Source organism: Comamonas humi (genome assembly GCF_054782535.1).
Genome location: NZ_BAAGSH010000009.1, coordinates 56,101 through 111,550 on the forward strand (window position 1 = coordinate 56,101; position 55,450 = coordinate 111,550).

Consider the following 55,450-nt stretch of genomic DNA (forward strand, 5'->3'; position numbering starts at 1 on the left):
TTCGTCGGCCCGCTGTCGGTGGCGGTGTGGACCTCGCGCCGCTGGCTGGATTTCGTCTGGCTGGGGCTGGCGGTGCTGGGGCTGTTTTTGCTGCTGATCCTGCCGCTGTTCGGCACGAACTTCGGGCTGCTCGATCCGCTGGGCATCGCGCTGGCGCTGGCCGCCGCGGCCTGCTGGGCCACCTACATCGTGCTGGGCAAGCGCGCCGGGCAGATGCACGGCGGCATGGTGGTGTCGCTGGGGCTGCTGTCGGCGGCGCTGGTGGTCGTGCCTTTCGGCGTGGCCGAGGCGGGCGCCAAGCTGCTGCTGCCCGAGATGCTGCTCTATGGCGTGGCGGTGGCGGCGGTGTCGAGCGCGGTGCCGTACTCGCTGGAGATGTTCGCGCTCAAGCGCCTGTCGCCCGGCGCCTTCTCGACCATGCTGGCCACCGAGCCGGCGGTGGCGGCCATTGCCGGCATGCTGGTGCTGGGCGAGCACCTGACGCTGGTGCAGTGGATGGCCATCGCCGTCATCATGGCCGCGGCCATGGGCAGCGCGCTGACGGCGCAGCCGCAGCAAAAATAATAGCTTCTAGCGCTTGTCATTCAACCGATTCAAGGATAAAAGTACCTGAATCGCTTGCCTATCAAGCGCCAGCAGCTCCTTTTTTTGATCAGTTCTCGTCAGCCCACTCGACCCGCGCGCCCAGACTCTGCAGGTTCTCGACGAAGTGCGGGTGCGCGCGGCGGATGGGCGTGGCGTTGCGGATCTCGGAGCGGCCCTCGATGCTGGCCGCCACCATGAAGAGGGCTATCGCCACGCGGATGATGTAGGGGCTCTCGACCACGGCCGGCGTCAGCGGGTTGCCGCCCAGCGTGACGATGCGGTGCGGGTCGGACGAGAACACGTGGGCGCCGAACTTGGACAGTTCGCCCGTCCAGCCCAGTGCGCCGTCGTAGACCTTGTTCCAGAACATGGCGTTGCCCTGGGCGCGCACGCCCAAAGCGATGAAGATGGGCAGCAGGTCGACCGGGAAGTAGGGCCAGGGCGCGGCCTCGACCTTGGTCAGCACGTTGCTGGTGAAGGGCGTCTCCACCTTCAGCGGGCCGCTGCGCAGCGCGCGTGACCAGCCGTCCTTGTGCTCGATGTGCACGCCGAACTTGGCGAAGGTGCGGTCGATCAGCGGGAAGTTGTCGGGCTTGCGGTTGCGCACCTCGATGTCGCCGTTGGTGATGGCGCCCAGCGCGAGGAAGGTGGTGATCTCGTGGAAGTCTTCCTCGAAATGGAACTCGCCGCCGCCGAGCTGGCGCTGGCCGTGCACCGTCAGGCGCGAGGTGCCGATGCCCTCGATCCGGGCGCCCAGCATCACCATGAAGCGGCAGAACTCCTGCACATGCGGCTCGCAGGCCGCGTTGGTCAGCACCGAGGTGCCTTCGGCGGTGGCGGCGCAGAGCACGAAGTTCTCGGTGGTGGTGACCGAGGCGTAGTCCAGCCAGTGCTGGTTGCAGGTCATCGAGCCGGCGGTGCGGATGATGAGCGAGCCCTCGCCGCGCTCCACCGTGCCGCCGAAGCGGCGGAAGACGTCGATGTGCGGATCGATCTCGCGCACGCCCAGCGTGCAGCCCTTGACGTTGTCCTCCAGCCGTGCCACGCCGAAGCGCGCCAAGAGCGGCGGCACCAGCATGATGGACGAGCGCATCTCCTCGGGCAGGTGGTGCTTGCACTCGTCGAAGTGCGTGGCGTGGTGGTGCAGGCGCAGCACGCCGCTGCCGTAGTCCATCTGCACCTCGCTGCCGAGCTGCGCGAAGATGGCCAGGATCTTGCGCACGTCGGTGATGTCGGGGATGCCGTGCAGCGTGAGCGGCTCGTCGGTCAGCAGCGTGGCGCACAGCACGGGCAGGACGGCGTTCTTGTTCGACGAGGGATTGATGCGGCCGTGGAGGGGCGTGCCGCCGTGCACGATCAGTTTGGACATGGGGAGAGACGATTCGCTAACAGCAGAGAATGGCGCATGGTACAGGAGCGCCCAAGCGAAAAGGCACTGCCATGCAGTGCCTTTTGTAAACAGGGGTCAATATGGCCCCCGCAGGTGGTTGGTCAGAAAGCCGGGACGACGGCGCCCTTGTACTTTTCGCGGATGAACGTCTTCACGTCGTCGCTGCGCAGCGCCTTCGTGAGCTTGGCGATGGCCGGATCGTTCACGCGGTCGGTGCGCGACACCACGATGTTGGTGTAGGGCGAATCGGCGCCTTCGATGAACAGCGCGTCCTTGGTCGGGTTCAGCTTGGCCTCGATGGCGTAGTTGGTGTTGATCAGGGCCAGGTCCACGTCGGCCAGCGCGCGCGGCAGCAGCGGGGCTTCCAGTTCCTTGAACTTCAGCTTCTTGGGGTTCTTCGCTACGTCCAGCGGGGTCGGCGTCAGGCTCTTGGGGTCCTTCAGCTCGATCAGGCCCTGCTTGGCCAGCAGAATCAGCGCGCGGCCGCCGTTCGACGGATCGTTGGGGATGGCGATGGTGGCGCCGTCCTTCAGCTCCTTGATGTTCTTGATCTTGCTCGAATACGCGCCGAAGGGCTCGACGTGGATCTTGCCGTTGGCCACCGCGGCCAGCGTGCTCTTGTGGTCCTTGTTGAAGCTGTCGAGGTAGGGCTGGTGCTGGAAGAAGTTGGCGTCGAGCTGCTTGTCCTGCACGGCGGCGTTCGGCTGCACGTAGTCGGAGAACTCGCGCACCTGCAGGTCCACGCCCTCGGCCTTGAGCTTGGGCTTGACGAAGTTCAGCAGTTCGGCGTGGGGCACGGCGGTGGCGCCGACCTTGAGCACCACATCGGCCGCCTGGGCGGCAAAGGCGAAGGAAGCGATCGCCAGGGCGGAAAGCGTTTTCTTGAACATAGAGGGTGATCGGTTTGTCGTTGAAACAGGTGGCCCGAAGTCTAGCGCCAATTCGCGGCGGTGGAAAAGATCAAAAGGTGATTTGGTTATGAAGGAGTGGATATTTATTCCAATTGATTGTTTGGAGGCGGCGGGAAGCCCCAAAGACAGCGGCAGGCCAGAGGACCTGCCGCGGGTTTCAAGGGGGAGGGGGCGCGATCAGCCGCGGTCAGTCCCGGCGCGGACGCTGCGCCGGCGCACCAGCAGGGCGGCCAGACCCAGCAGCCCGCTCATCGCGGCCAGGCCGGCCATGCCCAGCGTGGGGATCGCCGCGGGTGCCGGTGGCGCTGCCTTGCGGGTGTTGCTGAAGGTGCAGACCACGGCGCCTTCGAGCGGCACGGTGAAGCTGCTGTCGGTGGTGCCGGTGACGCCGCTCACGCCGGTGCACGCCAGGCTGGAGTTGTAGTTGGCCAGGTTGGCACCGGTGCCCGCCAGCTCGGCCACCTGTGCGGTGCTGCCCGCCGGCACGACGATGGCCGCGGTGCTGCCGTTGTTGCCCACGTCCGTGGCCTGGGTCGTGCCGTTGACCTGCAGGTTGAACTTGCCGCTGTCATTGCCGGGGGCGAGCAGTTTCTTCACCGTCACGGTGTTGGTCTTGCGGGTGTTGGTATAGGTGCAGGTGACCGGGGCATTGGGCATGGTGAAGCTGCTGGCCGTGGTGCTGCCGCCTTCCCAGGTGCAGCTCAGCGCGGCGCTGTAGTTGGCCAGGTCGGTGCCGGTATAGCCGGCTTCGCCGACCTGCACGGTGCTGCCCACCGGCGTGCCGACCGCGGCGGTGCTGCCGTTGTTGCCGATGTTGGTGGCCTGCACGGTGCCGTTGACCAGCAGGTTGAACCTGCCGTCGTCATCTGTGGGCGCCAGCGTCTTCTTTACCGTCACGGTATTGGTCTTGCGGGTGTTGGTGAAGGTGCACGCGACGGCACCGCCCTCGGGCATGGTGAAGCTGCCGCTGGTCGTGCCGCTGACGCCTTGCACGCCGGTGCAGCTCAGGGCCGAGGTGTAGTTGGCCAGGCTGGTGCTGCCGTTGGCAGCTTCGCCAACCTGCACGGAGGCGCCTGCAGCCACGTTCTGCAGCGACACGGTACCGCCGTTGCCGATGGCCTGGACCGATGCTTGGCTCTGTCCGGCCTGGATCGACAGGTCGAACAGGCCAGGATCGCCAGCGGTCAGGCTCTTGAGCACCGTCACGGTGCCTGCGGCCGGCGCCTTGGTGTTGGTGAACTCGCAGGAGACATGGTGCACGGCGTGCGAGAGGTTGATCGTCACGCCATTGGTTGCCGGCGTGGTGGCCAGCGGCACGGCGGCGCCCGAGGACATGTCCGAGCACTGGGCGCCCTGGAAGTTCCAGCCTGCCAGCGGCGTTTCGGTCACGGTGTAGGCCAGGCCGCCCTGGCTCACGGCGGCGGTGATGACCTGCGAGCCGTTGTTGCCCAGGCTGAAATTCGGCGAGGCGGGATCCACGACGCTGCCGCCCTGACCGGCGCTCACGCTGAAGTCAAAGGCCTCGTTGGTGGCGGTGGGCGCCTTCTTGGTGACGGTGATCTGCCCCAGGAAGGGGTAGTTGGGGGCGACCACATCGGGGCGGCTGCACTTCGACTTCGCACTGGGCTCCAGCAAGTCGACATCGCTTTCCTGGTTGCCCCAGTAGATCATCGCGGGGATCTTCAGGCTGCCGTCGCCTTGGGGCTGGCACTGCACTTGGACCGAGGCAAAGGTCTGCGACGAGGTCACGTTCTTCTGGGCGTCGCCGTACAGGTCATTGTTGAGGTTCAGGTAGGTGGAGCCATTGTTCGGCGCCGGCGAGGTGGGGAACACCTGGCAGGAGTTAGCCTGGGCGGGGTTGCTGAACCACACGCCCACGTCGTAGCGCGACTGTGCCGAGGTGCCCGAGGAACTGATGGTGACGGGCACTCCCACCTGCGAGCCGATCACGCAGGGCACGTTCGAGGCCACGGCGAGCGAGTCGCCGTTCGAGTCGGCGGCCACGCAGTTGTAGCCGTTGCCGGCCCCCACGGAGCAGTTGTTGCGAATGATCTGCCCTTGGGCCAGTGGCCAGGTTGCGGCCAGCGCCAGGCCGGCGATCCAGGTGCCCAGGACGGAGACCCTGCGTTTCGGAGATCGGATGCTTCCCCGCGGATTTAGCTGGGAACGGAGAGGCGGGTGGAAAAGGCCGTTGCGCTGGCTGAAGAGTCTGCTGTCCTGGATATCACTCATGCTGCTTCCCTCGACGTGGGTGGGGTGTGCCATGGCGGTGGCATACCGTGCTGGGGGGCGCTCGATAACCGTTTGCTAACGATGTATCAGAGTGATTCGATAGTCATTGTTTTGTTAATATGTGAAAATAGCCCATACGTACTAATGGTGGGCTGCAGCAGAGAATAAGACCCAGGGGTGTTTTTTAAAAAATGTTAAAAAACATTGTGTTGTGATATTTTTCTGGCAATATAAAAGCGAATGCCGAGAGGGTGGTGATTAGTACATATGTACTAGTTAAATTTGTATTAAATTGTGAGTTGTGTGTAATGATTGTGGCATGAGTGCTTCGTCGAGAAAGGAGCGCATTGGCATGACTCGATCTCTACCTTCCGTGCTGCTGGTTGACGACCACCCCTTGTTCAGGCAGGGGCTGCGCATGGTGCTGTCCGCCAGCGACCGTGTGCAGGCCGATTTCCACGAGGCGGGCTCCATCGCCGAGGCGCTGGCGCTGGGTGCATGGGTCGACCTGGTGCTGCTGGACATCAGCATGCCGGGCGGCGACGGGCTCAGCGGCATTGCGCGGCTGCGCGCGCACTGGCCCGGCGTCTACGTGGTGATTCTTTCGGGCTACGACCACCAGGAGCTGATGCAGTCGGCGGCGCGTAGCGGCGCGGCGGGCTTCATGTCCAAGACCCTGGCGCCCGAGGCCATTTGCATCGAGGTGCAGCAGTGGCTGCAAAGAAGGCAGGACGGTGGCCTGTTCGATGCCACGACCGCGCACATGCCCTCGCCCGTCGCGGTCGCCCGGGGCCATGCCTTGCCGCCGCGCCAGTACGAGGTGCTCAAGCTGGTGGCCCAGGGCTTCAGCAACAAGGCGATCGCCAAGCGGCTGGAAGTGAGCGAACACACGGTGCGCAACCAGGTGGTGGCGATACTGCGGCATTTCGGCGCGCAGACGCGGACCCAGGCCGTGGCGGCGGCCCAGCGCCAGGGCGTGCTGCCCATCGCATTCATCGAATAGAAACGGGTGCATGGTCTTCCCCCATGGGTGATTCAGCCCATGGCTTTTGCCACACAATGCATGGGTGCGTACCATGCCGGCGGGGAGAGGGACTATGGGGGGCGAAGCCACGAAGATCACGACTGCATCGATGAGCGGATGCCGGCATGCACTGCGGCGCGCGCGGCGATGCGGACTGGCGCTTGCGCTGTGGCTGCTGGCGGCCGGCAGCCCGGCATGGGCGGCCTCGGATCTGGTGCGCATCGGTATCCAGCTCGAACCCTCGTCGCTCGATATCACCACGACCAGTGCTGCCACCGCCAGCGAGATCACCTATGCCAATGTCTATGAGGGGCTGACCTATATCGACGGCTCCGGCCAGGTGCGCCCGCGGCTGGCCACCGAGTGGAAGCTCAGCGAGGATGGCAAGGTGGTGGATTTCACGCTGCGCAAGCAGGTGGTCTACCACGACGGCAAGCCGTTCAATGCCTATACGGCGGTGTCCAGCCTGCGGCGCATGCTGAAGATGACCAATGCCAACGCCTATCTGGAGTGGTTCGACAAGATCGAGTCCGTCGAGGCCAATGGCGAGCATGTGCTGCGCATCCGCCTGTCGGCGCCCGACGGCCTGCTGACCTATGCGCTGGCGCTGCCGGGAGCCGTGCTGGTACACCCCGACACCGCGCAAACCAATGCGCTGCAGCCCGTGGGCACGGGGCCGTACCGGGTGCAGAACTGGGAGCGCAACCGCCTGGTGCGTCTGGTGCGCAATGCCTCGTGGTGGGGGCCGGCGCGGCCGCAGATCCGCGAGGCGCAGTTCCTGTTCATGAGCACCTCGTTCGAGACCGAGAGCATGCTGGCCGAGGGCCGCATCGACGCGCTCAGCAGCGTGACGCGGCTGACTGGGGCGTTTGCGTCGCGCTCCGACTACGTGATGAGCTCGCGCGGCGTGGAGGGCAAGCAGATCGTGGCGCTGAACAATGCGCGCGCGCCGCTGAGCGATATCCGCGTGCGCCGCGCGCTCAGCCACGCCATCAACCGCCGCGAGTTCCGCGACATATACGGCCAGCTGGTCAGCGCCGTGCCCATAGGCACGCATTTCTCTCCCAACCACCCGGCCTACGTGGACCTGGTGAACCGCTATCCCTACGACGTGGCCAAGGCCCGCGAGCTGCTGCGCCAGGCCCAGGTGGAGCCCGGCACCGTGCTGCGGCTGGCCGTGCCGCCCACCGACTATGGCCGCTACGGTGGCCTGATCGTGGCGCGGCAGCTCGAGGCCATCGGCCTCAAGATCGAGATCGTCACCATGGGCTGGCCGACCTGGCTGGAAGATGTATTCAAGAAGAAGGACTACGACATGACGCTGATCATGCATGTGGAGCCCATGGACCTGAACATCTACGCCCGTGGCGACTACTACTTCAACTACGACAACCGGGCCTTCCGGCCGATCTGGGAGAAGGTGCGCAGCGCCCGCAGCGAAGCCGAGCGCAACGAGTGGCTGGCGCAGGCGCAGCGCCAGGTGACGGAGGACGCGGTCAACCTGTTCATCCAGATGCGGCCCGAGCGCAACTTCATCCGCCGCGGCCTGGCCGGCATGTGGGAGCATTGCCCGGTACCGGTCTTCGCCATCGAGAACCTGCGCTGGCAGAACTGAAGGCCGCCGGCCTCCTGCCTCCCCATCCTTCCGAACCTGCTTCCACGATATGTCCGGCAACCAGAAACTCGGCAAACTGCTGGTCACTACCCGGCTGCTCATCATCCTGACCATGGTCGCGGTGGGCATCGCGCTGGTATTCGTGTTCGCCATTCAGGGGCTGCGGCGCACCGACCAGGAGGTGCGGCACCTGGCCAACGTGGAGATGGAGCAGCTCGTCACCAGCACCCGGCTGATGCAGCAAAGCGAGATGGTGGCCAGCTACGCGCGCCTGGTGGGGCAGAGCAACAACCAGAGCGAGCAGCGCCTGAACATGATGGAGCTGACCGACCGCATGCTCTGGCTGGACAAGCTGGTGATGGAGCTGAGCATCGGCAACGAGCTGCCGCAGCTCGGGGGCGAGCTGCTGTCGGCGCGCGAGGCGCTGAAGACCAAGGTGGACCAGCTGAGCAAGATGGTGTTCGAGCCCTCGGTCTATGGGCGCAGCGAGTCCCGGATCAATGCGCTGGTGCAGGACAGCCAGGCGCGCGCCACCGAGCTGTCGCTGCTGGCCAGCCATGTGTCGGCCGACCTGCGCCGCCAGCTCAACCAGCGCGGCCGCCAGCTGTCGCAGGACGTGGCCAGCCAGCAGGAGCGCCTGAACTGGCTGGTGACGGGGCTGATCCTGGTCGTGATCTTTGCCGGCCTGTACGTCGAGGCCTCGGTGTCGCGCCGCATCATGGCGTTGCAGCGCGAGGTGCGCAAGGACGAGTTCGGCGGCATCCAGGGCAAGCCGTCGGAGAACCGCGGCGACGAGATCGACCAGCTGGCCACGGCCATCGCCTCGTACAAGAAGCACCTGGACGACCACGCCCGCGCGGCCCAGCACGCGGTGCGCGCCAAGAACCGCTTCCTGGCCGGCGCCAGCCACGACCTGCGCCAGCCGGTGCAGGCGCTGAACCTGTTCCTCGAAACGCTGCGCGGTTCGGGCCTCACCGCCGCGCAGGCCAACATCCTCGAGCAGGCGCGCGCCGCGAGTGCGGCCAGCCGCGAGATGCTGGACACGCTGATGGACTACTCGCGCATCGAGGCCGGCGTGCTCGACCCCAAGTTCCAGGCGGTGGCGGTGGCGCCGCTGCTGCGCCGGCTCGAGAAGGAATACGGCCCGCAGGCCGACGCCAAGGGGCTGGTGTTCCGCGTGCGCGACAGCGAGGACTGGGTGCACACCGACCAGACCCTGCTGTTCATGCTGCTGCGCAACCTGGTGTCGAACGCGCTGCGCTACACCGAGCACGGCGGCGTGCTGATCGCCGTGCGCAAGCGGCGCAACCAGCGCTGCATCGAGGTCTGGGACACCGGCATCGGCATCGATGCTGCCAACCACGAGCTGATCTTCCAGGAGTTCCGCCAGGTCGAGGACAACGGCCTGGGCAGCAAGGGCATGGGCCTGGGGCTGGCCATCGTGCGCGAGCTGGCCGACATGCTGAACGCCAAGGTCGGTATGGCGTCGTACCTGGGGCGCGGCAGCGTGTTCCGCGTCACGCTGATGGCCGATGCGCAGCCGGCCAACACGCCTGGCATGACGGCCAACCTGTGGGAGGAGGCGAGCGAGAGCAGCTACCTGCCGCTGCCGGGCCTGCGCGTGCTGGTGGTGGACGACGAGCCGCTGGTGCGCGCCGGCCTGTGCAGCATGCTGGAGCAGTGGCAGTGCGACGTGCTGGGCGCGGGCACGGTGGGCCAGGTGCAGCGCCAGCTCAGCCGCGCCGTCGAGGCGGGCGGCCCGCTGTGGGACGTGGTGCTGACCGACCTGCGCCTGTCCAAGACCGAGGACGGCGGGCAGGTCATCCGCTCGGTGCGCGATGCCGTGGAGCAGCACCCGCAGTGGCAGCAACTGCCGGAGTTCTTCATCCTGACCGGCGACACGGCGCCGGAGCGGCTGCAGATGGCGAACCGGCTGGGCGCGGCGCTGATGCACAAGCCCATCGATCCGCATGCGCTGCACATTCGGCTGAGCCACGAATGGCTGCGCCGGCACCAGCAGCCAGAGTTCAGCCCAGCACCTGCAGCAGCTGATCCAGGCCACCCTGGTTGATCGCCACCTTGGCCTCGGCGCGCACGCGGGGCTTGGCGTGGAAGGCGACCGACACGCCCACCTCGCGCATCATCGGCAGGTCGTTGCTGCCGTCGCCCACGGCGATGCACTGCTCGGGCGAAATGCCCATCAGCGAGGCCAGGCCCAGCACGGTGCGGCGCTTTTCGTCGCCGTCGCAGATGTCGCCCCAGGCCTGCTCGACCACGTTGCCGGTAAGCTTGCCGTCCTGCACCTCGAGCACGTTGGCTCGCACGAAGTCGATGCCCAGCAGCTCGCGCACATGCTCGGCGAAATAGGTGAAGCCGCCGGACACCAGCAGCACCTTCAGGCCCGCGGCGCGGCAGGCATCGACCAGGGTCTTGGCGCCGGGCGTGAGCTGCAGGCGCTCGGCGCGCACGCGCTCGATGTCCGCCATGGGCACGCCCTGCAGCAGCGCCAGGCGCTGGCGCAGGCTCTCCTTGTAGTCGGCGATCTCGCCGCGCATCGCCGCCTCGGTGATCGCGGCCACCTCGGCCTTCTTGCCGGTGATGTCGGCGATCTCGTCGATGCACTCCATGGTGATCAGCGTCGAGTCCATGTCGAAGGCGATGAGCTTGTAGTCGGCCAGGCGGGTGGAGGGGAGCTGGCCTTTGATTTCGAGGGCGGGTGCGGTGGACATGGGGGAAGGCTTTCTGAAAGTGGGCGGATTCTACTGGTATTCAAAAAAGAGAGCTGCTGGCGCTTGCCGTGCAATGCATTCAAATACTTTTGATATTGAATGGATTGGATATCAAGCGCTGCAAGCTCTCTTTTTGATAGTGATTGCGGGCGTCAGTCCACGGCCTGCGCGGCCTTGGCTGGCTCGGGCGCGAGCGGCTGGCCCAGGCTGCGTAGCACGTCGCGCACCATCTGGGCGCGGTCCTTGGGATCAGGCAGTTCGCGCTCGATGCGCAGCTTGTCGTTGCCGGCGAGCTTGATGGCCTTGTTCTTCTGGATCAGGTGGATGATGGCCATCGGATCGATCGGCGGCCGGGGGCGGAAGGTGATGCTGATCACGCCGGGCGCCGCGTCCACCTTCTGCACGCCGTAGGGCTCGCTCAGCACGCGCAGGCGGTGCACGTCCACCAGGGTCTGGGCCTGGGCAGGCAGCTTGCCGAAGCGGTCGACCAGCTCTTCGAGCAGGCGGTCGATCTGCTCGCTGGTCTTGGCGGTGGCCAGTTTCTTGTAGAACGACAGGCGCAGGTGCACGTCGCCGCAGTAGTCGTTGGGCAGCAGCGCAGGCGCGTGCAGGTTGATGTCGGTGGCGGCGGACAGCGGCGCCAGCAGGTCGGGCTCCTTGCCGTTCTTCAGGCTGCGCACGGCTTCGGCCAGCATCTCGTTGTAGAGTTGGTAGCCGATCTCCATCATGTTGCCGCTCTGGTTCTCGCCCAGCACCTCGCCGGCGCCGCGGATCTCCAGGTCGTGCATGGCCAGGTAGAAGCCCGAGCCCAGCTCCTCCATCTGCTGGATGGCCTCCAGCCGCTGCTGGGCCTGCTTGGTCAGGCCGTCCATGTCGGGCACCATCAGGTAGGCGTAGGCCTGGTGGTAGCTGCGGCCCACGCGGCCGCGCAGCTGGTGCAGCTGCGCCAGGCCGAACTTGTCGGCGCGGCTGATGATGATGGTGTTGGCGCTGGGCACGTCGATGCCGGTCTCGATGATGGTCGAGCACAGCAATATGTTGTAGCGCTGCGCCACGAAGTCGCGCATCACGCGCTCGAGCTCGCGCTCAGGCATCTGGCCGTGGGCCACGGCGATGCGCGCCTCGGGCAGGATCTCTTCGAGCTTCTGGCGCCGGTTCTCGATGGTCTCGACCTCGTTGTGCAGGAAGTAGCACTGGCCGCCGCGCTTCAATTCGCGCAGCACGGCCTCGCGGATCACGCCCGTGCCCTCGTTGCGCACAAAGGTCTTGATCGCCAGGCGGCGCTGCGGCGCGGTGGCGATCACCGAGAGGTCGCGCAGCCCGTCAAGCGCCATGCCCATGGTGCGCGGGATCGGCGTGGCGGTGAGCGTGAGCACGTCCACCTCGGCGCGCATGGCCTTCATCGCCTCCTTGTGGCGCACGCCGAAGCGGTGCTCCTCGTCGATGATGAGCAGGCCCAGGTTCTTGAACTTGGTCGATTCCGACAGCAGCTTGTGCGTGCCGACGACGATGTCCACCGTGCCTTCCTCCAGGCCCTTGAGCGTGGTGTTGACCTCCTTGCCCGAGCGGAAGCGCGAGACCTCGGCCACCTTGATCGGCCACTTCGAGAAGCGGTCCACCAGCGTCTGGTAGTGCTGCTCGGCCAGTAGCGTCGTGGGCGCGAGGAAGGCCACCTGCTTGCCGCCGACGGCCGCCACGAAGGCCGCGCGCAGCGCCACCTCGGTCTTGCCAAAGCCCACGTCGCCGCAGACCAGGCGGTCCATGGGGTGGGGCGAGACCATGTCCTGGATCACCGCGTGGATGGCGGCGAGCTGGTCGGCCGTCTCCTCGAAGCCGAAGTCGTTGGTGAACTGTTCGTAGTCCTGCGGGCTGTAGCGGAAGGCGTGGCCCTGGCGCGCAGCGCGGCGCGCGTACAGGTTCAGCAGCTCGGCCGCGCTGTCGCGCACCTGCTCGGCGGCGCGGCGCTTGGCCTTTTCCCACTGGCCCGAGCCCAGCTTGTGCAGCGGCGCCTCGTCGGCCGACACGCCGGTGTAGCGGCTGATCTGCGCGAGCTGGCTCACGGGCACGTAGAGCACGGCCTTGTCGGCGTACTCCAGGTGCAGAAACTCCTGCAGCGCCGGCGTGCCATCGGGGTTCTTCTGACCGATGTCCATGTTGATCAGCCCATGGTAGCGGCCGATGCCGTGCTGCGCGTGGACCACCGGGTCGCCCACCTTCAGCTCCGACAGGTCCTTGATCAGCGCCTCGACGTCGCTGGCCTGCTCCTGCTTGCGGCGCCGGCGCGCGCCGCCGGTGGTGGCGAACAGCTCGGTCTCGGTGACGAAGTCGATGCCCGCCTCGGCCCAGCGAAAGCCGTGGGCCAGCGCGGCCGTGGCGATGCCCACGGGCTCGTCCGTGGTCTGCTGGAACTCGGCCAGCGAATCGAAGGCCGGCGGGTTCAGCCCGCTGGCGCGGAAGAAGTCGAGCAGGCTCTCGCGGCGGCCGTCGCTCTCGGCCAGCAGCAGCGTGCGTGCCTGGCCCGAGGCGATGTGCTGCTGCAGCCGGGCCAGCGGGTCTTCGGCACCACGCACCACCGACAGGTCTTCGAGCTTCTGGACAAAGGCGCTGCCCTCCACGTCGGCGACCTCGGGCCGCAGCGCGAGCTGGGCATTGGCCTTGGCCGTGGCGTAGAACTGCTCGGCCGTGAGGAACAGGGTCTCGGGCGGCAGCGCGGGGCGCTCGGGGTCGCCCTGCACCAGGCGGTAGCGGTCGCGGGTGTCCTGCCAGAAGCGCTGGAAGGCCGGCTCCAGCTCGCCGTGCAGCACCAGCGTGGACTCGTCGCCCAGGTAGTCGAACACCGTGGCCGTCTGCTCGAAGAACAGCGGCAGGTAGTACTCGATGCCGGCCGTGGCCACGCCGTTGCCCATGTCCTTGTAGATGCGGCTCTTGGTCGGGTCGCCCTCCAGCAGCTCGCGCCAGCGGTTGCGAAAGCCCGCGCGCGCCTCGTCGTCCATCGGAAACTCGCGGCCGGGCAGCAGCCGCACCTCCTTCACCGGGTACAGGCTGCGCTGGGTGTCGGGGTCGAAGGTGCGGATGGAATCGATCTCGTCGTCGAACAGGTCCACGCGGTACGGCACCAGCGAGCCCATGGGGAACAGGTCGATCAGCCCGCCGCGCACCGAGTATTCGCCGTGGCCCACCACCTGCGACACATGGTTGTAGCCCGCCAGCGTGAGCTGGGCCTTGAGTTTGGCCTCGTCGAGCTTCTGCCCGGCCTTGAACTCGAAGGTGTAGCCCGCCAGGAAGGCCGGCGGCGCCAGCCGGTACAGCGCCGTGGTGGCGGGCACCAGCACCACGTCGACCTGCCGCTGGCTGATCTGCCACAGCGTCGCCAGGCGCTCGCTGATCAGGTCCTGGTGCGGCGAGAAGGCATCGTAGGGCAGGGTCTCCCAGTCGGGGAACATGGCGGTGCGCAGCCCGGGCGCGAAGAAGGCCAGTTCGTCCTGCAGGCGGTTGGCGTCGCCCGCGTCGGCGGTGATGATGGCCACCATGCGCTTGGCCTGCGCCTCACGCCCCGCGAGCTGGGCGAGCAGCAGCGCATCGGCGCTGCCCACGGGCATGGGCAGTTGAAAGCGTTTGCCGGCAGTGAGTTTGGGGAGGTCCATGGATTTTTCGGTAAGGGTGAAAACGCCAAAAGCACGGAAAGGCCGCGAGGCCGCCGTGCGAAGGCCGCTATTTTAGAATCCCGGGGATGAATGAGTCTCCTTCGCCCGTCAAACCCCGCAAGCCGCAAGGTGCTGGCCCGTCCGAGGCCACGCCGGTGCCGAGCGACGACGTGGTGGACACCGGCGCCGCGACGCAGGAGATCGGCCGCATCGCGTCCGACCTGGTCGAGCGCTACTGGGCCTTCCTGCCCTGCGCGGGCGTGGGCACGCGCGCCATGGGCGCCGACCGCGACCTGCGCCTGCCCAAGCAGTACCAGGCCGTGGCCGGCTGGCCGCTGGTGCTGCACACGCTGGCGGCGTTCCTGGCGGTCAAGCGGCTGTCGAGCATCGTGGTCGGCGTGTCCGCCGGCGACGATTTCCTCGAACGCTACCCGCACGACGGCTACGCGCTCGCGCCCTGCGGCGGGCCGACGCGCGCCGACACGGTGACCGGTGGCCTGCACGCGCTGCTGGCCCAGGGCGCGCAGCCACACGACTGGGTGCTGGTGCACGATGCCGCGCGCTGCCTCATCACGCCGGCCCAGATCGAGCGCCTGATCCACGCCTGCGCTCATGACCCGGTGGGCGGGCTGATGGCGCTGCGCCTGCCCGACACGCTGAAGGCCGCCGTGGTGGACGCCGATGGCCGCGAGCGCGTGGCCGCGACGGTGGAGCGCGCCGACAAATGGCTGGCGCAGACGCCGCAGATGTTCCGCATAGCCACCTTGCTGCAGGCGCTGCAGGCCTGCGCCGAAGTCACCGACGAGGCCAGCGCCGTCGAGGCCATGGGCCTGCGCCCGCAGCTGGTGATGGGCAGCGCGCACAACCTCAAGGTCACCTATCCCGACGACTTCGCACTGGCCGAGGCGGTGCTGGCGCAGCGCATGGCCAGGCCAGATGCCGGGCATACTGCTGCTCACTTTTTTGACATGCCAGCGCAAGCCTAGCAAGCGCTGGCAGCCATTTTTATCTAGAGATACATGCAATTTCGAATTGGAGAAGGCTGGGACATCCACGCGCTGGTGCCCGGTCGCCCGCTCATCATCGGCGGCGTAGCGATCCCCCATGCCGCCGGCCTGCTGGGCCATTCCGACGCCGACGTGCTGCTGCACGCCATCACCGACGCCCTGGTGGGCGCGGCCGGGCTGGGCGACATAGGCACGCATTTCCCCGACACCGACGCGCGCTTTCGCGGCGCCGATTCGGCCGTGCTGCTGGCCGAGGCCATGCGCCGCGTGCGCGAGCGCGGCTGGGTGGTGAACAACGTGGACAGCACGGTGATCGCCCAGGCGCCCAAGCTCGCGCCGCACATCCCGGCCATGCGCGCGGCCATCGCCCAGGCGCTGGGCGTGGGCGAAGACCAGGTCAACGTGAAGGCCAAGACCGCCGAGAAGATGGGTCCGGTGGGGCAGGGCGCAGCGATGGAGGCGCGGGCGGTGGTGCTACTGGTGCGCGGCTGAGGCCAGGGCCTCCAGCGCATCCTCGCGCCAGAAGACAGCGGCGGCGAAGAAGCCTTCCCACACGCAGCCGTTGCAGCCCCGGCCGCAGCAGGTGGTGGGAGCCGGCGGCGGCGCGCGCAGCGCAATGCCCTGGGCCGCGGCCCGGGCCTGCAGCTCGGCAAAGCAGGCCAGGGCTGCTTCGTGGCTGGTCACTGTTCGGGGCGGGGCGGCGCGTTCTTGCGGCGGATCGCGAAGCGCCCGATGAAGGCCAGGCCCAGCACCAGTGAAAACCAGCCCACCGGTGCGGCGGGGGCGATGATCCCCTGCACAATATCGGTATGCGCTACATGGGGCGAGACGATGATGACCAGACCGATCATCGCCAGGATCACGCCCTTGATGAGCACGTCCTGGTCCGATTTGCGCTGGGCATCGTACTGGCGTTGAGAGACGGAAGACATGCCCGCATTATCGATCCCGTGGTGGATCGCCAGAAAGAAAAAACAATGAGTATCCAATGGTTCCCCGGCCACATGCACCTGACGCGCAAGCTGATCGGCGAGCGCATCAAGGACATCGACGTGGTGATCGAGGTGCTGGACGCGCGCATGCCCGGCTCCAGCGCCAACCCGCTGCTGGCCGAGCTGACCCAGCACAAGCCCACGCTCAAGATCATCAACAAGCAGGACATGGCCGACCCCGCCAGCACCGCGCTGTGGGCCGCCTGGTATGACGCGCAGCACGAGACCAAGGCCTTGCCGCTCGATGCCTCCGAGCCGGCCCCCGCCAAGCGCCTCGTGGCCGCCTGCCGGGGGCTCGCGCCGCAGCGCGGCGGCATGGCCAAGCCCATGCGGGTGCTGATCTGCGGCGTGCCCAACGTGGGCAAGTCCACGCTCATCAACAGCATGAGCGGCAAGGGCCAGGCCCGGACCGGCGACGAGGCCGGCGTGACCAAGGACGAGCAGCGCATCGTGCTCGACCACGACTTCTACCTGTGGGACACGCCCGGCATGCTCTGGCCCAAGATCATCGTGCCGCAGACCGGCTTCAACCTGGCCGCCTGCGGCTCGGTGGGCCGCAACGCCTACGACGACGAACTGGTGGCGCTGGAACTGTTGCTGTATCTGCAGAAGCACTATGCACCGCTGCTCGAGCAGCGCTACAAGCTGGGCCTGTCGGACGAGGCCATCGCCGCGCTGCACGACGACGAACTGCTGGCGCTGATCGGCAAGAAGCGCGGCGCGGTGATGAGCGGCGGCCGCACCAACATGCAGAAGGCCGCGGAGCTGCTGATCACCGACTTCCGCACCATGCTGCTCGGCCGCATCACGCTCGAGACGCCGGCCGAGTTCGAGGCCTGGCGCGCCGCCGGCCAGGCCGCCGAAGCCGAGCACCAGGCCAAGAAGGCCGAACACACCAAGCAGCGCCAGGCTGGGCGTAAACGCTATTGAAAACAGAGCTGCTGGCGCTTGATGGATGAGCGCTGGAGGCCAAAAAGGCTTTGAAAATACCGAGCGGGCGCGGTGTTCTCACCGCCGCTGCAGGCGTGCTCGCCACACCACCCTGCGCATTGCCGGAAGTTGCCCGCAAAAGCCAGCAAAAAGCCGCGTAAAGCCAGCTTTTGAATGGTTGTATTTTTGCAACAATACAGCCGCGGTGCTTGCTGCCCGGCCGCCCAGGCCTTACAGTCGCCCCCTCATCTTCTGATCGCTGCAGCAACGAGCAACCTTCTGCAGCGCACCACCTAGGAGTTTTTGCCATGTCCCATCTCATGTTCACGCATTTCGACTGAACACGGTTCCTGCCCCGGCTGAACCGTGTGCACACCGTTCAGCCTCGGCCCTGATCGCCGCCTGCCTCCATGGCCGGCGGGATCGACAAAAGCCCTGGCTTCTCCGCCGGGGCTTTTTGTTTGGGCCGCCGCCGCCTGCCTGACCGGCAGCGGCGCGGCCCGTGAGGAACCGCACCATGAGTGCAAAAACCGTTTCCCGTGCCTACGAAGAGGGCCGGGTCAAGGCCCTGCGCCGCATGAAGCAGCCGATGGCGCTGCTGATCGTGGCCGAGGCCACTCCCTTCAACCCTGTTGCCAAGGCCATGGCCCAGCGGCGCCTGTCCGGCGCAGCCGGCAAGCACATCCGCAGCCAGGGCGCGCAGCGCCGCGCCGACCGCATGGCTTTGCAGCAGGTGCTGCGCACCGACCGCAACGACTGAACAGAACTGCCGCCAGCAACCGCTGCATGCCATTGGGGCGCAGCGGGAAGCCGAATTGATCGGCTTTGCTGGCGCGGTCTGCCTAGTACGCGACTCGGCTCGCTCAGAGGTCGAGTGCATTAGGATGGCCGAGGTACTTTTTTCCAACGATATGGGAGTCAGGCATGCAGCTGTATGTCGATGCGCAGTACGTCAGTCCTTATGCGATGTCGGTGTTTGTGGCGCTGACCGAGAAGGCAGTGCCGTTTCGGATGGAGTCGGTGAATCTCGAAAAAGGAGAGAACCAGCATCCGGCCTATGCGGGTGTCTCGCTCACCCAGCGGGTGCCGACGCTGGTGCATGACGGTTTCGCGCTCTCCGAGTCGTCTGCCATCACCGAGTATCTGGATGAGACGTTTGGCGGAACCGCGTTGTATCCATCAGAGCCGCGCGCTCGGGCAAGGGCTCGCCAAGTCCAGGCTTGGTTGCGCAGCGATCTCCTGCCTATACGGCAGGAACGCTCGACCGAAGTGGTGTTCTATAGCCGCAAGGGGCAGCTGCTGACGGCGCAGGCGCGTGCTGCGGCGGCAAAGCTGTTTGAGGCGGCTGATGCCTTGCTGGACAGCGGCAGCGAGAACTTGTTTGGCGCCTGGTGCATCGCGGACGTGGACTTGGCGCTGATGCTGAATCGCTTGGCCATGCATGGCGACCCGGTGCCTAAGCATCTGGCTGCCTATGCCCGGCACCAGTGGGCACGGCCTTCTGTGCAGCTATGGGTGAACCGCGACCGTCCCCCATTGGCTGCCCATTAGGTTTGTCCGCTGGCTGTGGCTGCGCGTGCGCGGGGAGGTCCTGCATGCTAGTCAAGCAGTCACAGGCTCGCGTTAGTTTCGTGGTGGCTCTTCAGATTTCAGTATCATGAATTTTCCATCGCAAGATTCCACCGGCGGGCCATGGCAAGTTCTCTTTCTCAGCACAACCCTTTGTCCAGCCGGCCTGCGGCCAAGACCGCTGCCGGCGCCAGACGCCCCGGGCGCAAGCCTGCGGCAGCCGTGGCGGCGCCGGTCGATCCCATGGACTGGATCGGCGGGGAGATCAAGAGCTTGCGCAAGGCCAAGGGCTTGTCGCTGCAGAGCCTGTCGCAGGCCTGCGGCAAGTCGATAGGGTTTCTCAGCCAGGTTGAGCGCGGGCTCAGCAAGCCCACCATCAGCGACCTGCATGCGATCGCGCAGGCTCTGGGCATTCAGATCAACTGGTTTTTCCCGCAGGGCGATGCGGCTGCGCCGTCGGACGGCGGCGTCGTCGTGCGCAAGGGCCAGCGCCGCCAGCTGTCTTTCGCGTCGGGGATCGCGGACTACCTGCTCTCGCCCAATCTCGATGGGCCGCTGGAACTGCTGTGGTCCGTGATGGAGCCGGGCTCGGACAGCGGCGAGGCCTACCTGCATGCCGGCGACGAGGCGGGCGTGGTGATCCGCGGCAGCCTGGAGCTGTGGGTGGGCGAGCGTTTCTTCGCGCTGGGCGAAGGGGACAGCTTCAGCTTTCCCAGCACGCTGCCGCACCGCTACCGCAATCCGGGCGACACGCGCACCGAGCTGCTCTGGGTGGTCACGCCGCCCTCGTACTGAGCCGCATCCGCGGGCGATGCATGCATCGCGACCTGCGCGCCAGGAAAACCCCGATAGTGAAAATCGAGACAGTACCCTATATTTTTATGAAATTTCTGACGGAAATTTTCACATCCACGACATAGGCATGGCGGCCTGCAGGGCGTTCCTGAGCCGCCGGATGTGTCCCTGACTGATCCTTGATGGAGACCTGATCCCATGCCCAAGCGCGCCATTGCTTCCGACCGTGTGTTCAAACCCGCGCTGCCCTTTGCGCAGGCCACGCTGGCGGGGGGATTCCTGTTTGCCTGCTCCACGGGGCGCAACCTGCAGGGCCAGTTCGCGATCGGCGACGTGCGGGCGCAGACCCAGCAGACCATCGACAACATCCGCGCGCTGGTCGAGGAGGCGGGCGGCAGCCTGCGCGACGTGGTCAAGTGCACGGTGTATGTGACCGACCGCGCCAACTGGGCGCCGATGAACGAGGTCTATTTCGCCAACTTCGGCGAAGACCCGCCGCACCGCGTGTCGTGCATCGTCACCGGCCTGGGCTCGCCGGACTGCCTGGTCGAGATCGACGCCACGGCCTACCTGGGCAGCGACTGAGCACTGCCATCCGCCGGCACGCCGGCCGGCGCCACGTTTCCCATCGACGATTCCGAGGAGCCCTGCCATGCCTACCCGCCGCGCCTTCCTGTCGCTTGCCCTTGCCCTGCCATTCGCCGCGCGCTCCCAGGTGCTGTCCGGCGGCCGCCCCATGCGCTGGGTCGTGCCTTTCCCGGCCGGTGGCGCCGCCGATGCCATCGCGCGCAACTGGGCGGGCGCCTACACGGCGGCCACCTCGCAGACGATCGTGATCGACAACCGCGGCGGCGCCAACGGGTTGCTGGGCATCCAGGCGGTGAAGGATGCGCCACCCGACGGCACGGTGCTGGGCGTCTTCAACGTCTCGTTCTTCACCGCGCTGCCGCTGATGCTGGGCAAAGCGCCGTACGACCCGGAACGCGACCTGACGCCCATCGCCCGCCTGGTCACCTCCACTGTGATGTGCTGCGTGACGCCCGAGCGCGCCAAGCAGCACGGCTGGACCGATTTCCGCAAGCTGATCGACTGGGCGAAGCAGCCCGGCCACAAGCTGACCAACGGCTCGGCCGGCAATGGCTCGCCCGGGCACCTGCTGATCGCCAGCGTGGCCAAGCGCAGCGGCGCAGACATCCTGCATGTGCCCTACCGCGGGGGTGCGCCGGCGCTGAACGACCTGCTCGGCGGCCAGATCGACATGGTGTTCGACTTCATGCCCGCGCTGATGCCGCATGTGGCTGCGGGCCGCCTGGTTCCGCTGGCCGTGGGCAGCCATGAGCGCAGCCCTTTGATGCCCGACGTGCCAGGGCTGGGCGAGTTCGCCGACCTGGGCCTGGGCGACCTGGACCTGCAGTCGTGGAACGCGCTGACGGGCCCCGCACGCATGGACCCGGCCCTGGTGCGCGCCATTGCCGACGGGGTGAAGCGCGGCGCCAGCCCCGAACTGGCGGCGCGGCTCAAGACGGCGGGGCTGGTGCTGGCCACCACCGACAGCGCCGAGGCCACGCGCGCGCTGATCGCCGCCGATGCGCCGCGCTGGAAGGAGATGGTGCGGGTGTCGGGCGCGCGGATCGAGTAGGGCTGCTGGCCGGCAGCCGCCTTGCGCGTCAGCGCGGCGTGGCGGCGGCTTCCGCGCCCTTGCCGGTCAGCTGCCGCACGGCATAGCCCTGGGCCTGCAGCTGCTGCAGCAGGCTGCCGTCGCCCACCATGTGCAGCAGCCCCACGGCGATGACCATGCCGGGGTAGTCGTCGAGCAGCGCGGGGATGCGCCGGGCCATGCGCTGGTTGCGCTCGTCCAGCAGCGAGGCCTTCATGTCGAGTTCGTCCAGGCAGTCGCAGTTGCGCATCAGCTCGTCCAGCGCCCGCAGGTCGCCGCTGCTCCAGTCCTGCGCCAGCGCCTGCATCTGGCGCCGGTAGGTGCCGTCCTCGATGCGGGTGAGCACCTTGTCCAGCTCCTGCGGCGTGGCGGCGTCGGCCAGGCGGTTGCTGCGCACGGCACCCAGGGCTTCGAGTTGTTCCTGCGCCGTCTCCAGCGCCTTGACGGGCTTGCGCGCCGCACGGGCCGCGGCGGCGAGCATCAGGTCGACGCCGTACTCGGCGCGGTAGCCGTCCTGCTGGGCGCTCAGCATGGTCAGCGTCAGCACCTTGCCCACCACGCCCAGCGTCTGGAACTGGGGAAGGGCCACGCAGGCCTGCTGCGCCAGCGCGTCCATGCGGGCCACGAGCCGCGGGTTGTGGCGCAGGATCAGCTTCTGCACGTCGCTTTCGTGGCGCATCATCTCCAGCAGGGCCTGCAGCGTGGCGGGGTCGGCCGGGTCTAGCTCCAGCGCGATGGCCGGGGCCTGGCGCAGCGCCTGCCGGGTGCGCGGGCCGGGGAAGAGCCACTCGGGCTGGCCGACATGGATGGTGCCCAGCAGGTAGCCGCGCTGCGCGCCCTTGCTCAGCTCCCACAGCACGCCGCGGTCGGGGTGCTCCTGCCGCTGCAGGCGCTGCACCTCCTGCGGCGAGAGCGGAGCCAGCGGCGGCGGGCAGGGCTCGGCCGTGGCGAGGCCCGGGCCCAGCAGCAGGCAGGCGCAGGCGGCGGCTGCGAGGTATTTTGCTGCTGATTTGATAGCTGCTTGCGCAGTATGGATGAGCGCTAGAGGCATGTTTTGCCAATATTCCTTCAGCGCTGCGCCTGGATCTCGAACCAGCGCCGCGCCAGCCGGTCCCAGAAGCGGGCGCCCAGCGCGAGGTTGTCGTCGTTGAAGTCGTAGCCGGGGTTGTGCAGGCCCACGCCGGGCTGGCCGCCGGGGCCGTTGCCGATCCAGCCGTAGGCGCCGGGCACGGCCTCGAGGAAGAAGCCGAAATCCTCGGCCGTCATCGCGGGCAGCACGTTGGTGTGGGCGTTGGCGTCGCCGACCATCTCGCGCATCACCTCGCCCATGAAGACGGCTTCCTTCTCGTGGTTGTGCGTGTTGGGGTAGCCGGGCTTGATGATGACCTCGGCCGTGGCGAAGTGCGCTTCGGCGATGTGCTGCGAGATGCGGTGCAGCCCGTCGATCATGAACTGCTGCGAGTCGCTGCGCAGGTTGCGGCAGGTGCCGAAGATGCGCGCCTCGTCGGGGATGATGTTCTCCACCGTGCCCGAGGTGATCTGGCCCACGGTGAGCACCGAGCTGTCGAGCGGGTCGGTGCCGCGCGACACCAGGGTCTGCAGCTGGCCGACGATGCTGCAGGCGATCGGGATGGGGTCGATGGTGGTGTGGGGCAGGGCGGCGTGGCCGCCGCGGCCGCGCACGATGATCTCGAAGCGCAGCGCTGCCGCCATGATGGGGCCGACGCGCACGCCCATCTCGCCCTGCGGCAGCGCGGGCCAGTTGTGCAGCCCGAACACGGCCTGGCAGGGGAAGCGCTCGAACAGCCCGTCCTGCATCATCGCGCGGGCGCCGGCGCCGCCTTCTTCGGCGGGCTGGAAGATCAGGTTGACCGTGCCGTCGAAGTCCCGCTGCTGCGCCAGCAGCTGCGCCGCGCCCAGCAGCATGGTGGTGTGGCCGTCGTGCCCGCAGGCGTGCATGCGCCCGGCGACGGTGCTGGCATGGCCGAAGCGATTGATCTCCTGCACCGGCAGCGCGTCCATGTCGGCGCGCAGGCCAATGGTGGGGCCGGGGTTGCCGCTGCTGCGGCCCGCGCCGTGGATGCTGGCGACGATGCCGGTGGTGCCCAGGCCCCGCGCCATGGGCAGGCCCAGCGCGCTCAGCCAGGCCGCGACCTGGTCGGCGGTGCGCTGCTCCTCGTAGCGCAGCTCGGGGTGCATGTGCAGGTCATGGCGGAAGGCCTTGAGCCGGCCGAGGTGGGGGGAGATGTCGGAGTCGAGGTACATGGCGGATGTCCTGGGGAGTGCTTCATGCCATTATCCCGCCGCCGCATACAGCTTCAAGGCATATGCATAGCAGCATCGTCCCAGGCCCAGCCGGGGCGCTGCAGCAGCGCCTGCCAGTGCGCGAGGCTGTCGTGGGTGGCATCGGGCTGGCCGTGCAGCGCGAGGCCGCTGTGCAGCGCCATCGCCCGGCCGCTGAAGGGGTGGGTGAACGACAGCTCCCAGGCATGCAGCCACAGGCGCTGCCCGCCCAGGCGCTCTGCCCACCAGCGGTTGAGCGGGCCCTTGCCGTGCGTGGCGTCGCCGATGATGGGATGGGCGATGTGCTTGAGGTGCCGGCGTATCTGGTGGCGGCGGCCGGTGCGGGGCTCGGCCTCGACCAGCGACAGCCGCGTGCCGGCGAAGCGCGGGTCGTAGGCCTCGGGGTGCTCCAGCGTGGCCAGCCGGCGGAACGCGGTCTGCGCGGACTGCACCGGCGCATCGGGCGGTGCGTCGTCGGGGCGCAGCGCATGGTCCACCTCGATGGCTCCGGGCGCAAAGCCGCGCACCAGCGCGAGGTAGCGCTTGCCCAGCCGGTGCTGTTCGAAGATGGCGCACATCGCGCGCGCCGCGTCGCTGTGCAGCGCCAGCAGCAGCACGCCGCAGGTGCCCTTGTCGAGCCGGTGGATGGGGTAGACGTGCTGGCCGATCTGGTCGCGCAGGGCCTGCAGCACGAAGCGGGTCTCGCCCGCGTCGAGCCCGGTGCGGTGCACCAGCCAGCCGGCGGGCTTGTAGACGGCGATCAGGTGCTCGTCGCGCCAGAGGATGGGGATCACTGCGGGTCGCGAGGACTGTGCGCCTCTTCAAAATGGTTGATGTGCCGCAGGTCGGGAAAGAGCTTGCTCCACAGCGCCACCACGGCCAGCGTGCAGGCGCCGCCGGCAATCGCCGCCGGCACCGCGCCCAGCAGCGCCGCGCTGGTGCCGGCGCGGAACTCGCCCAGCTCGTTGGACGAGCCGATGAACAGCATGTTCACCGCCTGCACCCGGCCGCGCATCGCGTCGGGCGTGGCGAACTGCACCAGCGAGCCGCGCACGAAGACGCTCACCATGTCGGCCGCGCCCGCCACCGCCAGCGCCAGGCACGACAGCCACAGCCAGTGCGAGAGAGAGAACACCAGGTTGGCCACGCCGAACACGGCCACGGCCAGCAGCATGCGCGGCCCCACCTGGCGGTTGAAAGGCCGCACGCTCAGGTACAGGCCCGCCGCCAGCTCGCCCATGGCCATGGAGCCGCGCAGCAGCCCCAGGCCCTGCGGGCCGGCCTGCAGCACCTCGTGCGCGTAGATGGGCAGCAGTGCCACCACGCCGCCCAGCAGCACGGCGAACAGGTCGAGCGAGATGCAGCCCAGGATCATGGGCCGCGAGAAGATGAAGCGGATGCCGATGCCAAAGCGCTGCCAGATGTTGTCGCCGGCCGCGGGCTGCGCGGCGGCGGGCGCCGGCGGCGGCAGTGGCCGCAGCGGCACGCGCGCCAGCAGCAGCGCGCCGCCCGCGAAGCCCAGCAGGCACAGCGCATAGGTCAGGTGGCCGCCACCCGCCGCGTAGAGAAAGCCGCCGAGCATGGGCGCGCAGATGCTGGCGCCGCGCATCACCACGCTGTTGGTGGCGATCGCCTGGGGCAGCACCTCCTTGCTCACCAGCTGCGGCAGCAGGCTCTGCAGCGCCGGCCCCGAGAATGCCCGCGACGCGCCGAACAGCACCAGCACCGCGTAGATGCCGCCCACGCCCGCATGGCCGTTGGTGGACAGCCACCACAGCAGGCCGCTGCACAGGCCGCCGATGGCCCAGCTCACGGCGAGCACCCGCTTGCGCTGCAGCCGGTCGATCAGCTCGCCCGCGGGCAGCAGCAGCAACAGCATGGGGATGAACTGCGCCAGCCCCACGTAGGCCAGCGCCATGGGCGCGCGGGTCAGGTCGTAGACCTGCCAGGCCACGACCACGGCCTGGATCTGGGTGGCGGCAACGGCGAGGACGCGGGCGCAGAGAAAGGCGGCAAAGCCAGGCTGCCGCAGCGGGACGGAGGAGGTGTGTAAGGCCATGGATGACGGCCGGCCGGTGTTATGGAGTCTGTTGGGAGGGCCGGGCAAGCCCGCCATTGTGCCGCGAAGCCGCCGCCGGGCCGGTGCCATGGGTCATACACTTGACTGCGCAATTTTTAATCAGCTGGAATTTTTGCTGATAAATCAAGGATTTGATGGGGATATGCGGAGCTTATCCACAAACCCATCCCCGCAGTCTGGGTACAAAAAAGCGCCAGGGCGCTGGGCGCCTGGCGCGGGATGGATCATTGAAAATGATAGCTGCTGGCGCTTGCTACATCTCAGGTACAGGCCGAAATATCTGTTGAAATGCGAAAAAGCAAGCGCAAGCCGCTATGGTTTTTGCAGGATCAGCGGGCGATCTCCGACTCCACCCGCATGTCCAGCACGTACACATAGCGCGACGCGTCGGCCGGTACGTTCTTGCGCTCGTAGCGGTTCACGCGCAGCACGTTGCGCACGCCGGCCTCGTGCTGGTAGCCCTTGATCTCGTCGTAGAACGCGCTCCATTCGCCGACGGACTTCTTGGTGCCGTTGTCCGCGTACTGCACGGTGCGCACTTGCAGGCACTGGTGGTTGGGCATCAGCGGATGGCTGCAGGCCACGCGCTGCGGCGCCACCTCGAGGAAGATGCGCTCGGGCTTGCCGCCGTACTGGGTCTCGTCGGTGGGCTTGCCGGCCAGGTGCCAGGTGCTGCCGTCGGCCAGGCGCAGCTCCAGGCGCGGCTGGCTGCCGGCGTCGCTGAGCTTGAACTGCTGGATGGTGCTGATCTGCTGGCCCACCAGGTTCTCCAGCGCCATCAGCTTGTTGTCGGCGCAGGCGCGCATGGTGGACATGGGCCTGCCCACGCGCATCTTGTCGCCGTCGACCTCGACGCCGGCAGACATGACGTTGCACAGGTTGGCCACGCTGACGTGCGCGCCATTGCTGCCTTCGGCCGCCAGGAAGGTGAGCCGCACCGGCGCCTTCGTGCCGGCGTACTGCGGCAGCGCCGCGCCCTTGGCGTCGACGGCGCGCTCCAGGTCCCAGTGGTAGGCATACAGGGGATTGGGGGCGGTGCTGGCGGGCATGGTGGACGGTGCGGTGCTGCTGTTGGAAGAAGGCGTGGTGGCGGAGGGCGAGCCGGCGCAGGCGGCCAGCATCAGTGCGGCGGCGGCGCAGGCGGCGAGGCGGGGGGCGAATGCGATCATGGTGATTCCTTTCCTGGTGGCTTCTTCTGATGGGGGAGTGTCCGCGAACTCGTGGTCGGCGGCTCCGGTTCAAGGCAGTTTAGAACGTGTGGGCTGGTGAGGGTTCGTTAGCTTTCGTAACTGAATTGTCAATAGAGGTCAGCCATGGCCCTCGGGCAGGAACAGCGCCGGGTCGACCATGGTGCGGTTCAGCATCACGCCCCAGTGCAGGTGCGGCCCGGTGACGCGGCCGGTGGCGCCCACGTCGCCGATCACCTGGCCGGCCGGCACCGTATCGCCCGTGTGCACGGCGGTGCGGCTCAGGTGGCAGTACATGGTGAGAAAGCCGCCGCCATGGTCCAGCCAGATGGTGCCGCCGTTGAAGAAATAGTCGCCGGTGTCGATCACCTTGCCGGGCAGCGGCGACTTGATGGGCGTGCCGGTGGCGGCGGCGATGTCCATGCCGCTATGCGGATTGCGGCCCTGGCCATTGAAGATGCGTCGCAGGCCAAACGAGCTGGAGCGCCGCCCCGGCACCGGCGCGGGCAGCGTGAGCGACGCGGGCAGCGGCGTGCTGAACGTGGCCATCACCTGGGCCTGGTGGTCGCGCTCGCGCTCGTAGCGGGCCATGTCCGTGGGCGACAGGTCCACGGTCTTGGGCGCGACCTTCAGGCGCTGCTCGCTGTATTTCTTGGCATGCACCGTGTATTCCAGCGTGCGCGTGCCGCTGGCGTCCTGCACGCGCAGCCGGGCCTTGCCCACTGGGGCGGACAGCGGTATGCCGACCAGCGCCGTCCATTCGATCGCATCGCCCAGCACCAGCACGGGGATATCGCCAGCAAACGCGCGCGGCCGCTCCGCGCCCGGGCCGAGCGACAGGCGCGCCACGCCGCCGGGCACCAGCGCCTCGGCGGGCCAGCCGTCCGCCGCCTGCGCGAGCGGTGCCAGCCACGGTGCAAGCGCCAAGCCGGCGGCACCCTGCAGCCAGCGGCGGCGGGGCAGGAAGGGGATGTGGTCGGGCGCGGGATGGTGCATGGGCATCGAAGAGAGGTTGGAGGTCTACTGTAATAATGATAGCTGCCTGCCAGCAGCCGTCCGCGGTATGGCCTGGATCGGCAAAAGCGATGATCGCGCCGGAGTCCTACCGGCCGGGTAGGCAAAATCCGTTAAAGTAAGTGGCTTGATGTCCGATCGTAGTTGCACAAGAGTCAGCCATTCATGTTGGGGAAAGTTGTCAAAGCATTGATGTGTGGCGGGTTGGGCCTTGCGCTCGCCGGCTGCGCCACCAGCCTGTCGCCCGGCTACCCCCGGGGCGAGCCGGAGACCTTCGCCTCCGCCGCCACCTATTCGCGCCTGTTCGATGCGCCGCCGCAGCGCGCCTGCGAGGCCGCGCGCCGCGCGCTGCTGAGCCAGGGCTACCTGATCAACACCGCCAAGCCGCAGGAGGTGGAAGGGCAGAAGAGCTTCCAGCCCGCGCCCGAGAACCACCAGCTGATGACCATCCGCATCGTCTGCGTGCCCGACAGCGCCGACGGCAAGGTGAGCGTGGGCTTCGTCAGCGCGCTCAAGGACACCTATGCGCTGCGCAAGAGCAGCAGCTCGGCCAGCGTGGGCGTCGGTGGCCTGGGGTCGCTGTCGCTGCCGTTCACCGGCGGCAACGACTCCATGGTCAAGATCGGCAGCGAGACGGTCAGCTCCACCACCTTCTACGACAGCTTCTTCGAGCTGGTGAAGAACCAGCTGCGCCTGGACGACGAGCCACCACCGCCAGCCGACGACAGCGCGGCGCGGAAATGACCGCCGCCCCCGCAGCCTGGCCGGATGACGAGCGCTGGATGCGCGAGGCGCTGGCCGAGGCCCGCGAGGCCGCCGGGCGCGGCGAGGTGCCGGTGGGCGCCGTGGTGGTGCGGGACGGCGAGATCGTCGGCCGCGGCAGCAACCAGCCCATCGCCCGGCACGACCCGACGGCCCACGCCGAGATCATGGCGCTGCGCGATGCCGCCGCCCGCGTGGGCAACTACCGGCTCGACGACTGCAGCGTCTACGTCACCCTCGAACCCTGCGCCATGTGCGCGGGCGCCTTGTTGCATGCGCGGGTGGCGCGCGTGGTCTGGGGTGCGAGCGAGCCCAAGACCGGCGCGGGCGGCTCGGTGCTCGACCTGTTTGCCGAGCAGCGATTGAACCACCACACCTGCGTGCGCCACGGCGTGCTGGCCGAAGCGGCCAGCCGGCAACTGGCCGACTTCTTTGCGCAGCGGCGCAGCGAGCAGCGCGCCGCCGCCCATCCGCTGCGCGACGACGCGCTGCGCACGCCCGAATCCTGCCTGGCCCCCGATGCCGGCTCCACCTGGTACAGCGACCTGCCGGCGCTGCAGGGCCTGCGCTTGCATGTGTGGGACAGCGCCGTGCAGCAGGCACCGGCTTCGCCCCGCACCTGGCTGCTGCTGCATGGCAGCCCGGCCCATGGCGCGCTGTTCCGCCGGCTCACGCCGCTGCTGGCGGCGCAGGGCGACCGCGTGCTGGTGCCCGACTGGCTCGGCTTTGGCCGCAGCGACAAACCCAAGAAAGAGGGCGCGCTGACCGATGCGCGCCACCTCGCGGTGATCGAAGAACTGCTGGACCGCCTGGGCGTGGCCCGCAGCCACACGGTGGTCACCGCGCATGGCGATGCCGCGCGCCTGGCGCTGGCCCTGCAGCCTGAACGGCTGTGGCTCATCAACCCGGCGCTGCAGGCCAGCGCCGCATGCCGCGAATGGCTGGCCGGCATGGCGCGCAAGCCGCAGTGGGACATTGCCGCCAGCCTGCCGGCCGATGGAGCATTGGGCGAGGACTTTGCGCAGTGGCAGGCGCAGTTTCCCGACAAGGGCTACCGCGCCGGGCTGCGCGCCTGGGTGGCGGCGCAGGCGCGGTGGCTGGATGCGCCTGCGGCGCCCGCCGGGGCCGCGCAGTTGCTGGTGAGCTGGCCCGAGCACCCGCAATGGTGGCCGGCCGCGCCCGGGGCATTGCCGCCGGCGGCGCGCCAGCACCGCGTGCCCGGCGGCGACTGGCTGCCGCTGCAGGCGCCCGCGCCGCTGGCGCATGAGGCGCTGGCGTATTTCGATATGCCGAAACCGTGACAGGCCAAACCTGAGACAGTGATTGCGCGGGTTAACATCCCAGCCCATGACCGACCGCCTCAATCCCCCGCTGCATCCCGCCACCGACCTGATCCACCACCAGTACGAACCGCCCGCGGCCTATGCGGCGCCGCAGCCCGGCGTGTTCAAGGCCTCGACCGTGTTCTTTCCCAGCGTGGAAGCCATGCGCACCTGGGACTGGAAGGACAAGAGCGCCTTCACCTACGGCCTGCACGGCACGCCCACCACCTACATCCTCGAGGAGCGCATCGCCACGCTCGAAGGCGGCCTTCACTGCGTGCTGGTGCCCAGCGGCCTGGCGTCGATCTCGGTGATCGGCATCGCGTTGCTCAAGGCGGGCGACCACATCCTCGTGCCCGACAACGCCTACGGCCCGAACAAGGCCTTCGCGCAGAGCGAGCTGCGCCGCTTTGGCGTGAGCATCAGCTACTTCGATCCGCTGGACGTGAACGACATGGCGGCCAAGATCACGCCCGCCACCCGGCTGGCCTGGCTGGAGGCGGCGGGCTCGGTGTCGATGGAGTTCCCCGACCTGCCCGCGCAGGTGCGGCTGTGCCGCGAGCGCGGCATCCTCAGCGCGCTGGACAACACCTGGGGCGCGGGCCTGGCCTTCAACGCTTTCGACCTCGATGGCGACGGCAGCTATGCGCTGGGCGTGGACGTGACGGCGCACTCGCTCACCAAGTACCCCAGCGGCGGCGGCGACGTGCTGATGGGCTCCATCGTCTCGCGCAACCCCGAGATCCACCGCCGCGTGCAGGCCACGCACATGCACCTGGGCCTGGGCGTGGGCGTGAACGACCTGGAGACCGTGATCCGCAGCCTGCCCAGCCTGCCGCTGCGCTACCGCGCGCAGGACCTGGCGGCGCGCCAGCTGGCGCGCTTTCTGGCCGCGCAGCCGCAGGTGGTGCAGCTGCTGCACCCGGCCTTCGACGGCGCGCCTGGCCACGCGCACTGGCAGGCGCTGTGCGGCCACCACCACGGCGGCGAAGGCGCGGCGGCCGGCCTGTTCAGCGTGGTGTTCGATGCGCGTTACAGCCAGGCGCAGATCGACGCTTTCTGCGAAAGCCTGCGCTTCTTCAAGCTCGGCTACAGCTGGGGCGGCCCGGTGAGCCTGGTGGTGCCGTACGACATCGCCAGCATGCGCAGCGTGAAGGGCTCGGCGCTCAAGCCCGGCACCGTGGTGCGCTTCTCCATCGGGCTGGAGTCGGCGGACGACCTGCAGGCCGACCTGGCGCAGGCGCTGCAGGCGGCGTTCGCCTGATTTTGAATGAAATCGGGCCCTGGCACTTATCCATCAAGCGCTATAAGCTATTAAATATATAGCATTCCTGCGGCGCCACTGGGGCCGCGGCGCTCAGGCCGGCGCTGCGGCCGCGCCATGCAGAAAGGCGCGCTCCAGCAGGGCCGCCATGCCGGCCCGGGCGATGCGGCCGCGGCGCTCGGCGTCCACCAGGCCGAGCAGGGTCGAGACCCAGATTTCGGTGAGCGCCGGCGCCGCGATGTCGATGCGGAACACCCCGGCCTGCTGCCCGCGCAGGAAGAAGCCGTCCATCTGCGCCGTCCATCCCGCCTCGGTGTCGGGGTCGACCGCGTCGTCCCGCCAGTAGTACACCAGGAAGGCCATCAGCTCGCGCAGCTCGAGGTGGTTGGCGCTCAGGCGCCTGAGCGCCTCCAGCGGCGGCGCGGTGTCCAGCTCCGCATCCCGGATGGCCTCGTCGATCATGGCCGAGCTGTGCACCAGCAGCCGGTCGACCAGCTGCTCGCGCGTGCGGCAGAAGCGGTAGAGCGTGGCCTTGCTGACCCCGGCCGCCTTGGCCAGGTCCTGCAGCGGCGCCCGCGGCCGCTGCACCATGGCCACGGCCAGCGCGGCCAGCAAGGGGTGGTCGTCCGCATGCGCCTGGGTGTCGGAGAGTGTCATGTGCCTGCCCTGTGAGATGCGTAATTAGATCATAAGAATCTAAGAAGGATCATTCTTGATTGCTATCGGATGAAAAGTTGCATTGCCATATGTTTTTTAGGCATTTGAATCTTTTTTGATTCAAATTGGATTTATGGATACCATTCGGTGGCTTTTAAATTCAAACACCATGAAGAGGTTCCAATGATCCAACGCCAAGACATGCCATGGCGATCCCTGCTGGCGCTGGCCGTGGCGGGCGTGATGAGCGGCTGCGGTCCCAGCGCTGCGCCCCAGGCGGCCACGGGCCCGGCGACCGTCGATGTGCTCACGGTGCAGGCCCGGCCGCTGGCGCAGACCAGCGAGCTGCCGGGCCGCATCGAGGCGGTGCGGGTGGCCGAGGTGCGGGCGCGTGCCGCGGGCATCGTGCTGAGCCGCCATTTCGAGCAGGGCGCCGACGTCAAGGCCGGCCAGGTGCTGTTCCAGATCGACCCGGCGCCGTTCCGCGCGGCGCTGGCCAAGGCGCAGGGCGAGCTGGCCAAGACCGAGGCCGCTGCCGCCGAGGCGCAGGCCGTGGTGCGGCGCTACGAGCCGCTGGTCGGGATCGAGGCGGTGAGCCGCCAGGATTTCGACGCCGCGAAGACCGCGCTCAAGAGCGCGCAGGCCGCGCAGGTCTCGGCCCAGGCCGACGTGCAGGCCGCCCGCCTCAACCTCGACTACGCCACCGTCAAGGCGCCGATCGCCGGGCGCATCGGCCGCGCGCTGGTGACCGAGGGCGCGCTGGTCGGCCAGGGCGAGGCCACGCCGATGGCGCTCATCCAGCAACTGCACCCGATCTACGCCGACTTCCAGCAGCCGGTGGCCGAGGCCCAGCGCCTGCGCGCGGCGCTGGCCGAGGGCCGGCTGACGCAAGACCAGGGCGCGCCGATCGCGCTGACGGTGGACGGCACCGGCCAGCGGCGCGAGGGGCGTCTGCTGTTCTCCGACGTGACGGTGGACCGCAGCACCGGCCAGATGGCCTTGCGCGGCCAGTTCGACAACCGCGACGGCATGCTGCTGCCGGGCATGTACGTGCGGGTGACGGTGGGGCAGGGCACGGACCCGGCCGCCATCCTGGTGCCGCAGCGCGCCGTGCAGCGCAATGCCGAGGGCAAGGCCCAGGTGCTGGTCGTGGACGCGCAGGACACGGTGCAGCAGCGCCCGGTGCAGACCGGCGCCATGCATGGCGCGCAGTGGCACATCACCGAGGGGCTGCAGCCCGGCGACCGCGTGGTGGTGGGGCGGCAGGCGGGCGCACAGCCGGGCGCCAAGGTGCTGGTCGAGGCCGCCGAGGCCGCAGCCGACAAGGCTGCCGAAAAAGCCGCCGACAAGGCCTCCGACAAGACGGCCGATTGACGGCCGAGGAAGCACAAACCATGTCCCAGTTTTTCATCAAGCGCCCCAACTTCGCGTGGGTGGTGGCCATCTTCATCCTGCTCGCCGGGCTGATGGCCATACCGGTGCTGCCGGTCTCGCAGTTCCCCAACGTGGCGCCGCCGCAGATCGCGATCTCGGCCACCTACCCGGGCGCCTCCGCCACCACGGTGATGGAGTCGGTCACCAGCGTCATCGAGGAGGAGCTCAACGGCACCAAGGGCCTGCTGTACTTCGACTCGTCCAGCGGCTCCACCGGCCTGGCCGAGATCACCGCCACCTTCGCGCCGGGCACCAACCCTGCGCTGGCCCAGGTCGAGGTGCAGAACCGCATCAAGAAGGCCGAGGCGCGGCTGCCGGCCGCCGTGATGCAGATGGGCCTGCAGGTCGAGCAGGCCAGCGCCAACTTCCTGCTGATCTACTCGCTGACCTACCAGGGCGACAGCGCGGGCAAGAGCGAGGTCGGGCTGTCCGACTTTGCCGTGCGCAACATCAACAACGAGATCCGCCGCGTGCCCGGCGTGGGCAAGGTGCAGTTCTTTGGCGCCGACGTGGCCATGCGGGTCTGGGTCGATCCGCAGAAGCTGCTGGGCTACGGCCTGTCGGTGGCCGATGTGAACGCGGCCATCGCCGCGCAGAACGCCCAGGTGCCGGCCGGCAGCTTCGGCAGCCAGCCCGGCGCGCCCGGGCAGGAGCTGAGTGCCACCATCGCGGTGCGCGGCACGCTCGGCTCGCCCGAGGAGTTCGGCCAGATCGTGCTGCGCGCCAAGGGCGACGGCGCGGTGGTGCGCCTGGCCGACGTGGCGCGGATCGAGGTCGGCCAGCTGGACTACAGCTTCTCGTCGCGCGAGGACGGGCACAAGGGCGTGGCCGCCGCCGTGCAGCTCGCCCCGGGCGCCAACGCGCTGCAGACCGCCGAGGCCGTCAAGGCGCGGCTGGCCGAGCTGTCGCAGAACTTCCCCAGCGACATCCAGTACGCCGTGCCCTACGACACCTCGCGCTTCGTCGAGGTGGCCATCGGCAAGGTGATCCAGACCCTGGTCGAGGCCGTGGTGCTGGTGTTCCTGGTGATGTGGCTGTTCCTGCAGAACCTGCGCTACACGCTGATCCCCACCATCGTGGTGCCGGTGTGCCTGGCCGGCACGCTGGCGGTGATGTATGCGCTGGGCTTCTCGGTCAACATGATGACCATGTTCGGCATGGTGCTGGCCATCGGCATCCTGGTGGACGACGCCATCGTGGTGGTGGAGAACGTCGAGCGCATCATGGCCGAGGAGGGGCTCTCGCCGTTGGCCGCCACCGTCAAGGCCATGCAGCAGGTGTCGGGCGCCATCGTCGGCATCACCCTGGTGCTGGTGGCGGTGTTCCTGCCGCTGGCCTTCATGAGCGGCTCGGTGGGCGTGATCTACCGGCAGTTCTCGCTGTCGCTGGCGGTGTCCATCCTGTTCTCGGGCCTGCTGGCGCTGACCTTCACGCCGGCGCTGTGCGCCACGCTGCTCAAGCCCATTGCGGCCGGCGAGCACCACGAGAAGAAAGGCTTCTTCGGCTGGTTCAACCGCCGCTTCGCGGGGCTGACCGAGCGCTTCTCCGCCCTCAACCAGCGACTGCTGCAGCGCACCGGGCGCTACATGCTGATCTACGCGGCCATCGTGGGCGGGCTGGGCTTTGCCTACACGCGCATGCCCGAATCCTTCGTGCCCTACGAGGACATGGGCTATTACATCGTCAGCGTGCAGCTGCCGCCCGGCGCGACCGAGGCCCGCACCGAAGCCATGGTGCGCGACATGGAGGCCTACGTCCAGGGCCGGCCGGCCACGGCCCAGGCCGAGTTCCTGATGGGCTACAGCTTCTCGGGCATGGGGCAGAACGCGGCGCTGGCCTTCGTCACGCTCAAGGACTGGTCGGTGCGCGGCGCCGGGCAGGCCTCGTGGGACGAGGTGCAGGCCTTCAACCAGCGCTTCGCCAGCCTGGCCGACGGCACGGCCATGGCGGTGGACCCGCCGCCCATCGACGGTCTGAGCAACTCCGGCGGCTTTGCGCTGCGCCTGCAGGACCGTGCCAACCTCGGCCGCGAGGCCCTGGTCGCCGCGCGCGACGAACTGCTGAAGCAGGCCAATGCCTCGCCGGTGATCGCCTACGCGATGATGGAGAACCTTGAGGATGCGCCGCAGCTGCGCCTGGACATCGACCGGCGCAAGGCCCAGGCCCAGGGCGTGGGCTTCGCGGCCATCAGCGCGGCGCTGTCCACGGCCTACGGCTCGGCCGTGGTCAACGAGTTCCCGAACGCGGGCCGGCTGCAGCGCGTGGTGGTGCAGGCCGACACGGCGGCGCGCATGCGGCCCGAGGACATCCTGCGCCTGTACGTACCCAACGAGCGCGGCGAGCAGGTGCCGCTGGCGTCCTTCGCCTCGGTGGACTGGGAGATGGGGCCGGTGCAGATCTCGCGCTACAACGGCTATCCGGCCTTCCGCATCGCGGGCGACGCCAAGCCCGGCCGCACTACCGGCGAGGCCATGGCCGAGCTGGAGCGCATCATGGGCGAGATGCCCAGCGGCATCGGCTACGAGTGGACCGGGCTGTCGCTGCAGGAGCGGGCCGCGGGCGCGCAGGCGCCCAAGCTGTTCGCGCTGGCCATCGTCGTGGTCTTCCTGCTGCTGGTGGCGCTGTACGAGAGCTGGGCCATTCCCGCGGCCGTGATGCTGATCGTGCCGATCGGCGCGCTGGGCTCGGTGCTGGCCACCTCGGCCGTGGGCCTGGCCAACGACGTGTACTTCAAGGTCGGCCTGATCACCATCATCGGCCTGGCGGCGAAGAACGCCATCCTGATCGTGGAGTTCGCCAAGGACCTGCACGCGCAGGGCCATTCGCTGCGGGACGCGGCGCTGCAGGCGGCCCGGCTGCGCTTCCGCCCCATCGTGATGACCTCGCTGGCCTTCATCCTCGGCGTGGTGCCGATGGCGCTGGCCAGCGGCGCGGGCGCCTCCAGCCAGGTCGCCATCGGCGTTGGCGTGATCGGCGGCATGCTGTCGGCCACGCTGCTGGGCGTGGTCTTCGTTCCCATCTTTTTTGTCTGGGTGCTGTCGCTGTGGCGTGGCTGCAAGGCAAACCAGGCAGGCGGAGCGGATGCCCCGGCTGCCCCCCAAGGAGAATCCGCGTGACGCAAGGCCTTGTTTCCCCCCTTTCCTGGCGTGTGGCCGCGCTGGCCGCCGTCCTGGCGCTGGCCGGCTGCGCCTCGCTGGCGCCGGTCTACGAGCGCCCGCAGGCGCCGGTGCCCGCCGAATGGTCCACGCCGCAGGCCGGTGCTGCAGCCGGTGCGTCCGCCGCCGCCACGCTGCAGTGGCAGGCCTTCGTGACGGACGAGGTGGTGCGCGGGCGCATCACCCAGGCGCTGGCGCACAACCGCGACCTGCGCCAGGCCCTGCTCGATGTCGAGGCCGCGCGCGCCCAGTACGGTGTGCAGAAGGCCGACCGTCTGCCGGGCGTGGACCTGCAGGCCGCGGGCAGCCGCCAGCGCCTGCCGGGCGACCTGAGCGGCACGGGCCGGCCCGTGGTGCAAAGCAGCTACCAGGCGGGCCTGGGGCTGGCGTCCTTCGAGCTGGACCTGTTCGGCCGCGTGCGCAGCCTGTCGGAGGCCGCGCTGCAGGAGTATCTGGCCACCGAGGAAGCCGCGCGCAGCGTGCGCATCAGCCTGGTGGCCGAGGTCATCCAGGCATCGCTGGCGCATGACGGCGCCCGCCAGCGGGTGGAGCTGACCCAGCGCACGCTGGCCTCGCGCGAAGCAGCGCTGCAGCTGGTGCAGCAGCGCCGCCAGCGCGGCGTGGACACGGCGCTCGACGAGCACGAGGCCGAGGGGCTGGCCGAGCAGGCCCGCGCCGAGCTGGAGCGCGCCCGGCGCGACCACCTGCAGGCCGGCAACGCGCTGGCGCTGCTGCTGGGGCAGCGCCCCGCCGAACTGGAGCGCCCGCTGGACGCCGCGCCGCTGGTGCAGGAGCTGGCGGCGGGCGCGCCCGCCGAGCTGCTCGAGCACCGGCCGGACATCCGCGCCGCCGAGCGCCAGCTGCAGGCCCGCAACGCCAACATCGGCGCGGCGCGCGCCGCCTTCTTCCCGCGCATCACGCTCACCGGCGCGTTCGGCAGCTCCAGCGCGCAGCTGTCGGAGCTGTTCGGCGGCGGCCAGCGCAGCTGGTCCTTTTTGCCGCAGCTGCAGCTGCCGCTGTTCGACGGCGGCCGCAACCAGGCGATGCTGGACCTGGCCGAGCTGCGCAAGGACATGGCCGTGGCGGCCTACGAGAAAAGCATACAGCTGGCCTTCCGCGACGTGGCCGATGCGCTGGCCGCCACCGACACGCTGCGGCGCGAAGAGGCTTCGCGCCGCAAGCTGGCAGCCACCAGCGCGCAAAGCCTGCGCCTGGCCACGGCCCGCTACCGCGGCGGCGTGGACAGCCATTTGCGCTACCTCGACGCCGAGCGCAGCCACTTCGCCAACCAGATGGCCGTGATCGAGGTGGCCACCCAGCGCCAGATGGCGCTGGCCACGCTGTTCAAGGCGCTGGGCGGCGGCTGGGCCTCGCCCGAGCCTTTGTGATCACTTCATCAGCTTCTGCAGCGCAGGCCAGACGTTCGCCAGCATCGTCGGGTGGGCGCTGGCCAGCGGGTGGATGCGGTCGGCCTGGAAGTTCTTCTCGAAGTTCGGCACGTCGGCCACGCCCTTGAGCAGGAAGGGCACCAGCGCCGCGCCCTTGGCCTCGGCCACCTGGGTGAAGACGCGGGCGAAGTCCTGCGTGTACTTGGCGCCATAGTTGGGCGGCACCTGCATGCCCACCAGCAGCACCTGGGCGCCGGCCTGGCGCGCGGCGTCGGCCATGGCGACGAGGTTGGCCTCGGTACTCGCCAGCGGCAGGCCGCGCAGCGCGTCGTTGCCGCCCAGCTCCAGCACCACGACGGCGGGCTGGTGCTGGGCCAGCAGGCCCGGCAGGCGGGCGCGGCCGCCCGAGGTGGTGTCGCCGCTGATGCTGGCATTGACGGCCTGCCAGGGCCGTTTGTCGGCCTGGAGTTTCTGCTGCAGCAGCGCCACCCAGCCGCTGCCGCGCGCGAGGCCGTATTCGGCGCTGAGCGAGTCGCCGACGACGAGGATGGTCTTGCCGGCGGCAGCCGGGGCCTGGGCAATACCCGTTGTGCAGGCCAGCGCCGCGGCAGCGGCTACCATGCCGTGCAACCAACTGCGGCGAGAGCTTTGCCGCGGGGCAAGAGGAAAAAGGTTTTTCATGGTGAATGCTTCGATGGATCAGTCCGCTTCTGGTTCCCTGGAAACCGCGGTGATCCGCGTGCAGCAACTGCACAAGGCGGTGTCGGACTCGACCGGTACGCTGACTATTTTGCGGGATATCGATTTCAGCGTGGCGCGCGGCGAGACGGTGGCCATCGTCGGCGCCTCGGGCTCGGGCAAGAGCACGCTGCTGTCGCTGCTGGCCGGGCTGGACACGCCCACCGGCGGCACGGTGTGGGTGCAGGGCCAGGATCTGTTCGCGCTGCACGAGGACGACCGCGCCGCGCTGCGCGCGCGCACCATGGGCTTCGTGTTCCAGAACTTCCAGCTCATAGGCACCCTGACGGCGCTGGAGAACGTGATGCTGCCGCTGGAGCTGGCCGGCCAGCGCGATGCGCGCGCCGCCGCGGCGCGCATGCTCGAGCGCGTGGGCCTGGGCCAGCGGCTGTCGCACTATCCCAAGCTGCTGTCGGGCGGCGAGCAGCAGCGCGTGGCGCTGGCCCGCGCCTTCGTTGTGCAGCCGGCGGTGCTGCTGGCCGACGAGCCCACGGGCAGCCTGGATTTCGCCACCGGCGAGGCGGTGATGAACCTCATCATGGAGCTGAACCGCGAGGCCGGCACCACGCTGCTGATGGTGACGCACGACCGCGCCATCGCCGCGCGCTGCACGCAGCGCATCACCATCGAGGCCGGGCGCATGGTCTGAGCTGCCTGCAAAAACCATAGCTGCTGGCGCTCAATAGCAAAGGACTTCAGATAGAAAACTATCTGAAGTCCTTTTACGTTAAGCGCAAGCAGCTCACAAAATATGCGGATGCACGAAAAAAAATCGCCCGCGGGCCTAGGCCCGACAGGCGATTCCAAGCGGAGAAACTCGCGTTGTTATCCGGTATCAGCTCCCTGCGAGGGGAGGCTTAGGCCTTCTGGCCGACTTCGAAGTTGGCCATGAATTCCAGGGCACGCACCATGCCGGAATGGTCCCAGGCCGCGCCGCCGTGGGCCACGCAGGTGCTGAACAGCTGCTGCGCGTTGGCGGTGTTGGGCAGGGCCACGCCCAGGTCCTTGGCGGCGGACAGCGCCAGGTTCAGGTCCTTCTGGTGCAGTGCGATGCGGAAGCCCGGATCGAAGGTGCGCTTGATCATGCGCTCGGCGTGCACTTCGAGGATCTTGCTCGATGCGAAGCCGCCCAGCAGGGCCTGGCGCACGCGCTCGGGGTCGGCACCGGCGCGCGATGCGAACAGCAGCGCTTCGGCAGCGGCTTCGATGTTCAGCGCCACGATGATCTGGTTGGCCACCTTGGCGGTCTGGCCGTCGCCGTTGCCGCCCACCAGGGTGATGTTCTTGCCCATCAGCTGGAACAGGGGCTTGATGCGCTCGAACACGGCATCGTCGCCGCCGACCATGATGGACAGCGTGGCGTTCTTCGCGCCCACTTCGCCGCCGGACACCGGAGCGTCCAGGTAGTCGACGCCCAGGTCGTTGATGCGCTTGGCGAAGCCCTTGGTGGCCACGGGCGAGATGGAGCTCATGTCCACCACCACCTTGCGGGCACCTTCGGACTTGCTGGCCTTCAGGCCTTCGGCCACGCCGCCTTCGGCGAACAGGGCTTCTTCCACGTTGTGCGTGTCGGGCACCATCGTGATGATGATGTCGGCGCGCTCGGCCACGCCCTTGGCGCTGGTGCACTTGGTGGCCGGGCCGTTGGCGATCTCGTCGGGCAGCTTGCCCAGCGTGAACACGAACAGGTTATGGCCGGCGTTGATCAGGTGCTGGCACATGGGCGCGCCCATGATGCCGAGGCCGACGAAACCGATTTTCAGGGGGGAATTGGTCATGGTGGTCTCCTTGGAAGCTAAAGACGGTGAACTATGAAAATTGGAGCAGCCAGCGCTTGACCATCAAGCGCTGCGGGCAGATTCGGCTGGTATCAGCCGGCCAGCGCCTTGCGCCAGCCCAGGCCTGCCTCGGTGGTGGTCGCGGGCTTGTACTCGCAGCCGATCCAGCCGGTGTAGCCGATGCGGTCCAGGTGCTTGAACAGGAAGGGGTAGTTCAGCTCGCCGGTGCCGGGTTCGTTGCGGCCGGGGTTGTCGGCCAGCTGGATGTGGCCGATGCGCGCCAGGTGCTTGGTGGCGGTGTTGGCGATCTCGCCTTCCACGCGCTGGGCATGGTAGATGTCGTACTGCACGAACAGGTTGGGCGCGCCCACTTCGTCGATCAGCGACAGCGCTTCGTCGGTGCGGTTCAGGTAGAAGCCGGGAATGTCGAAGGGGTTGATCGGCTCGATCAGCAGGCGCAGGCCGGCTTCGTGCAGCTGGGCGGCGGCGTAGCGCAGGTTCTCGACCGTGGTGCGGCGCAGGTCGGCGTCGGACACGCCGGCAGGGCGCTTGCCCACCAGGCAGTTCAGCTGGGGCGTGCCCAGCACCTTGGCATAGCGGATGGCGGTGGCCACGCCGGCGCGGAATTCCTCCACGCGGGCCGGGTCGCAGGCAACGCCGCGGTCGCCGCCGTCCCAGTCGCCGGCGGGCAGGTTATGCAGCACCAGGGTCAGCTTGTTCTTGACCAGTTGTTCCTTGACCTGCTCGGGCTCGAAGGCATAGGGGAACAGGAACTCCACGGCTTCGAAGCCGGCGGCAGCGGCACGGCCGAAGCGCTCGAGGAAGGGCACCTCGGTGAAGAGCATCGTGAGGTTGGCGGCAAAACGGGGCATGTCTGATTTCTCCGAAAGAATGATCTAGTTATGAAAGCGGGGCATGGAGCAAGCCATGCCCTCGCGGGTGTCGCAACGGTTAGTCGAGCATCGCCAGTGCGCTGGGCACGTCGATGGAGCCGGTGGCCAGCTCTTCGAACTCGATCACGTTGTCGATCTCGGCGCCCATGGAGATGTTGGTCACACGCTCCAGGATGCACTCGATCACCACCGGGGTCTGGTGCTCGGCCATCCAGGCTTCGGCCTGCTCCATGGCGGCGGCGAAGTCGTCCGGCTTGGTCACACGGATGGCCTTGCAGCCCAGGCCTTCGACGACCTTGACGTGGTCCACACCGTAGCCGCGGGCCTCGTCGGTCTCGGGCATGTTGATGTTGTCGAACGCCAGCTGCACGCAGTAGTCGATCGAGAAGGCGCGCTGGGCCTGGCGGATGAGGCCGAGGTAGCTGTTGTTGACCAGCACGTGGACGTAGGGCAGCTTGAACTGTGCGCCCACGGCCAGCTCTTCGATCATGAACTGGAAGTCGTAGTCACCCGACAGCGCGACGATGCGGCGCTTGGGGTCGGCCACGCGCACGCCCAGGGCGGCGGGGATGGTCCAGCCCAGCGGGCCCGCCTGGCCGCAGTTGATCCAGTGGCGGGGCTTGTACACGTGCAGGAACTGCGCGCCGGCGATCTGCGACAGGCCGATGGTGGACACGTAGGTGGTGTCCTTGTCCAGGGTGCGGTTCATGCACTGGTACACGCGCTGGGGCTTCATCGGCACGTTGTCGAAGTTGGTCTTGCGCAGGAACTCGACGCTGTTCTTGCGGTCGCGGCACTCCAGCAGCCAGGCGCTGCGGTCGCGCAGCTTGCCGGCGGCACGCCACTCGCGGGCCACTTCGACGAACAGCTTCAGTGCGGCGCCGGCGTCGGAGACGATGCCCAGGTCCGGCGAGAACACGCGGCCGATCTGCGTGGGTTCGATGTCCACGTGCACGAACTTGCGGCCCTTGGTGTAGACCTCGACCGAACCGGTGTGGCGGTTGGCCCAGCGGTTGCCGATGCCCAGCACGAAGTCGGAAGCCAGCATGGTGGCGTTGCCGTAGCGGTGGCTGGTCTGCAGGCCGCACATGCCCACCATCTGCGGGTGGTCGTCGGGGATGGTGCCCCAGCCCATCAGGGTGGGGATCACCGGCACGCCGATGGCTTCGGCGAACTCGACCAGCTCGGCGCTGGCGTCGGCGTTGACGATGCCACCACCGGCCACGATCAGCGGACGCTCGGATTCATTGAGCATCGACAGCGCCTTCTCGATCTGGGCGCGGGTGGCCGAAGGCTTGTAGGCAGCCATGGGCTCGTAGGTGTCGATGTCGAACTCGATCTCGGCCAGCTGCACGTCGATCGGCAGGTCGATCAGCACCGGGCCGGGACGGCCGGAACGCATCAGGTGGAAGGCCTGCTGGAAGGCGCGGGGCACCTGGGCGGGTTCCAGCACGGTGGTGGCCCACTTGGCCACGGGCTTGGCGATGGAGGCGATGTCCACGGCCTGGAAGTCTTCCTTGTGCAGGCGGGCACGGGGGGCCTGACCGGTGATGCACAGGATTGGGATCGAGTCGGCGCTGGCCGAGTACAGGCCGGTGATCATGTCGGTGCCGGCGGGGCCGCTGGTGCCGATGCACACGCCGATGTTGCCGGCCACCGCACGGGTGTAGCCTTCGGCCATGTGGCTCGCGCCCTCGACGTGGCGGGCCAGGATGTGGCCGATGCCGCCGTGGCTCTTCATTGCTGCGTACAGCGGGTTGATTGCTGCGCCGGGCACGCCGAACGCGACCGTGACGCCTTCTTTTTCGAGAACCGCTACCGCCGCCTCGATTGCCTTCATCTTTGCCATGGATGGTCTCCTAAAGTTGATTGATTGCTGATGGATTGGTTGTGACTGTAGGCAGTGGCGGCACTTGTGAGAATCCACAGGGAGACCATAAAATCTATTCTCGTCAAGAATAAGTAAGGCGCTGAAGGGGACAACAGGCTTATGGACCGGCTCGATGCAATGCAGATGTTTGTGCGCGTGGTGGAAACCGGCAGTTTCACCCGGGTGGCACAGGAGTTCCAGACGACGCAGCCCACCGTCACCAAGCAGATCAGCGCCCTCGAGGCGAGGCTGCGGGTGCGGCTGCTCAACCGCAACACGCGCGGCGTCAGCGTGACCGAACCGGGTGCGCTGTACTACGAGCGCTGCAAGGACATCGTCGGCAGCCTGGCCGAGGCCGACGACCTGGTGCGCAGCAGCCAGCAGCACGTGCGCGGCCAGCTGCGCGTGGGCAGCTCGGTGGCCTTCGGGCGGCGGGTGATCGTGCCGCTGGTGATGGAGTTCATGGCCGAGAACCCGGACGTGCACATCGACCTGAGCTTCGAGGACCGCTACACCGACCTGGTGGCGCAGGGCATCGACGTGGCGATCCGCCTGGGGCGCCTGGCCGACTCGAACCTGGGCGCGCGCATGCTGGGCTTCAACCCCTGGATGCTGGTGGCCTCGCCGCGCTACCTGGAGGAGCACGGCACGCCCAAGAAGCCGCAGGACCTGAAGGACCACCATGCGCTGGTCTACAGCAGCGTGCAGGGCGACGACATCTGGCGCCTGTCGGGCGCGGACGGCGAGGTGGTGTCGGTGCGCGTGGCCGGGCGGCTGCGCTCGAACAACCTCTCGGCGCTGCTGGCCGCGGCCCGCGCCGACATGGGAATCGCCGCGCTGCCGCGCTATGTGGCGGCCGACTCAATGGCCACGGGCAGCGTGGTCGAGGTGCTCAAGGGCTGCCGCCTGCCCGAGCAGGAGATGCACGCCGTCTTCCCATCGCCGCGCCTGGTGCCGCAGAAGGTGCAGGCACTGATCGCCTTCCTGCAGCCGCGCTTTGCCGAGCAGTGGTGGGACCGGCTGCCGAAGGTCTGAGCGGGGCCTATTTGCCCAGGGTGTAGCCGCCGTCGATGGTCACCACCGTGCCCGTCATGAACTGGAACGGCGGCCGGGACAGCGCAATGATGGCGCCGGCGATTTCCTCGGTGCCGGCCAGGCGGTTCAGCGGGTGCATGGCCGCCATCGCCGGCTCGTTGAGTTCTCCGGCCTCGATCGAGCGCTCGATCATCGGCGTCTTGACGTAGCCGGGCGCAATGGCGACGACGCGGATGCCGTCGGCCGCCCATTCCAGCGCCAGCGAGCGGGTCAGCGCCGCCACGCCGGCCTTGGAGACGGCGTAGTGCACGCGCCCCTTGGCCATCACCATGCCGGCCACCGACGAGATGTTCACCACCACGCCAGCGCGGGCCTTGAGCTGCGGGTAGAGGGCGTGCATGCTATAGAACGAGCCGCTCAGGTTGACGGCCATCACGGTGTCCCATTCCGATGGATGCTTGTCGGCACTGGACTGGCGGTCGCCCGCGATGCCGGCGGCATTGATCAGCAGGTCCACGCCATCGAGCTGGCTGGCCGCGGCGGCCACGGAGGCATAGTCGGCGATGTTGACCGCAATGCCGCCATCGCGGTCGGCGCTACGGTCCCAGACGACGACGTTCCAGCCCTCGGCGCGCAGCTGGCGCACGCACTCCGCGCCTATGCCGCTGGCGCCGCCGGTGACGACGGCCGTCTTGCTTGGTTGGTTCATGCTTGTTCCTCGTGAGTAGTCAGGCTTGCCGGTGGCGGCTGGGCCGTATTTAGTCCAGGTGGATGTTGGATGCCGCCACCACGTCGCCCCAGACCTTGATTTCGCTGTGGATGAACTTGTCGAACTCCTCGGGGGAGATGGGCGGTGTGCTGGTGAGGTTCATGAGCTTGAACCGCTCCATCATGGCCGGCGAAGCGGTAATGGTGCCGACCTCGGCATTGATGCGGTCCACGATGGCGCGGGGAATGCCGCGTGGCGCAAAGATGCCGTACCAGCTCTCCATGTAGATGGGCAGGCCCTGCTCGGCCAGCGTCGGGATGTCCGGGGTTTCGGGGAGGCGAAAGCGCCCATTGACGCCGATGCCGTGGATTTGGTGCTGCTTGAGGTAGGGGATGGGGGTGACGGCATCCAGGGCAGCGACCTTGACCAGGCCGGAGCGCATGTCGGACAGGATCAGGTTGCTGTCCTTGTAAGGGACGTGGTTGGCCTGGATGCCCAGCGATTTCAGCAGCGCCTCCATGACGATATGGCCGCCACTGCCCACCCCGTAGGACGCATAGTTGACCGGCTCCCGGCTGGCCTTCACCCAGGCCGCGAACTCCTTGATGTTGCGGGCCGGAACGTCGGCCGATACGGCCAGGATCGCGCCTTGGGAGCCAAAGCGGGAAATGGGCTGCAGCTTGGTCGCGTCGCTCTTGTCCTTGGGGAACAGCACGCGCGCCCCCACAATGGCCGAGCCAAAGCTCAACAGCAGGGTCTGCCCGTCGGGGGCGGCTGCCAGCGTTGCGGCCGTCCCGATGCGGCCATTGGCCCCGGGCTTGTTCTCCACGACGATCGCCTGCCCCAGCTTTTTCGCCAGCTCGTCGGCGATCAGCCGGGCAAAGATGTCGGAAGAGCTTCCCGGCGGGGTGGGGACGATGAGGCGGATGGGCCGCGTTGGCCAGCCGGACTGCGCAAAGGGCTGTCCCGCGGCCATGCCCAGCAATCCTGCGGCGATGAGTTGAGTGGCGAAGCGACGCTTCATGGAGGTCTCCTGATTGGTATGGATTGTCTGGCCGATGCCGGGCCGCACGCTCGAATGCAGCTCCAGCGGGTTCGGATTCAGGCCTCGTCGACGATGCCGTTGCGCAGGATGCCCATGCCTTCGACTTCCACCTCGCAGGTGTCGCCGGGCTTCATCCAGACCTGCGGGCTGCGGGCCAGGCCCACGCCCGACGGCGTGCCGGTGATGATGAGGTCGCCCGGCTGCAGGGCCATGGCTTCCGAGCAGGCGGCCACCAGCGTGGCCACGTCGAAGATCATGTCCCGGGTGTTGGCGTCCTGCAGCACTTCGCCGTTCAGGCGGCATTGGATGCGCAGGCCCCGGGCGCCGGCGGGCAGTTCGTCGGCGGTCACGAACTCGGGGCCGAAGGAGCCGCTGGCGTCGAAATTCTTGCCCAGCGTCCACTGGTTGGTGCGCAGCTGGTAGTCGCGGATGGAGCCGTCGTTGAAGAGGGAGTAGCCGGCCACATGCTCCAGAGCCTGCTCCTTGGCGATGTAGCGGCCGCCCTTGCCGATGACGGCAACCAACTCTGCCTCGTAGTCGAACTGCGTCGAGACATGCGGGCGCACCAGCGGCTCGCCATGGCCCACCCACGAGGACGGATAGCGCTGGAACACCACCGGGTGCTTGGGCGGCTCGAAATTGCTTTCCGCGGCATGGTCGACATAGTTGAGGCCGATGGCGAAGGCCTTGGCCGGATTGCTCACTGGCGGCAGATAGCGGATGCCTCCGAGCTGGACGACATGGCGGGCTTGCTGCAGCGCGGCGCGGGCGGCCTGCATGCCGGCATCGCCCTGGCGCAGCAGGGCATCGAGCGTGTCCGGCAGGCCGGCTGCGGTCAGGTCGACGAGCTGGTTGCCGTCGATGCGCGCACCCAGGGCGCGGTGGCCGTTGCCTTGTGAAAATGCGATCAGTCTCATGGGGAATCTCCTTCAGGCTCAAGCCTGTTCGTGGTTGATGAAGAACGCTTCGGGGACGGATGGGCCCCATACATACAGGGAATCCTCGGGCGGGTGGTCGGCCGATTGCCACTCGAGGCCGGCGGGCACGAAGTCGATGTCGAACGAGTACTCCGCGTAGCTGCCCCAGGGGTCCTGCACGTAGTGGAAGTAGTTCGAGCCCAGCACGTGCCGGCCGACTCCCCAGCCGTTCGGGTATCCCGCCATGCGCATCTGCTCGCTGCCGCGGCCGACCTCATCGATGCTGCCCACGTCCCAGCTGGAGTGGTGCAGGCCGGCATGGGACGACTTGGCGAAGGCGACGAGGTGGTGGTCCGAGCCATGCACCCCATGGAGGAAGGCCACGACGTCGCTGGATCGATCCGACAGGCGCAGGCCCAGCACCGCTTCGCAGAAGCGCACCATGCGCAGCACGTCGGGGCTGAAGAACAGCACATGGGAGAGGCGCCGCGGGCGCACCACCGGCGTTTGGCTGCGGGAAGGGGCGGCGCCTTGGCCCGGTGGCTGCCCAGGCGGTTGGTCGGGCCGGGATTTTTCATGCGGCGACACCTTGGGGCTCACCACCAGCTGCAGCACCGTGCCATCGGGATTGCGCAGCCACAGGCCCTGTCCGTCGGACAAGGGGTGGGCGGCCATGCCGATGCCCAGGCCGGCAATGCGCTCGCGCATCGCCGGCAGGTCCTGCTCGAAGATGCCCAAGCTGAGGTATTCGAGCTTCTTGCACGTGCCTCCGGCGTGGATGGACGCCCAGCGGTGCGCATGGCCGGCGGCATGCAGGTCGAGGCGGTCGCCGTGCTGGCGCACGTCCAGCCCGAACGCCGTGTAGAAGCTGCGGGCCTCATCGAGGTCTGGCACGGAAAAAACGAAGCAATGGACGGAATGCACGCCGGCGACGGACTCCTGCCCCGAAGCAAAGGTACCCATGGATCGTCTCCTGCTCAACGGGGAAGGAGGCCGCCGGTCACTTGGCGGATCAGGCCGTGCCCAGGCCAGGCGTCTCCACGCCAGGCCACGTGCTGGTCGGGGCGGATCAGCGTGAACCGTGCCGGGTACAGGCCGGCAATGCCGCCTTCGCCGGGCTGGATCACGATTAGCGGCAGCCCGCAGGCCTTGGCGTCGGCCTGGGCGCTCTCGATCTCTGGCGCCGTGGCACGCGTGGAGGCCAGCAGCGTGAAGCCTGGGCCGAAGTGGTCGTACAGCGAACTGCCGTCATGCAGCCAGGCGTGGGGTGCCAGCGACCCGGGGCGCGAGGAGGGCACGTAGTTGATGAAATCGTTCTCGGGTGCCGGGCTGCCGTCGGCGGCGATCACGGGCGAGTCGTCGTATCGGTAGCCCAGCACCACGCCCAGCGTGGCGAACTCGCGCATCTTGGCTGCCTGGATGCGCTGGCCGACATCGCGGCGGATGCGCTGGCCGGCTTCGCCGGGGTCTTCGAGATGTTCGGCCACCAGCTGGTTGCCGAGCGTGGCATGGTTGCGTTCGGCTTCGTCGAGGACCCACTGGTGCACCGGCCGGCGCTCGGCCTCGTAGCTGGCCAGCAGCTCGGGGCCGGCCCAGCCTTGCAAGGTGGCGGCCAGCTTCCAGCCCAGGTCCACGCTGTCGGCCACGCCCATGTTCATGCCATAGCCGCCGAAGGGCGGGTGCAGGTGGCAGGCATCGCCGACCAGGAAGGCCCGGCCCTGGCGGTAGCGGTCGCCCAGCAGCTTGCTGGCCACCCATTCGTCGCTGCTCAGCACTTCGTAGGGCAGGTCTATGCCGGTCGCGCGGCCGATGAGGGCCCGGGCGTCGATGTCGCCGGCGCGCTCGCCGGGGTTGACGTGGGTGGGCATGAAGAACCAGGTGTCGCCCTGGTCCATCGGGCCGATGATGCTGGGCGCCTCGCGGTTGACCTGCCAGTACATGATCGCGGGCCCGAGCCGGTGGGCCTGCGCCAGTCCCGGCGCCCGGAAGACGATGTTGTAGTTGCGCGAAAGGCCGTACTGCCCCTGCATGCGGGTGCCGATCAGGTCGCGGACCAGGCTGCGCGCGCCATCGGCACCGACGAGGTAGTCGGCCGCTACCTCGAAATCCGAGCCATTGTCCAGGCTCCTGAACCGGGCCCGCACCTGCTGGCTGTCCTGCTCGAAGCCAAGCAGCTCCGTGCGAAAGCGGATCTCCACGCCCGGCAGCGACTCGGCATGCTCCTTGAGCACGCGCTCGACGGTGTACTGCGGAATCCACTGGGCATGCTCGGAGTACAGCGGGTTGCGGCCGGGCGCGCAGTACATGGCGTTTTCGTGCCGGGCCAGTTCGAAGCCGGCCAGGCGGGTGCAGAAAACCACGTTGGACGGATAGTCCATGCCCAGCGGCGAGGCGGCTCGCAGGCGGTCCGCGATGCCCCAGCGCCGCAGGTGCTCGCGGGTGCGGACGTTGGTGGTCTTGGCGCGCGGGGCATGGCCCACCCGGTCATTGCGCTCCACCAGCAGGCAGGGGATGCCCCGGTGCCCCAGTTCGATGGCCATCGACAGCCCTGCCGGGCCGGCGCCCACGATCAGTACCCGTGGCGATTGCTGTTTGTCCACCTTGCCGTCTCCTTGTGTGTTCATGCCTGTGGAGCATCGTAGGAGTTGGTGTTCGATTCAGAAAGATGGCAATATTGCTGGACTGATATCAAATTTGATTCACTTCAAGCCATGAAACTCACTACCTTGCGGGATTTCGTGACGGTCGCGGAGCGCAACGGCGTGCGGGCGGCTGCACGGCATCTGGGGCTGCCGCAGCCGGCGGTGTCGCGCAGCATCAATGAGCTGGAAAAGGAGCTGGGGGTGGTGCTCTTCGAGCGCCATGCCAAGGGCGTGCGGCTCACCCCCATGGGCCAGGTGTTCCTGCGCCGGGCCACGGCCGTGGGCAACGAGCTCCAGCGGGCCAGGGACGAGATCGAGCAGCTGCGCGGCGAGACCCATGGCCGCGTGACGCTGTGCATGTCGACGGCGCCCCACCTGGGTCTGCTGCCCCAGGTCTTGCGCGGCTTCCGCCGGCAGTACCCCGGCGTGCACCTGGAGATCGTCGATGCCGTCTACCCGCTGGTGGAAACCGCGCTGCTGGACGGCTCGGCGGATGTCTACATCGGACCGGTGCCGCAGGATGTGCCCGGCGAGCTGCAGGTGGAAAAGCTGTTCGACAACACCCGTGTGATCCTCGGCCGCAAGGGGCATCCGCTGGCGCAGGCCACCTCGTTGCGCGACCTGGTGGATGCCGAATGGATCACGACCTCGATCACGCACAAGGCGGAGGAAGAGCTGGGGCCGCTGTTCAGCAAGCATGGGCTGCCGGCCCCCAGGCTGGTAATGCGGGCGCAATCGGCACTGACCTTCCTGACCGCACTGTCCAGTTCCGAGCTGCTGATGATGCTGCCGATCCAGTGGCTGCAGGCGCCGCTCCTGAAGGACGCCTTCCAGGAAATCCGCGTGGCCGAACCGCTGCCCGCGCCGCCGGTCTGCCTGGTGCAGCGCACCGGGCTGCCGCTGACGCCGGCGGCAGAGTTCTTCTGCACGCTGGTGCGGCGCGCGGCGGCGCATATCTGAGCAGCCTGCGCAGGGCGCGCAGGCTGCTGCTCCTTACAGCACCAGGATGGCGCGGAAGTCGTTCACGTTGGTGTGCGTGGGCCCGCTGATCAGCAGGTCGCCCAGCGGCTGGAAGAAGCTGTAGGCGTCGTTGCGGTCGAGGTAGGCGTCGACCTTGAGGCCGGCCGCGCGGGCGCGGGCCAGCGTGTCGGGCGTGACCACGGCGCCGGCATTGTCCTCCACGCCGTCGATGCCGTCGGTGTCGGCCGCCAGCGCCCAGATGCTGCCGGCACCTTGCAGCGCCTGGGCCAGGCCCATGCAGAACTCGCCCGCGCGGCCGCCGCGCCCGCGCGGCGTGCCCGGTGCTTGCGGGCGCACAGTGACGGTGGTTTCGCCGCCTGACAGGATCACGCAGGGCTTGGCGAAGGGCTGGCCGTGGGCGCTGACGGCGCGTGCCAGCGCGGCGTGCACCTTGCCCACCTCGCGCGATTCGCCCTCGATCTCGTCGCTGAGCACATGGGCCGCGAGGCCCGCGGCGCGCGCGGCTTCGGCGGCGGCCTGCAGCGATTGCTGCGGCGCGGCGATGACATGCACGGTCTGGCCGGCAAAGCAGGCGTCGCCGGGTTTGGGCGTTTCGAAAGCGCCGCTTTCCAGCTGGGCGCGGATGGGGTCGGAAATCTCGATGCGGTAGCGGTCGAGGATGGCCAGCGCGTCGGCGCAGGTGGTCTCGTCGGGCACCGTGGGGCCGCTGGCGATCACCGATGGGTCGTCGCCGGGTACGTCGCTGATGGTCAGCGTCACCACCTGGGCGGGAGCGCAGGCGGCGGCCAGGCGTCCGCCCTTGATGCGCGAGAGGTGCTTGCGCACGCAGTTCATTTCGCCGATGGCGGCGCCGCTCTCGAGCAGCGCGCGGTTGATGCGCTGCTTGTCCTCCAGCGTCAGTCCTTCGGCCGGCAGCGTCAGCAGCGCCGAGCCGCCGCCCGAGATCAGGCAGATCACCAGGTCATCTTCCGTTAGCCCCTTGGTCAGCGCCAGGATGCGCTCGGCCGCCTGCATGCCGGCCGCGTCGGGCACGGGGTGCGAGGCCTCGACCACCTCGATGCGCTGCGCCAGGCCCTCGGGCCGCGGCGGCGTGTGGTGGTAGCGGGTGACGACCAGGCCCGACAGCGGCGCGTCGGCCGGCCACAGCGCTTCCAGCGCATGCGCCATCGAGCCGCCGGCCTTGCCGGCGCCCAGCACCAGCGTGCGCCCCTTGGGCACTGCGGGCAGGTGGGCGCGGATGCCTTCGAGCGGCAGCGCGCAGCGCACGGCCGCGTGGTACAGGTGCTGCAGGAAGGCGAGGGGATCGTTCTGCGGCTGGGGCGCGGTGCCCAGCGGGGCATGCACGTTCACGCGGTGGGCGGCAATGGAGGAGTTGTCAGGTGTCGTCATGGCCCGCAAGCGTGACAGAACTGCCCGTACTTGCCAAGGGCCGCAGGCGCCGCGGCGCGGGGGTGCGAGGAATAAATCTTATGCAGGGCATCCCAGCGGGGATAATGTCGCCCCATGTCGTCCCCCAAAGTCCTTTTCGGCTTCCACGCCGTCGGCGTGCGTCTGAAGACCGCCCCCCAGTCCATCGTTGAAGTCTATTTCGAGGCCACGCGCCGCGATGCGCGCATGCGCCAGTTCCTGGAGCGCGCCAAGGAGGCTGGCGTGCGCCTGATCGAGGCCGATGCCGTGCGCATCGCCAAGCTGGCGGGCAGCCACGGCCACCAGGGCGTGGCCGCGCGCGTGGAAGAGGTCAAGGACACGCGCACGCTGGACGAGCTGTTGGACGACCTGGAAGCCGAAGGCGTGAAGGCGCCGTTGCTGCTGGTGCTGGATGGCGTGACCGATCCCCACAACCTGGGCGCCTGCCTGCGCGTGGCCGACGGCGCGGGCGTGCATGCGGTGATTGCTCCCAAGGACCATGCGGCCGGCATCAATGCCACCGTGGCCAAGGTGGCCAGCGGCGCGGCCGAGACCGTGCCGTACTTCATGGTGACCAACCTGGCGCGCACGCTCAACGAGTTGAAGGAGCGCAACATCTGGGTGATAGGCACCAGCGGCGACGCCGACAAGCACCTCTACCAGATGGACCTGACCGGCCCCACGGCCCTGGTGCTGGGCGCCGAGGGCGACGGCATGCGCCAGCTCACGCGCAAGACCTGCGACGAGCTGGTCCACATCCCCATGCAGGGCGCGGTGGAGAGCTTGAATGTGTCCGTGGCCAGCGGGGTGTGCCTGTATGAGGCGCTGCGCCAGCGCACCGTGAAAGCCGGCTGAAAATCCCCTAGAACTCCCGGCCCTCGCACCAGGCGACGGCCAGGTCGCGGAACTCCTGTGCCAGCGGGGGCAGGGCGGCCTGCTGGCGCCACAGCACGCCGAGCCGGTGCTGCCAGTGGAAGTCGGCTCCCTCCAGCGCGCACAGGCCCTGGCCGGCCGGCTGGGCCAGCATGGCGGTGGAGGCAATGCCCAGCAGGTCGCTGCGCTGCAGCAGCGCGGCAAAGCTGGACGGCGTGTCGGCGCTTTCGACAATCACCACGGGCTCCGGCAGCTGGTGCGCCGCCAGCCGCGCATCCAGCCAGCGGCGCAGCAGCATGTCGCGGCTGGGCAAGGCCCATTGCTCGCCCGCCAGATCGGCCAGCTGCCGAAAGTGCGCGAGCCGCGGATGGCCTTGGCGCGCCACCACGCTGATGCGCAACTGGCCCAGCGGCAGATGACCCATGCCGGGCGGGATGCTGTCGGGCAGCGCAACAAAGGCCAGGTCGAGGTGGCCGTCTTCCAGCCGCTGCACCAGGCGGGTGCTGAGCTCGCTCTCGAAGCGGAAGCGCGCCAGCGGCCGCGTGGGCAGAAAGCTGGCAATCAGCGGCGACAGCAGCGCGTGTGTCAGCACCGGCAGCACGCCTATGCGCAGCAGCCCGCTGGTCGCCGCCCGCTGCTGGGCCATGCTGGCCTGGATGTCATTGCACACCGTCGTCAGCTGGCGCGTGTGGGCCAGCAACTGGGCCCCGGCCGCAGTGGGCACCATGCCGCGCGCGGTGCGCTCCAGCAGCGGCACGCCGAATTCCGCCTCCAGCCGGCCCACGGTCTTGGACAGCGCCGACTGCGTGCTGCCCAGCCGGCTGGCCGCGCGCGAGAGCTGGCCGGTATCGCAGATCAGGGCAAAGGATTGCAGGTCTTCGAGGCGCATGCGGGGTGTGCTTGGTAGGAATGGGTTTGTGCCTGGTGGGAATGCATTATGCGGCGGCCGCTGCCTACACTGGCCTGCATACAAGACGAGCAGGAGACATACCTATGGCGATTTCCAGGTCGCGCCGCGCCGCTGTGGCGCTGGCATTCGCATCCGTATTCGGCGGAGCTGCCGCTGACGAAGGACGGCTGCCCGATTTCCCGAGCCGTCCCATCACCATCGTCGTACCATCGCCGGCCGGCAATGTGAACGATGCGGTGGCGCGCCTCATCGGCCAGGAATTGCAGGCGGCCTGGGGCCAGCCCGTGGTGGTGGAGAACCGCCCGGGTGCGGGCACCATCACCGGCACCAAGTACGTGGCCGGCGCGCCCAAGGACGGCCACACGCTGCTGCTGACCTTCACTGCCCATGTGCAGAATCCGGCGCTGTTCAAGAACACCGGCTACGACCCGGTCAAGGATTTCGCGGCCGTGAGCGAGGTGGCGCTGTCGAGCGTGATCCTTGCGGCTTCACCGGAGTTCGAGCCGAAGACGGTGCCCGAGCTTGTGCAGTGGGTGAAGGCCCGCCCGGGTGAAATGGCCTACGGCTCCTACGGCGTGGGCACCACCGGCCATATCCTGGGTGAGCTGTTCAAGCGCGAGGCGGGCCTGCAGTTGACCCACGTGGCCTACAAGGGCGGAGCGCCGCTGGCCAACGACCTGGTGGCCGGGCATGTGAAGTTCGGCTGGATCGCCGTGGGTACGGCCATGTCGCTGATCAAGGCTGGGCGCCTGCGGCCGGTGGCCTTTGCCGGCGCCCAGCGCTCCGAGCTGCTGCCCGAGGTGCCCACGATGCAGGAGCTGGGTTACCGGGGCTTCGAGCCCGATGCCTGGATGGGACTGCTGGCGCCGGCGGGCACGCCCGCGGCCCGCGTCGATGTGCTGTCGGCCCAGGTGGCGCGCATTGTCAAAAAGCCCGAGATGGTGCGGCGCATGCACGAGCTGAACCTGGTGCCGGTGGGCAGCACGGCCGCCCAGTTCCATGCCAAGCTGGCCTCTGATCTGCAGACCTGGTCGCGCTCCATCCGCGAGCTGGGCATCACTGCCGACTAAGGATCTGCCATGGATGTCGTGATGGATGAACCTGTCGCCCTGCCGGGCACTGCGCTGCGCGCGGCGCCGGGCGATGTGCAGGCCTATGACGGCTTGGTGTGCGAGCAGTGGTGCGACTGGCGCGAGCTGGGCATGCAGCGCCTGGCGCGCCGGCCACTGGCGCCGGGCCAGGTGCGGCTGGCCGTGCACCACGCCGGCGTGGGCTTTGCGCTCAAGCTGTTCGTGGCCGGGCAGTATCAGCGCAAGCCGCCGCTGCCCTTTGTGCCGGGCACCGAGGCAGCGGGCGTGGTGATCGAGGTGGGCCAGGGCGTGGCGCATCTCGCGCCCGGGCAGCGCGTGGCCGCGGCCCTGGACTGGGGCGCGTTCGCGCAGGAGGCAGTGGTCTCGGCCGATACCGTGTACCCGCTGCCCGAGGCGCTGCCACTGCGCGTGGCCGCGGCCCTGCCCATCACCTACGGCACGGCGTGGGCCGCGCTGGAATGGCGCGGCCAGCTGCAGCCGGGCGAGGTGCTGCTGGTGCATGGCGCCAGCGGCGCGCTGGGTATGGCGGCGGTGCAGATCGGCCGGGCTATGGGCGCAGTGGTGATCGCCACCGCCAGCACCGAGGCCAAGCGCGCCGCGGCCCTGGCCAATGGCGCCCACCATGCGCTGCCGGCCGACGCCCAGGCTCTGCCGGCAGCGGTGAAGGCGCTGACCGGCGGCCGCGGTGCGGACGTGGTGTTCGACCCGGTGAGCGGCGACCTGTTCGATGCCTCGCTGCGCTGCACCGCGCCCGGCGGACGCCTGCTGTGCATTGGCTTTGCCAGCGGCCGCATCGCCCAGGTACCGGCCAACCTGCTGCTGGTCAAGAACGTGGCCGTGATCGGCTTCAACTACGGCCTGTACCTAGGCTGGGGCCTGACCGACGAGCGCCGCCACCATGCGGTCCGGGTGCAGGCGCTGGTGGCGCGGCTGTT

The 55,450-nt window shown here is 68.3% G+C and carries 49 protein-coding genes (2 of these 49 running past the window's edge); 24 read left to right on the forward strand and 25 right to left on the reverse strand.

Annotated elements, in window-relative coordinates:
* Positions 1-564 carry the 3' portion of an EamA family transporter gene (locus ACYVKR_RS11530; protein WP_460481050.1) on the forward strand. The gene continues 306 nt to the left of window position 1, outside the view, so only the last 564 of its 870 coding nucleotides appear in the window; the start codon falls outside the window, past its left edge; the stop codon is at positions 562-564.
* 88 nt (positions 565-652) lie between these two features.
* Here ACYVKR_RS11530 and ACYVKR_RS11535 read toward each other — a convergent pair whose 3' ends face one another.
* From ACYVKR_RS11535 to ACYVKR_RS11545, 3 genes are all read right to left on the reverse strand, one after another.
* Positions 653-1,954, reverse strand: coding sequence for a UDP-N-acetylglucosamine 1-carboxyvinyltransferase (locus ACYVKR_RS11535; RefSeq protein WP_460481051.1), 1,302 nt, complete (start codon positions 1,952-1,954; stop codon positions 653-655).
* Between the two features lie 122 nt (positions 1,955-2,076).
* Positions 2,077-2,865 carry a MetQ/NlpA family ABC transporter substrate-binding protein gene (locus ACYVKR_RS11540; RefSeq protein WP_460481052.1) on the reverse strand — a complete coding sequence of 263 codons (789 nt, stop codon included), beginning with the start codon at positions 2,863-2,865 and terminating at the stop codon, positions 2,077-2,079.
* 198 nt (positions 2,866-3,063) lie between these two features.
* Positions 3,064-4,917 (reverse strand): prealbumin-like fold domain-containing protein, encoded by a 1,854-nt coding sequence (locus ACYVKR_RS11545; protein ID WP_460481053.1) that lies wholly within the window; start codon positions 4,915-4,917, stop codon positions 3,064-3,066.
* A 553-nt stretch (positions 4,918-5,470) separates the two neighbouring features.
* Here ACYVKR_RS11545 and ACYVKR_RS11550 point away from each other — a divergent pair.
* The 3 genes from ACYVKR_RS11550 (at position 5,471) to ACYVKR_RS11560 (ending at position 9,828) form a co-directional block, all read left to right on the forward strand.
* Entirely contained in the window at positions 5,471-6,121 is a 651-nt protein-coding gene (locus ACYVKR_RS11550) for a transcriptional regulator (RefSeq protein WP_460481054.1), read from the forward strand.
* A gap of 94 nt (positions 6,122-6,215) precedes the next feature.
* A complete protein-coding gene (locus tag ACYVKR_RS11555; RefSeq protein WP_460481055.1) occupies positions 6,216-7,757 on the forward strand; it encodes an ABC transporter substrate-binding protein in 1,542 nt (513 codons plus the stop codon).
* Positions 7,758-7,806: 49 nt separating this feature from the next.
* On the forward strand, positions 7,807-9,828 hold the full coding sequence (locus tag ACYVKR_RS11560; protein ID WP_460481056.1) for an ATP-binding response regulator: 2,022 nt from the start codon (positions 7,807-7,809) through the stop codon (positions 9,826-9,828).
* Here ACYVKR_RS11560 and serB read toward each other — a convergent pair.
* Positions 9,785-10,486 carry a phosphoserine phosphatase SerB gene (gene serB / locus ACYVKR_RS11565; protein ID WP_460481057.1) on the reverse strand — a complete coding sequence of 234 codons (702 nt, stop codon included), beginning with the start codon at positions 10,484-10,486 and terminating at the stop codon, positions 9,785-9,787. The genes ACYVKR_RS11560 and serB overlap by 44 nt on opposite strands.
* Before the next feature lie 152 nt (positions 10,487-10,638).
* Positions 10,639-14,130 (reverse strand): transcription-repair coupling factor, encoded by a 3,492-nt coding sequence (gene mfd, locus ACYVKR_RS11570; RefSeq protein ID WP_460481058.1) that lies wholly within the window; start codon positions 14,128-14,130, stop codon positions 10,639-10,641.
* Between the two features lie 86 nt (positions 14,131-14,216).
* On the opposite strand from mfd, the gene ispD reads away from it, so the two are divergent.
* Positions 14,217-15,116 carry an IspD/TarI family cytidylyltransferase gene (ispD, locus tag ACYVKR_RS11575; protein ID WP_460481059.1) on the forward strand — a complete coding sequence of 300 codons (900 nt, stop codon included), beginning with the start codon at positions 14,217-14,219 and terminating at the stop codon, positions 15,114-15,116.
* 33 nt (positions 15,117-15,149) lie between these two features.
* Complete coding sequence (gene ispF, locus ACYVKR_RS11580) at positions 15,150-15,629, forward strand: 2-C-methyl-D-erythritol 2,4-cyclodiphosphate synthase (protein WP_460481060.1); 480 nt, start codon at positions 15,150-15,152, stop codon at positions 15,627-15,629.
* Here ispF and ACYVKR_RS11585 read toward each other — a convergent pair.
* Complete coding sequence (locus ACYVKR_RS11585) at positions 15,612-15,821, reverse strand: oxidoreductase-like domain-containing protein (RefSeq protein ID WP_460481061.1); 210 nt, start codon at positions 15,819-15,821, stop codon at positions 15,612-15,614. The two genes, ispF and ACYVKR_RS11585, sit on opposite strands and share 18 nt — an antisense overlap.
* Positions 15,818-16,069 carry a hypothetical protein gene (locus tag ACYVKR_RS11590; protein WP_460481062.1) on the reverse strand — a complete coding sequence of 84 codons (252 nt, stop codon included), beginning with the start codon at positions 16,067-16,069 and terminating at the stop codon, positions 15,818-15,820. The genes ACYVKR_RS11585 and ACYVKR_RS11590 overlap by 4 nt, the downstream gene beginning before the upstream one ends.
* 45 nt (positions 16,070-16,114) lie before the next feature.
* On the opposite strand from ACYVKR_RS11590, the gene ylqF reads away from it, so the two are divergent.
* The 6 genes from ylqF to ACYVKR_RS11620 all read left to right on the forward strand — a co-directional run bounded on the left by ylqF (position 16,115) and on the right by ACYVKR_RS11620 (position 21,062).
* Complete coding sequence (gene ylqF, locus ACYVKR_RS11595; RefSeq protein ID WP_460481063.1) at positions 16,115-17,059, forward strand: YlqF/YawG family GTPase; 945 nt, start codon at positions 16,115-16,117, stop codon at positions 17,057-17,059.
* A 517-nt stretch (positions 17,060-17,576) separates the two neighbouring features.
* On the forward strand, positions 17,577-17,819 hold the full coding sequence (locus tag ACYVKR_RS11600; RefSeq protein WP_460481064.1) for a hypothetical protein: 243 nt from the start codon (positions 17,577-17,579) through the stop codon (positions 17,817-17,819).
* Between the two features lie 164 nt (positions 17,820-17,983).
* Positions 17,984-18,610 carry a glutathione S-transferase gene (gene yfcF / locus ACYVKR_RS11605; protein ID WP_460481065.1) on the forward strand — a complete coding sequence of 209 codons (627 nt, stop codon included), beginning with the start codon at positions 17,984-17,986 and terminating at the stop codon, positions 18,608-18,610.
* 141 nt (positions 18,611-18,751) lie between these two features.
* Entirely contained in the window at positions 18,752-19,423 is a 672-nt protein-coding gene (locus ACYVKR_RS11610) for a helix-turn-helix domain-containing protein (protein WP_460481066.1), read from the forward strand.
* Between the two features lie 198 nt (positions 19,424-19,621).
* The gene (locus ACYVKR_RS11615; protein ID WP_460481067.1) at positions 19,622-20,008 is read left to right on the forward strand and encodes a RidA family protein; all 387 of its coding nucleotides are present in this window, start codon (positions 19,622-19,624) and stop codon (positions 20,006-20,008) included.
* Positions 20,009-20,075: 67 nt separating this feature from the next.
* Positions 20,076-21,062: a Bug family tripartite tricarboxylate transporter substrate binding protein gene (locus ACYVKR_RS11620; RefSeq protein ID WP_460481068.1), complete on the forward strand. Its 987-nt coding sequence runs from the start codon at positions 20,076-20,078 to the stop codon at positions 21,060-21,062.
* Positions 21,063-21,090: 28 nt separating this feature from the next.
* Here the strand turns inward: ACYVKR_RS11620 and ACYVKR_RS11625 are convergent, their stop codons facing one another.
* From ACYVKR_RS11625 to ACYVKR_RS11650, 6 genes are all read right to left on the reverse strand, one after another.
* Complete coding sequence (locus ACYVKR_RS11625) at positions 21,091-22,131, reverse strand: TraB/GumN family protein (RefSeq protein ID WP_460481069.1); 1,041 nt, start codon at positions 22,129-22,131, stop codon at positions 21,091-21,093.
* Positions 22,132-22,148: 17 nt separating this feature from the next.
* The gene (locus ACYVKR_RS11630; protein WP_460481070.1) at positions 22,149-23,345 is read right to left on the reverse strand and encodes a M20 aminoacylase family protein; all 1,197 of its coding nucleotides are present in this window, start codon (positions 23,343-23,345) and stop codon (positions 22,149-22,151) included.
* Between the two features lie 53 nt (positions 23,346-23,398).
* Positions 23,399-24,157 (reverse strand): pseudouridine synthase family protein, encoded by a 759-nt coding sequence (locus ACYVKR_RS11635; RefSeq protein ID WP_460481071.1) that lies wholly within the window; start codon positions 24,155-24,157, stop codon positions 23,399-23,401.
* Positions 24,154-25,422 carry an MFS transporter gene (locus ACYVKR_RS11640; RefSeq protein WP_460481072.1) on the reverse strand — a complete coding sequence of 423 codons (1,269 nt, stop codon included), beginning with the start codon at positions 25,420-25,422 and terminating at the stop codon, positions 24,154-24,156. The genes ACYVKR_RS11635 and ACYVKR_RS11640 overlap by 4 nt, the downstream gene beginning before the upstream one ends.
* A 350-nt stretch (positions 25,423-25,772) precedes the next feature.
* Positions 25,773-26,612 carry a DUF4377 domain-containing protein gene (locus ACYVKR_RS11645; protein ID WP_460481073.1) on the reverse strand — a complete coding sequence of 280 codons (840 nt, stop codon included), beginning with the start codon at positions 26,610-26,612 and terminating at the stop codon, positions 25,773-25,775.
* A 138-nt stretch (positions 26,613-26,750) separates the two neighbouring features.
* Complete coding sequence (locus ACYVKR_RS11650; RefSeq protein WP_460481074.1) at positions 26,751-27,632, reverse strand: peptidoglycan DD-metalloendopeptidase family protein; 882 nt, start codon at positions 27,630-27,632, stop codon at positions 26,751-26,753.
* A gap of 177 nt (positions 27,633-27,809) precedes the next feature.
* Between ACYVKR_RS11650 and ACYVKR_RS11655 the strand changes: the two genes are divergently transcribed.
* The 3 genes from ACYVKR_RS11655 to ACYVKR_RS11665 are packed head-to-tail and all read left to right on the forward strand — an operon-like array spanning position 27,810 to position 30,992.
* Entirely contained in the window at positions 27,810-28,388 is a 579-nt protein-coding gene (locus ACYVKR_RS11655; RefSeq protein ID WP_460481075.1) for a DUF2242 domain-containing protein, read from the forward strand.
* Positions 28,385-29,707: a tRNA-specific adenosine deaminase gene (gene tadA, locus ACYVKR_RS11660; RefSeq protein ID WP_460481076.1), complete on the forward strand. Its 1,323-nt coding sequence runs from the start codon at positions 28,385-28,387 to the stop codon at positions 29,705-29,707. The genes ACYVKR_RS11655 and tadA overlap by 4 nt, the downstream gene beginning before the upstream one ends.
* 46 nt (positions 29,708-29,753) lie before the next feature.
* Positions 29,754-30,992 (forward strand): PLP-dependent aminotransferase family protein, encoded by a 1,239-nt coding sequence (locus ACYVKR_RS11665; RefSeq protein ID WP_460481077.1) that lies wholly within the window; start codon positions 29,754-29,756, stop codon positions 30,990-30,992.
* A 93-nt stretch (positions 30,993-31,085) separates the two neighbouring features.
* Here ACYVKR_RS11665 and ACYVKR_RS11670 read toward each other — a convergent pair whose 3' ends face one another.
* Entirely contained in the window at positions 31,086-31,649 is a 564-nt protein-coding gene (locus tag ACYVKR_RS11670) for a TetR/AcrR family transcriptional regulator (protein ID WP_460481078.1), read from the reverse strand.
* Positions 31,650-31,832: 183 nt separating this feature from the next.
* On the opposite strand from ACYVKR_RS11670, the gene ACYVKR_RS11675 reads away from it, so the two are divergent.
* Genes ACYVKR_RS11675 through ACYVKR_RS11685 form a run of 3 tightly spaced genes read left to right on the forward strand, consistent with a single transcriptional unit; the run spans position 31,833 to position 37,626 of the window.
* A complete protein-coding gene (locus ACYVKR_RS11675; protein ID WP_460481079.1) occupies positions 31,833-33,023 on the forward strand; it encodes an efflux RND transporter periplasmic adaptor subunit in 1,191 nt (396 codons plus the stop codon).
* A gap of 20 nt (positions 33,024-33,043) precedes the next feature.
* Positions 33,044-36,199 (forward strand): multidrug efflux RND transporter permease subunit, encoded by a 3,156-nt coding sequence (locus ACYVKR_RS11680; RefSeq protein WP_460481080.1) that lies wholly within the window; start codon positions 33,044-33,046, stop codon positions 36,197-36,199.
* Entirely contained in the window at positions 36,196-37,626 is a 1,431-nt protein-coding gene (locus tag ACYVKR_RS11685; protein WP_460481081.1) for an efflux transporter outer membrane subunit, read from the forward strand. Before ACYVKR_RS11680 ends, ACYVKR_RS11685 begins: the two co-directional genes overlap by 4 nt.
* On the opposite strand, the gene ACYVKR_RS11690 is transcribed toward ACYVKR_RS11685, so the two are convergent.
* Positions 37,627-38,247, reverse strand: coding sequence for an arylesterase (locus ACYVKR_RS11690; protein ID WP_460481082.1), 621 nt, complete (start codon positions 38,245-38,247; stop codon positions 37,627-37,629).
* Positions 38,248-38,320: 73 nt separating this feature from the next.
* Between ACYVKR_RS11690 and ACYVKR_RS11695 the strand changes: the two genes are divergently transcribed.
* The gene (locus ACYVKR_RS11695; RefSeq protein WP_460481083.1) at positions 38,321-39,013 is read left to right on the forward strand and encodes an ABC transporter ATP-binding protein; all 693 of its coding nucleotides are present in this window, start codon (positions 38,321-38,323) and stop codon (positions 39,011-39,013) included.
* A gap of 208 nt (positions 39,014-39,221) precedes the next feature.
* Here the strand turns inward: ACYVKR_RS11695 and ACYVKR_RS11700 are convergent, their stop codons facing one another.
* From ACYVKR_RS11700 to gcl, 3 genes are all read right to left on the reverse strand, one after another.
* A complete protein-coding gene (locus ACYVKR_RS11700; RefSeq protein ID WP_460481084.1) occupies positions 39,222-40,142 on the reverse strand; it encodes an HIBADH family dehydrogenase in 921 nt (306 codons plus the stop codon).
* Positions 40,143-40,234: 92 nt separating this feature from the next.
* Positions 40,235-41,014 (reverse strand): hydroxypyruvate isomerase family protein, encoded by a 780-nt coding sequence (gene hyi / locus ACYVKR_RS11705; RefSeq protein ID WP_460481085.1) that lies wholly within the window; start codon positions 41,012-41,014, stop codon positions 40,235-40,237.
* A 79-nt stretch (positions 41,015-41,093) separates the two neighbouring features.
* Positions 41,094-42,884: a glyoxylate carboligase gene (gene gcl / locus ACYVKR_RS11710; RefSeq protein WP_460481086.1), complete on the reverse strand. Its 1,791-nt coding sequence runs from the start codon at positions 42,882-42,884 to the stop codon at positions 41,094-41,096.
* A gap of 141 nt (positions 42,885-43,025) precedes the next feature.
* Between gcl and ACYVKR_RS11715 the strand changes: the two genes are divergently transcribed.
* Complete coding sequence (locus tag ACYVKR_RS11715) at positions 43,026-43,940, forward strand: LysR family transcriptional regulator (RefSeq protein ID WP_460481087.1); 915 nt, start codon at positions 43,026-43,028, stop codon at positions 43,938-43,940.
* Positions 43,941-43,947: 7 nt separating this feature from the next.
* Here ACYVKR_RS11715 and ACYVKR_RS11720 read toward each other — a convergent pair whose 3' ends face one another.
* The 5 genes from ACYVKR_RS11720 to ACYVKR_RS11740 form a co-directional block, all read right to left on the reverse strand.
* Positions 43,948-44,649 (reverse strand): SDR family NAD(P)-dependent oxidoreductase, encoded by a 702-nt coding sequence (locus ACYVKR_RS11720; protein ID WP_460481088.1) that lies wholly within the window; start codon positions 44,647-44,649, stop codon positions 43,948-43,950.
* Positions 44,650-44,698: 49 nt separating this feature from the next.
* The gene (locus ACYVKR_RS11725; protein ID WP_460481089.1) at positions 44,699-45,673 is read right to left on the reverse strand and encodes a Bug family tripartite tricarboxylate transporter substrate binding protein; all 975 of its coding nucleotides are present in this window, start codon (positions 45,671-45,673) and stop codon (positions 44,699-44,701) included.
* A 77-nt stretch (positions 45,674-45,750) separates the two neighbouring features.
* Positions 45,751-46,611 (reverse strand): fumarylacetoacetate hydrolase family protein, encoded by an 861-nt coding sequence (locus ACYVKR_RS11730; protein WP_460481090.1) that lies wholly within the window; start codon positions 46,609-46,611, stop codon positions 45,751-45,753.
* 18 nt (positions 46,612-46,629) lie between these two features.
* Positions 46,630-47,574, reverse strand: coding sequence for a VOC family protein (locus ACYVKR_RS11735; protein ID WP_460481091.1), 945 nt, complete (start codon positions 47,572-47,574; stop codon positions 46,630-46,632).
* Positions 47,575-47,588: 14 nt separating this feature from the next.
* The gene (locus ACYVKR_RS11740; RefSeq protein ID WP_460481092.1) at positions 47,589-49,235 is read right to left on the reverse strand and encodes an FAD-dependent monooxygenase; all 1,647 of its coding nucleotides are present in this window, start codon (positions 49,233-49,235) and stop codon (positions 47,589-47,591) included.
* Positions 49,236-49,322: 87 nt separating this feature from the next.
* Here ACYVKR_RS11740 and ACYVKR_RS11745 point away from each other — a divergent pair, with 87 nt between their 5' ends.
* Positions 49,323-50,213, forward strand: coding sequence for a LysR family transcriptional regulator (locus tag ACYVKR_RS11745; protein WP_460481093.1), 891 nt, complete (start codon positions 49,323-49,325; stop codon positions 50,211-50,213).
* Between the two features lie 33 nt (positions 50,214-50,246).
* On the opposite strand, the gene ACYVKR_RS11750 is transcribed toward ACYVKR_RS11745, so the two are convergent.
* A complete protein-coding gene (locus ACYVKR_RS11750) occupies positions 50,247-51,623 on the reverse strand; it encodes a glycerate kinase type-2 family protein (protein ID WP_460481094.1) in 1,377 nt (458 codons plus the stop codon).
* A gap of 114 nt (positions 51,624-51,737) precedes the next feature.
* On the opposite strand from ACYVKR_RS11750, the gene rlmB reads away from it, so the two are divergent.
* The gene (rlmB, locus tag ACYVKR_RS11755) at positions 51,738-52,496 is read left to right on the forward strand and encodes a 23S rRNA (guanosine(2251)-2'-O)-methyltransferase RlmB (RefSeq protein ID WP_460481095.1); all 759 of its coding nucleotides are present in this window, start codon (positions 51,738-51,740) and stop codon (positions 52,494-52,496) included.
* 7 nt (positions 52,497-52,503) lie between these two features.
* Here the strand turns inward: rlmB and ACYVKR_RS11760 are convergent, their stop codons facing one another.
* Entirely contained in the window at positions 52,504-53,403 is a 900-nt protein-coding gene (locus ACYVKR_RS11760; RefSeq protein ID WP_460481096.1) for a LysR family transcriptional regulator, read from the reverse strand.
* A 104-nt stretch (positions 53,404-53,507) separates the two neighbouring features.
* Between ACYVKR_RS11760 and ACYVKR_RS11765 the strand changes: the two genes are divergently transcribed.
* A complete protein-coding gene (locus ACYVKR_RS11765) occupies positions 53,508-54,494 on the forward strand; it encodes a Bug family tripartite tricarboxylate transporter substrate binding protein (protein ID WP_460481097.1) in 987 nt (328 codons plus the stop codon).
* 75 nt (positions 54,495-54,569) lie between these two features.
* Positions 54,570-55,450: the 5' portion of an NADPH:quinone oxidoreductase family protein gene (locus ACYVKR_RS11770; RefSeq protein ID WP_460481269.1), read on the forward strand. It continues 133 nt past the right edge of the window; only the first 881 of its 1,014 coding nucleotides appear in the window; it begins with the start codon at positions 54,570-54,572; its stop codon lies off the right edge, out of view.

What these genes read in the sequence shown, in the direction of transcription:
- rlmB (WP_460481095.1), top strand. Translation starts at nt 51,738, where the DNA reads ATGTCGTCCCCCAAAGTCCTTTTCGGCTTCCACGCCGTCGGCGTGCGT.
- ACYVKR_RS11765 (WP_460481097.1), top strand. Translation starts at nt 53,508, where the DNA reads ATGGCGATTTCCAGGTCGCGCCGCGCCGCTGTGGCGCTGGCATTCGCA.
- ACYVKR_RS11610 (WP_460481066.1), top strand. Translation starts at nt 18,752, where the DNA reads ATGGCAAGTTCTCTTTCTCAGCACAACCCTTTGTCCAGCCGGCCTGCG.
- ACYVKR_RS11630 (WP_460481070.1), bottom strand. Translation starts at nt 23,345, where the DNA reads ATGTACCTCGACTCCGACATCTCCCCCCACCTCGGCCGGCTCAAGGCC.
- ACYVKR_RS11690 (WP_460481082.1), bottom strand. Translation starts at nt 38,247, where the DNA reads ATGGTAGCCGCTGCCGCGGCGCTGGCCTGCACAACGGGTATTGCCCAG.
- ACYVKR_RS11640 (WP_460481072.1), bottom strand. Translation starts at nt 25,422, where the DNA reads ATGGCCTTACACACCTCCTCCGTCCCGCTGCGGCAGCCTGGCTTTGCC.
- ACYVKR_RS11720 (WP_460481088.1), bottom strand. Translation starts at nt 44,649, where the DNA reads ATGAACCAACCAAGCAAGACGGCCGTCGTCACCGGCGGCGCCAGCGGC.
- ACYVKR_RS11700 (WP_460481084.1), bottom strand. Translation starts at nt 40,142, where the DNA reads ATGACCAATTCCCCCCTGAAAATCGGTTTCGTCGGCCTCGGCATCATG.
- ACYVKR_RS11715 (WP_460481087.1), top strand. Translation starts at nt 43,026, where the DNA reads ATGGACCGGCTCGATGCAATGCAGATGTTTGTGCGCGTGGTGGAAACC.
- gcl (WP_460481086.1), bottom strand. Translation starts at nt 42,884, where the DNA reads ATGGCAAAGATGAAGGCAATCGAGGCGGCGGTAGCGGTTCTCGAAAAA.
- ACYVKR_RS11620 (WP_460481068.1), top strand. Translation starts at nt 20,076, where the DNA reads ATGCCTACCCGCCGCGCCTTCCTGTCGCTTGCCCTTGCCCTGCCATTC.
- ACYVKR_RS11555 (WP_460481055.1), top strand. Translation starts at nt 6,216, where the DNA reads ATGGGGGGCGAAGCCACGAAGATCACGACTGCATCGATGAGCGGATGC.
- ACYVKR_RS11730 (WP_460481090.1), bottom strand. Translation starts at nt 46,611, where the DNA reads ATGAGACTGATCGCATTTTCACAAGGCAACGGCCACCGCGCCCTGGGT.
- ACYVKR_RS11725 (WP_460481089.1), bottom strand. Translation starts at nt 45,673, where the DNA reads ATGAAGCGTCGCTTCGCCACTCAACTCATCGCCGCAGGATTGCTGGGC.
- ACYVKR_RS11535 (WP_460481051.1), bottom strand. Translation starts at nt 1,954, where the DNA reads ATGTCCAAACTGATCGTGCACGGCGGCACGCCCCTCCACGGCCGCATC.
- ispF (WP_460481060.1), top strand. Translation starts at nt 15,150, where the DNA reads ATGCAATTTCGAATTGGAGAAGGCTGGGACATCCACGCGCTGGTGCCC.
- ACYVKR_RS11740 (WP_460481092.1), bottom strand. Translation starts at nt 49,235, where the DNA reads ATGAACACACAAGGAGACGGCAAGGTGGACAAACAGCAATCGCCACGG.
- ACYVKR_RS11745 (WP_460481093.1), top strand. Translation starts at nt 49,323, where the DNA reads ATGAAACTCACTACCTTGCGGGATTTCGTGACGGTCGCGGAGCGCAAC.
- tadA (WP_460481076.1), top strand. Translation starts at nt 28,385, where the DNA reads ATGACCGCCGCCCCCGCAGCCTGGCCGGATGACGAGCGCTGGATGCGC.
- ACYVKR_RS11625 (WP_460481069.1), bottom strand. Translation starts at nt 22,131, where the DNA reads ATGCCTCTAGCGCTCATCCATACTGCGCAAGCAGCTATCAAATCAGCA.
- ACYVKR_RS11650 (WP_460481074.1), bottom strand. Translation starts at nt 27,632, where the DNA reads ATGCCCATGCACCATCCCGCGCCCGACCACATCCCCTTCCTGCCCCGC.
- ispD (WP_460481059.1), top strand. Translation starts at nt 14,217, where the DNA reads ATGAATGAGTCTCCTTCGCCCGTCAAACCCCGCAAGCCGCAAGGTGCT.
- ACYVKR_RS11675 (WP_460481079.1), top strand. Translation starts at nt 31,833, where the DNA reads ATGATCCAACGCCAAGACATGCCATGGCGATCCCTGCTGGCGCTGGCC.
- ACYVKR_RS11540 (WP_460481052.1), bottom strand. Translation starts at nt 2,865, where the DNA reads ATGTTCAAGAAAACGCTTTCCGCCCTGGCGATCGCTTCCTTCGCCTTT.
- ACYVKR_RS11600 (WP_460481064.1), top strand. Translation starts at nt 17,577, where the DNA reads ATGAGTGCAAAAACCGTTTCCCGTGCCTACGAAGAGGGCCGGGTCAAG.
- ACYVKR_RS11550 (WP_460481054.1), top strand. Translation starts at nt 5,471, where the DNA reads ATGACTCGATCTCTACCTTCCGTGCTGCTGGTTGACGACCACCCCTTG.
- ACYVKR_RS11560 (WP_460481056.1), top strand. Translation starts at nt 7,807, where the DNA reads ATGTCCGGCAACCAGAAACTCGGCAAACTGCTGGTCACTACCCGGCTG.
- ACYVKR_RS11695 (WP_460481083.1), top strand. Translation starts at nt 38,321, where the DNA reads ATGGATCAGTCCGCTTCTGGTTCCCTGGAAACCGCGGTGATCCGCGTG.
- ylqF (WP_460481063.1), top strand. Translation starts at nt 16,115, where the DNA reads ATGAGTATCCAATGGTTCCCCGGCCACATGCACCTGACGCGCAAGCTG.
- ACYVKR_RS11590 (WP_460481062.1), bottom strand. Translation starts at nt 16,069, where the DNA reads ATGTCTTCCGTCTCTCAACGCCAGTACGATGCCCAGCGCAAATCGGAC.
- ACYVKR_RS11645 (WP_460481073.1), bottom strand. Translation starts at nt 26,612, where the DNA reads ATGATCGCATTCGCCCCCCGCCTCGCCGCCTGCGCCGCCGCCGCACTG.
- ACYVKR_RS11655 (WP_460481075.1), top strand. Translation starts at nt 27,810, where the DNA reads ATGTTGGGGAAAGTTGTCAAAGCATTGATGTGTGGCGGGTTGGGCCTT.
- ACYVKR_RS11735 (WP_460481091.1), bottom strand. Translation starts at nt 47,574, where the DNA reads ATGGGTACCTTTGCTTCGGGGCAGGAGTCCGTCGCCGGCGTGCATTCC.
- ACYVKR_RS11760 (WP_460481096.1), bottom strand. Translation starts at nt 53,403, where the DNA reads ATGCGCCTCGAAGACCTGCAATCCTTTGCCCTGATCTGCGATACCGGC.
- mfd (WP_460481058.1), bottom strand. Translation starts at nt 14,130, where the DNA reads ATGGACCTCCCCAAACTCACTGCCGGCAAACGCTTTCAACTGCCCATG.
- ACYVKR_RS11750 (WP_460481094.1), bottom strand. Translation starts at nt 51,623, where the DNA reads ATGACGACACCTGACAACTCCTCCATTGCCGCCCACCGCGTGAACGTG.
- ACYVKR_RS11615 (WP_460481067.1), top strand. Translation starts at nt 19,622, where the DNA reads ATGCCCAAGCGCGCCATTGCTTCCGACCGTGTGTTCAAACCCGCGCTG.
- yfcF (WP_460481065.1), top strand. Translation starts at nt 17,984, where the DNA reads ATGCAGCTGTATGTCGATGCGCAGTACGTCAGTCCTTATGCGATGTCG.
- hyi (WP_460481085.1), bottom strand. Translation starts at nt 41,014, where the DNA reads ATGCCCCGTTTTGCCGCCAACCTCACGATGCTCTTCACCGAGGTGCCC.
- serB (WP_460481057.1), bottom strand. Translation starts at nt 10,486, where the DNA reads ATGTCCACCGCACCCGCCCTCGAAATCAAAGGCCAGCTCCCCTCCACC.
- ACYVKR_RS11670 (WP_460481078.1), bottom strand. Translation starts at nt 31,649, where the DNA reads ATGACACTCTCCGACACCCAGGCGCATGCGGACGACCACCCCTTGCTG.
- ACYVKR_RS11680 (WP_460481080.1), top strand. Translation starts at nt 33,044, where the DNA reads ATGTCCCAGTTTTTCATCAAGCGCCCCAACTTCGCGTGGGTGGTGGCC.
- ACYVKR_RS11665 (WP_460481077.1), top strand. Translation starts at nt 29,754, where the DNA reads ATGACCGACCGCCTCAATCCCCCGCTGCATCCCGCCACCGACCTGATC.